Annotated in this window: 50 protein-coding genes and 8 tRNA genes (2 of these 58 only partly in view); 22 read left to right on the top strand and 36 right to left on the bottom strand. The window is 63.3% G+C overall.

Annotated elements, in window-relative coordinates; translation table 11 throughout:
• The 4 genes from IB243_RS16420 to IB243_RS16405 all read right to left on the bottom strand — a co-directional run.
• Positions 1-1,118: the 5' portion of a sodium:proton antiporter gene (locus IB243_RS16420; RefSeq protein ID WP_370540347.1), read on the bottom strand. The gene continues 295 nt to the left of window position 1, outside the view; only the first 1,118 of its 1,413 coding nucleotides appear in the window; its start codon is at positions 1,116-1,118; its stop codon lies beyond the left edge, outside the window.
• A 70-nt stretch (positions 1,119-1,188) separates the two neighbouring features.
• Positions 1,189-2,409: a nicotinate phosphoribosyltransferase gene (pncB, locus tag IB243_RS16415; RefSeq protein WP_010465772.1), complete on the bottom strand. Its 1,221-nt coding sequence runs from the start codon at positions 2,407-2,409 to the stop codon at positions 1,189-1,191.
• A gap of 198 nt (positions 2,410-2,607) precedes the next feature.
• Positions 2,608-3,093 carry a thioesterase family protein gene (locus IB243_RS16410; RefSeq protein ID WP_192428360.1) on the bottom strand — a complete coding sequence of 162 codons (486 nt, stop codon included), beginning with the start codon at positions 3,091-3,093 and terminating at the stop codon, positions 2,608-2,610.
• Entirely contained in the window at positions 3,090-4,034 is a 945-nt protein-coding gene (locus tag IB243_RS16405) for a histone deacetylase (protein ID WP_192428359.1), read from the bottom strand. The genes IB243_RS16410 and IB243_RS16405 overlap by 4 nt, the downstream gene beginning before the upstream one ends.
• A gap of 201 nt (positions 4,035-4,235) precedes the next feature.
• On the opposite strand from IB243_RS16405, the gene IB243_RS16400 reads away from it, so the two are divergent.
• From IB243_RS16400 to IB243_RS16390, 3 genes are all read left to right on the top strand, one after another.
• Positions 4,236-4,784: a phasin family protein gene (locus IB243_RS16400; protein ID WP_010465778.1), complete on the top strand. Its 549-nt coding sequence runs from the start codon at positions 4,236-4,238 to the stop codon at positions 4,782-4,784.
• Positions 4,785-5,204: 420 nt separating this feature from the next.
• Complete coding sequence (locus IB243_RS16395; protein WP_057224906.1) at positions 5,205-6,257, top strand: extracellular solute-binding protein; 1,053 nt, start codon at positions 5,205-5,207, stop codon at positions 6,255-6,257.
• A 125-nt stretch (positions 6,258-6,382) separates the two neighbouring features.
• Positions 6,383-7,141: a 3-hydroxyacyl-CoA dehydrogenase gene (locus tag IB243_RS16390; protein WP_010465781.1), complete on the top strand. Its 759-nt coding sequence runs from the start codon at positions 6,383-6,385 to the stop codon at positions 7,139-7,141.
• 154 nt (positions 7,142-7,295) lie between these two features.
• Here IB243_RS16390 and IB243_RS16385 read toward each other — a convergent pair.
• From IB243_RS16385 to folC, 11 genes are all read right to left on the bottom strand, one after another.
• A tRNA-Asp gene (locus tag IB243_RS16385) sits at positions 7,296-7,372 on the bottom strand.
• 53 nt (positions 7,373-7,425) lie between these two features.
• Positions 7,426-7,501 (bottom strand) — tRNA-Glu (locus IB243_RS16380).
• 30 nt (positions 7,502-7,531) lie between these two features.
• Positions 7,532-7,607: transfer RNA gene (locus IB243_RS16375), tRNA-Ala, on the bottom strand.
• 63 nt (positions 7,608-7,670) lie between these two features.
• A tRNA-Asp gene (locus tag IB243_RS16370) sits at positions 7,671-7,747 on the bottom strand.
• A gap of 53 nt (positions 7,748-7,800) precedes the next feature.
• Positions 7,801-7,876 (bottom strand) — tRNA-Glu (locus IB243_RS16365).
• A 30-nt stretch (positions 7,877-7,906) separates the two neighbouring features.
• A tRNA-Ala gene (locus IB243_RS16360) sits at positions 7,907-7,982 on the bottom strand.
• A gap of 65 nt (positions 7,983-8,047) precedes the next feature.
• Complete coding sequence (gene gltX / locus IB243_RS16355; protein WP_192428358.1) at positions 8,048-9,469, bottom strand: glutamate--tRNA ligase; 1,422 nt, start codon at positions 9,467-9,469, stop codon at positions 8,048-8,050.
• A gap of 121 nt (positions 9,470-9,590) precedes the next feature.
• Positions 9,591-11,093 carry an amidophosphoribosyltransferase gene (purF, locus tag IB243_RS16350; protein ID WP_057224911.1) on the bottom strand — a complete coding sequence of 501 codons (1,503 nt, stop codon included), beginning with the start codon at positions 11,091-11,093 and terminating at the stop codon, positions 9,591-9,593.
• A 78-nt stretch (positions 11,094-11,171) separates the two neighbouring features.
• The gene (locus IB243_RS16345; protein ID WP_192428357.1) at positions 11,172-11,660 is read right to left on the bottom strand and encodes a CvpA family protein; all 489 of its coding nucleotides are present in this window, start codon (positions 11,658-11,660) and stop codon (positions 11,172-11,174) included.
• Positions 11,661-11,682: 22 nt separating this feature from the next.
• Entirely contained in the window at positions 11,683-12,507 is an 825-nt protein-coding gene (locus tag IB243_RS16340; protein WP_192428356.1) for an SPOR domain-containing protein, read from the bottom strand.
• A gap of 33 nt (positions 12,508-12,540) precedes the next feature.
• Entirely contained in the window at positions 12,541-13,866 is a 1,326-nt protein-coding gene (gene folC / locus IB243_RS16335) for a bifunctional tetrahydrofolate synthase/dihydrofolate synthase (RefSeq protein ID WP_192428354.1), read from the bottom strand.
• A gap of 48 nt (positions 13,867-13,914) precedes the next feature.
• Between folC and IB243_RS16330 the strand changes: the two genes are divergently transcribed.
• From IB243_RS16330 to argG, 4 genes are all read left to right on the top strand, one after another.
• On the top strand, positions 13,915-14,301 hold the full coding sequence (locus tag IB243_RS16330; protein ID WP_057225302.1) for an arsenate reductase: 387 nt from the start codon (positions 13,915-13,917) through the stop codon (positions 14,299-14,301).
• 134 nt (positions 14,302-14,435) lie between these two features.
• Positions 14,436-15,092, top strand: coding sequence for a glycine zipper 2TM domain-containing protein (locus tag IB243_RS16325; RefSeq protein ID WP_057224917.1), 657 nt, complete (start codon positions 14,436-14,438; stop codon positions 15,090-15,092).
• A gap of 151 nt (positions 15,093-15,243) precedes the next feature.
• A complete protein-coding gene (locus tag IB243_RS16320; protein ID WP_010465797.1) occupies positions 15,244-15,561 on the top strand; it encodes a pyrimidine/purine nucleoside phosphorylase in 318 nt (105 codons plus the stop codon).
• 71 nt (positions 15,562-15,632) lie between these two features.
• The gene (gene argG, locus IB243_RS16315) at positions 15,633-16,976 is read left to right on the top strand and encodes an argininosuccinate synthase (RefSeq protein ID WP_192428352.1); all 1,344 of its coding nucleotides are present in this window, start codon (positions 15,633-15,635) and stop codon (positions 16,974-16,976) included.
• Between the two features lie 125 nt (positions 16,977-17,101).
• Here the strand turns inward: argG and IB243_RS16310 are convergent, their stop codons facing one another.
• Positions 17,102-18,202: a helix-turn-helix transcriptional regulator gene (locus tag IB243_RS16310; protein WP_192428350.1), complete on the bottom strand. Its 1,101-nt coding sequence runs from the start codon at positions 18,200-18,202 to the stop codon at positions 17,102-17,104.
• 344 nt (positions 18,203-18,546) lie between these two features.
• Between IB243_RS16310 and IB243_RS16305 the strand changes: the two genes are divergently transcribed.
• Positions 18,547-19,875, top strand: a complete 1,329-nt coding sequence (locus IB243_RS16305; protein WP_192428349.1) for a choice-of-anchor Q domain-containing protein — start codon at positions 18,547-18,549, stop codon at positions 19,873-19,875.
• A gap of 132 nt (positions 19,876-20,007) precedes the next feature.
• Here IB243_RS16305 and murB read toward each other — a convergent pair whose 3' ends face one another.
• A complete protein-coding gene (gene murB, locus IB243_RS16300; RefSeq protein ID WP_192428347.1) occupies positions 20,008-21,081 on the bottom strand; it encodes a UDP-N-acetylmuramate dehydrogenase in 1,074 nt (357 codons plus the stop codon).
• Positions 21,082-21,154: 73 nt separating this feature from the next.
• Between murB and IB243_RS16295 the strand changes: the two genes are divergently transcribed.
• The 3 genes from IB243_RS16295 to IB243_RS16285 all read left to right on the top strand — a co-directional run bounded on the left by IB243_RS16295 (position 21,155) and on the right by IB243_RS16285 (position 23,486).
• A complete protein-coding gene (locus IB243_RS16295; RefSeq protein WP_192428346.1) occupies positions 21,155-21,640 on the top strand; it encodes a YajQ family cyclic di-GMP-binding protein in 486 nt (161 codons plus the stop codon).
• A 125-nt stretch (positions 21,641-21,765) separates the two neighbouring features.
• A complete protein-coding gene (locus tag IB243_RS16290; protein WP_057224927.1) occupies positions 21,766-22,434 on the top strand; it encodes a TIGR02281 family clan AA aspartic protease in 669 nt (222 codons plus the stop codon).
• Between the two features lie 29 nt (positions 22,435-22,463).
• The gene (locus IB243_RS16285; RefSeq protein WP_192428343.1) at positions 22,464-23,486 is read left to right on the top strand and encodes an HD-GYP domain-containing protein; all 1,023 of its coding nucleotides are present in this window, start codon (positions 22,464-22,466) and stop codon (positions 23,484-23,486) included.
• 66 nt (positions 23,487-23,552) lie between these two features.
• Here IB243_RS16285 and plsY read toward each other — a convergent pair whose 3' ends face one another.
• The 3 genes from plsY to IB243_RS16270 form a co-directional block, all read right to left on the bottom strand.
• Positions 23,553-24,218: a glycerol-3-phosphate 1-O-acyltransferase PlsY gene (gene plsY, locus IB243_RS16280; RefSeq protein WP_192428341.1), complete on the bottom strand. Its 666-nt coding sequence runs from the start codon at positions 24,216-24,218 to the stop codon at positions 23,553-23,555.
• Between the two features lie 47 nt (positions 24,219-24,265).
• Entirely contained in the window at positions 24,266-24,757 is a 492-nt protein-coding gene (locus IB243_RS16275) for an aminoacyl-tRNA deacylase (protein ID WP_192428339.1), read from the bottom strand.
• Positions 24,758-24,826: 69 nt separating this feature from the next.
• Positions 24,827-25,786, bottom strand: a complete 960-nt coding sequence (locus IB243_RS16270) for a LysR family transcriptional regulator (RefSeq protein ID WP_192428337.1) — start codon at positions 25,784-25,786, stop codon at positions 24,827-24,829.
• 175 nt (positions 25,787-25,961) lie between these two features.
• Between IB243_RS16270 and IB243_RS16265 the strand changes: the two genes are divergently transcribed.
• Positions 25,962-26,960: a tripartite tricarboxylate transporter substrate binding protein gene (locus IB243_RS16265; protein WP_192428335.1), complete on the top strand. Its 999-nt coding sequence runs from the start codon at positions 25,962-25,964 to the stop codon at positions 26,958-26,960.
• 19 nt (positions 26,961-26,979) lie between these two features.
• Complete coding sequence (locus tag IB243_RS16260) at positions 26,980-28,401, top strand: M20 family metallopeptidase (protein WP_192428334.1); 1,422 nt, start codon at positions 26,980-26,982, stop codon at positions 28,399-28,401.
• Positions 28,402-28,499: 98 nt separating this feature from the next.
• On the opposite strand, the gene IB243_RS16255 is transcribed toward IB243_RS16260, so the two are convergent.
• Positions 28,500-29,561 (bottom strand): aldo/keto reductase, encoded by a 1,062-nt coding sequence (locus tag IB243_RS16255; RefSeq protein ID WP_010465818.1) that lies wholly within the window; start codon positions 29,559-29,561, stop codon positions 28,500-28,502.
• A gap of 337 nt (positions 29,562-29,898) precedes the next feature.
• On the opposite strand from IB243_RS16255, the gene IB243_RS16250 reads away from it, so the two are divergent.
• The 6 genes from IB243_RS16250 to IB243_RS16225 all read left to right on the top strand — a co-directional run bounded on the left by IB243_RS16250 (position 29,899) and on the right by IB243_RS16225 (position 36,644).
• Positions 29,899-30,807: an alpha/beta fold hydrolase gene (locus IB243_RS16250; protein WP_192428332.1), complete on the top strand. Its 909-nt coding sequence runs from the start codon at positions 29,899-29,901 to the stop codon at positions 30,805-30,807.
• Positions 30,808-31,008: 201 nt separating this feature from the next.
• Positions 31,009-32,113 (top strand): peptide chain release factor 2 gene (gene prfB, locus IB243_RS16245; RefSeq protein WP_192428330.1). Its coding sequence is split into 2 segments (ribosomal slippage): positions 31,009-31,089 and positions 31,091-32,113, totalling 1,104 coding nucleotides; the frame shifts between segments, so codons are not numbered across the junction.
• Complete coding sequence (locus IB243_RS16240) at positions 32,113-32,787, top strand: HAD family phosphatase (RefSeq protein ID WP_010465821.1); 675 nt, start codon at positions 32,113-32,115, stop codon at positions 32,785-32,787. Before prfB ends, IB243_RS16240 begins: the two co-directional genes overlap by 1 nt.
• Complete coding sequence (gene pepN / locus IB243_RS16235; protein WP_192428328.1) at positions 32,771-35,521, top strand: aminopeptidase N; 2,751 nt, start codon at positions 32,771-32,773, stop codon at positions 35,519-35,521. The genes IB243_RS16240 and pepN overlap by 17 nt, the downstream gene beginning before the upstream one ends.
• A 27-nt stretch (positions 35,522-35,548) precedes the next feature.
• Complete coding sequence (locus IB243_RS16230) at positions 35,549-36,556, top strand: class 1 fructose-bisphosphatase (RefSeq protein WP_192428326.1); 1,008 nt, start codon at positions 35,549-35,551, stop codon at positions 36,554-36,556.
• A 12-nt stretch (positions 36,557-36,568) separates the two neighbouring features.
• Positions 36,569-36,644: transfer RNA gene (locus IB243_RS16225), tRNA-Thr, on the top strand.
• 185 nt (positions 36,645-36,829) lie between these two features.
• On the opposite strand, the gene IB243_RS16220 is transcribed toward IB243_RS16225, so the two are convergent.
• The 5 genes from IB243_RS16220 to nirB form a co-directional block, all read right to left on the bottom strand.
• A complete protein-coding gene (locus tag IB243_RS16220; protein ID WP_192428324.1) occupies positions 36,830-38,578 on the bottom strand; it encodes a bifunctional protein-serine/threonine kinase/phosphatase in 1,749 nt (582 codons plus the stop codon).
• 52 nt (positions 38,579-38,630) lie between these two features.
• A complete protein-coding gene (locus IB243_RS16215; RefSeq protein ID WP_010465827.1) occupies positions 38,631-39,443 on the bottom strand; it encodes a formate/nitrite transporter family protein in 813 nt (270 codons plus the stop codon).
• Between the two features lie 344 nt (positions 39,444-39,787).
• Positions 39,788-41,101: a nitrate regulatory protein gene (locus tag IB243_RS16210; protein ID WP_192428322.1), complete on the bottom strand. Its 1,314-nt coding sequence runs from the start codon at positions 41,099-41,101 to the stop codon at positions 39,788-39,790.
• 61 nt (positions 41,102-41,162) lie between these two features.
• On the bottom strand, positions 41,163-41,522 hold the full coding sequence (nirD, locus tag IB243_RS16205) for a nitrite reductase small subunit NirD (RefSeq protein ID WP_225584989.1): 360 nt from the start codon (positions 41,520-41,522) through the stop codon (positions 41,163-41,165).
• Positions 41,523-41,542: 20 nt separating this feature from the next.
• A complete protein-coding gene (gene nirB / locus IB243_RS16200; RefSeq protein WP_192428320.1) occupies positions 41,543-44,086 on the bottom strand; it encodes a nitrite reductase large subunit NirB in 2,544 nt (847 codons plus the stop codon).
• A gap of 620 nt (positions 44,087-44,706) precedes the next feature.
• Between nirB and IB243_RS16195 the strand changes: the two genes are divergently transcribed.
• Positions 44,707-44,907: a hypothetical protein gene (locus IB243_RS16195; RefSeq protein WP_192428318.1), complete on the top strand. Its 201-nt coding sequence runs from the start codon at positions 44,707-44,709 to the stop codon at positions 44,905-44,907.
• Positions 44,908-44,956: 49 nt separating this feature from the next.
• On the opposite strand, the gene IB243_RS16190 is transcribed toward IB243_RS16195, so the two are convergent.
• The 10 genes from IB243_RS16190 to thrS form a co-directional block, all read right to left on the bottom strand.
• Positions 44,957-45,262: a single-stranded DNA-binding protein gene (locus IB243_RS16190; protein WP_192428316.1), complete on the bottom strand. Its 306-nt coding sequence runs from the start codon at positions 45,260-45,262 to the stop codon at positions 44,957-44,959.
• A gap of 181 nt (positions 45,263-45,443) precedes the next feature.
• Positions 45,444-45,520 (bottom strand) — tRNA-Pro (locus tag IB243_RS16185).
• 30 nt (positions 45,521-45,550) lie between these two features.
• Positions 45,551-45,985 carry a MerR family transcriptional regulator gene (locus tag IB243_RS16180; protein WP_010465952.1) on the bottom strand — a complete coding sequence of 145 codons (435 nt, stop codon included), beginning with the start codon at positions 45,983-45,985 and terminating at the stop codon, positions 45,551-45,553.
• A gap of 97 nt (positions 45,986-46,082) precedes the next feature.
• Positions 46,083-46,409 carry an integration host factor subunit alpha gene (locus IB243_RS16175; RefSeq protein ID WP_035198379.1) on the bottom strand — a complete coding sequence of 109 codons (327 nt, stop codon included), beginning with the start codon at positions 46,407-46,409 and terminating at the stop codon, positions 46,083-46,085.
• Between the two features lie 34 nt (positions 46,410-46,443).
• The gene (gene pheT, locus IB243_RS16170) at positions 46,444-48,891 is read right to left on the bottom strand and encodes a phenylalanine--tRNA ligase subunit beta (protein WP_192428314.1); all 2,448 of its coding nucleotides are present in this window, start codon (positions 48,889-48,891) and stop codon (positions 46,444-46,446) included.
• 70 nt (positions 48,892-48,961) lie between these two features.
• Entirely contained in the window at positions 48,962-50,014 is a 1,053-nt protein-coding gene (gene pheS, locus IB243_RS16165) for a phenylalanine--tRNA ligase subunit alpha (RefSeq protein WP_192428312.1), read from the bottom strand.
• Positions 50,015-50,115: 101 nt separating this feature from the next.
• Complete coding sequence (gene rplT / locus IB243_RS16160; RefSeq protein ID WP_010465961.1) at positions 50,116-50,475, bottom strand: 50S ribosomal protein L20; 360 nt, start codon at positions 50,473-50,475, stop codon at positions 50,116-50,118.
• A 25-nt stretch (positions 50,476-50,500) separates the two neighbouring features.
• Entirely contained in the window at positions 50,501-50,704 is a 204-nt protein-coding gene (gene rpmI / locus IB243_RS16155; protein ID WP_010465963.1) for a 50S ribosomal protein L35, read from the bottom strand.
• Between the two features lie 180 nt (positions 50,705-50,884).
• Positions 50,885-51,493 carry a translation initiation factor IF-3 gene (infC, locus tag IB243_RS16150; RefSeq protein WP_081474691.1) on the bottom strand — a complete coding sequence of 203 codons (609 nt, stop codon included), beginning with the start codon at positions 51,491-51,493 and terminating at the stop codon, positions 50,885-50,887.
• 80 nt (positions 51,494-51,573) lie between these two features.
• Positions 51,574-53,493, bottom strand: a complete 1,920-nt coding sequence (gene thrS / locus IB243_RS16145) for a threonine--tRNA ligase (RefSeq protein ID WP_192428310.1) — start codon at positions 53,491-53,493, stop codon at positions 51,574-51,576.
• A 531-nt stretch (positions 53,494-54,024) separates the two neighbouring features.
• Here thrS and IB243_RS16140 point away from each other — a divergent pair.
• Both IB243_RS16140 and IB243_RS16135 read left to right on the top strand, forming a co-directional pair.
• The gene (locus IB243_RS16140; RefSeq protein ID WP_192428308.1) at positions 54,025-54,981 is read left to right on the top strand and encodes a glycosyltransferase family 2 protein; all 957 of its coding nucleotides are present in this window, start codon (positions 54,025-54,027) and stop codon (positions 54,979-54,981) included.
• Positions 54,982-55,178: 197 nt separating this feature from the next.
• Positions 55,179-56,805, top strand: the 5' portion of a protein-coding gene (locus IB243_RS16135) for a hypothetical protein (RefSeq protein WP_225584988.1). The gene runs 314 nt beyond the window's last position; the window shows 1,627 of its 1,941 coding nt (coding positions 1-1,627); its start codon is at positions 55,179-55,181; its stop codon lies off the right edge, out of view.

The following is a 56,805-nucleotide window of genomic DNA, read 5'->3' as shown; positions in this document are numbered from 1 at the left end:
GTGGCCCAGAAATACATGGCCGGGTCGGGCGAGCCGTCGGGCCGCGTCACCGCCGCGATGATGGCGCCGAACGGGCCGCTGGCGCCCGCCTTGAGCATGGCGATGACCGGAATGATGGTGAGGAAGATGCCCGCAAACAGCTTGGCCACCTCCTGCATTGGCCCCCAGCCGAACTGGTTGTCTTCATGCACCTTGCCGGGCGTGAGCCACAGCGACAGAAAGGTCACGATGACCAGCCCCGCATCGCGCACGATGCCGGGCAGGCCCACCTCGGTGCCCGCCAGGTCGAACACCATGGGCGACTTCCAGAAGCCGCTGACCAGCACCAGCGCCACCACGGCGCCCAGCAGGGCAAAGTTGACCTTGCCGTCAAAGCCGATGGCCGGCGTGTCGGGTGTCGGGTCGGCCTTGAGCACCTCTTCGCGGCGGTGGTAGTACCAGGAGTCCAGCGCGAAGAAGATGGCCAGCAGCGCGCCCACGAGGAACAGGGTCTCGGGAAAGATGTGGCCCACCGTCCAGAAGAAGTCCACGCCCTTCAAGAACCCCAGGAACAGGGGCGGATCACCCAGCGGCGTCAGCGAGCCCCCGGCATTGGACACGATGAAGATGAAGAACACGACCACATGCGCCGTGTGCCGGCGGTTGTCGTTGGCGCGGATCAGCGGGCGGATCAGCAGCATCGATGCCCCCGTGGTGCCCATCAAGCTGGCCAGCACCGCGCCAATGGCCAGGATCGCGGTGTTCAGCCCGGGGCTGCCATGCAGATTGCCCCGGATGAAGATGCCGCCCGCCACCGTGAACAGCGCGGTGAGCAAAATGACGAACGGGACGTACTCGGCCACCAGCGCATGCACCAGGCTCGCGCCCGCCACACCGGCCCCGAAGGTGATGGCAAACGGCACCAGAAACACCAGGCCCCAGGCCGCTGCGACCTTGCCGAAATGGTGGTGCCAGAAGATCGGTGCCATGAGCGGCATGAGCGCAATCGACAGCAGGATGCCCGCAAACGGCACACCCCAGAGCACCGACAGCGTGCTGCCATCGATATCGGCCGCTACAGCCATGCCGGGCAGTGCGGCGGCAAGACCTGCGAAAGCCAGTCCGCGCAAAAATTTCAAAGCTTGTGTTTCCGGTTCATGGTTGAAAAATGAAGGGGGCACGGCAAGGTGGCCCCGGGCACGCCCCCAATCACGCGGGAGAGGGAATGTCGAACACCTGGCGCAGATAGGCCAGGTATTTCTCGTCATCACACATGCCCTTGCCCGGCGTGTCGGAAAGCTTGGCCACGGGCTGGTCGTTGCAGCGCGTCATCTTGATCACGACCTGCAGCGGCTCATGCGCGGGCGGGCTGCCGAGGTCGTTGGTGAGGTTGGTGCCAATGCCAAAGGCCAGCTGGCAGCGGCCACGGAACTGCTGGTACAGCTCGATCGTGCGCGGAATGGTGAGCGCGTCGCTGAAAATCAGCGTCTTGGTCAGCGGGTCCACGCGGTTCTTGCGGTAGTGGTCGAGCAGGCGCTCGCCCCAGGCAAACGGGTCGCCGCTGTCGTGGCGCGCGCCGTCGAACAGCTTGCAGAAGTACAGGTCGAAGTCGCGCAGGAAGGCGCTCATGCCGTAGACGTCCGACAGCGCAATGCCCAGGTCACCGCGGTATTCCTTGGCCCACATCTCGAAGCCGAACACCTGGCTGTCGCGCAGGCGCGGCCCGAGCGCCTGGCAGGCCTGCAAATACTCATGCGCCATGGTCCCCAGCGGCGTCACACCCAGCTTCATCGCATACAGCACGTTGCTGGTGCCCGCGAACTGGCCGGGGCCCGCAGGTGCACCGGGGCGGCGGTCGCCCGTGCCCAGGCGGGCCACCAGCACGCGCAGCACTTCCTCGTGCCAGGCGCGGGAAAAGCGCCGGCGCGTGCCGTAGTCGGCGATTTTTAAGTCGGACAGACCTTCGCCCTGCAGCAGCGCGATCTTGGCATCCAGGCGCCTGCGGCCTTCCAGGAAATCGGGCACTTTCTGCGTATTGCGAAAGTAGACCTCGTTGATGATGGCCAGCACCGGGATCTCGAACAGGATGGTGTGCAGCCAGGGGCCCCGGATGGAAATCTCGATCTCGCCGTTGTGCTGGGGCGTGACGGTGATGTATTTCTCGTTGAGCTTGAACAGCCCGAGAAAATCCACGAAGTCGCTCTTGATGAAGCGCAGCGAGCGCAGGTAGGCCAGCTCGGCATCCTGGAACTGCAGGCAACACAGCGACCGGATCTCGTCGCGGATCTCGTTGGCAAATGGTGCCAGCTGCACGCCAGGGTTGCGGCACTTGAACTTGTATTCGACCTGCGCACCCGGAAACTGGTGCAGCACGACCTGCATCATGGTGAACTTGTACAGGTCGGTGTCGAGCAGGCTGGTGATGATCATGGACAGGGCGGGCGCAAGAAGAAACCAGTGGGGCCGCAGGCCGGGCAGCAAAGCCGCAAAGTGTAGGCCATCGTGGACCAGCACGCTGGCCACGCCCGCACGCGCCAGTACTGCAAAGATCCAAGAAAAAATGGCCTCTAGCGCTTTTCCAGCATGCGCTTGCTGCTATCAAAATGATTGCAGGCACCGCGCAGGCGCTCAGCCCGCCACCACCAGGTCCTGCAGCACCTTGCGCAACGGCTCGGGCACCGGCACGGGCCGCCGGGTTTCACGGTCCACATACACATGGACGAAATGGCCGGCCGCAGCGGTCAGCGGCTCGCCCTGGGCAAACAGGCCCACCTCATACCTGACGCTGGAGCCGCCCAGCCGTGCCACGCGGATGCCGGCCTCGATCGTCTGCGGGAAGGCCAGCGGTGCGAAGTAATTGCACTGGGTTTCAATGACCAGGCCAATGGTCTCGCCCGCGTGGATATCGAGCACGCCCTGGTCGATCAGGTGGGCATTCACCGCCGTGTCAAACCAGCTGTAGTACACGACGTTGTTCACATGGCCGTACACGTCGTTGTCGGACCAGCGTGTGGTGATGGGGCGAAAAGCCTGGTAGGCGCTGCGCGGCTGCGGGGACGGGCGGGCGGCCGGTGCGGACGCAGCGGCAGGGGTGGTGCTGGCGGCAGAAGTCATGGCCGCACATTCTGCCAGCGCTGGTGGTATTGCCAGGCCACGCGCCAGGTGTTGAGCTGGGCCAACACCGTGTCGTCCAGGTTGCGGCCATAACCCCCGGCCATGGCAAAAACCAGGGGAATGCGCCGCTGCCAGGCCCAGTCGAACACACGCCGGTCGCGCGCCTCCAGGCCATCGTGCGTCACGGCCAGCCGCCCCAGGCGGTCGCCTTCGTGCGGATCGGCGCCGGCCAGATAGAAGACGAGCTGGGGCGCAAACCGCTGCTCCAGGGCATCAAGCGCCTGCTCCAGGGCCTGCAGGTAGTCAGGGTCGGTGCAGCCGTCGGGCAGCTCGACATCCAGGTCGCTGGGCTCCTTGCGGAACGGGAAATTGCGTGCCCCATGCAGTGACAGCGTGAACACGCTGTGGTCTCCCCTGAAGATGTGCGCCGTGCCGTTGCCCTGGTGCACGTCCAGGTCGATCACCGCCACCTGGAGCGGCCGGGCTGCGCGTCCATCGCCCCCGCCGCGCGCCCATTCCACCTGCATCAACCGGGCGGCCACTGCCACATCGTTGAACACACAAAAACCGCTCCCCTTGTCGGCATAGGCATGGTGGGTGCCCCCAGCGAGGTTGCCTGCAACCCCTTCGCGCAAGGCCACGCGGCTCGCGGCCACCGTGGCCCCTACGGAGCGCCGCGCGCGCTCGGCCATGGCCTCGCTCCAAGGGAAACCGATCTCGCGCTGGGCCAGGGGCGGCAGCGTGCCGTCGGCAATGGCGTCGATATAGCCGGGCGCATGGGCCAGCGCCAATTCGCGGTCGGATGCGGGCAAGGCCACCTGGAGCGACACACCAGGCAGGTGCTGCGCGATCCGGTCGCGCAGCAGTCGGTACTTGGCCATGGGAAACCGATGGCCCTCGGGCAGGGGCAGCACAAAATGGTCTGCGTAGTAGGCGTGCATGACGAGATTGTGGCGAACGGCGGATTTCTGGGTGGTCGTCCCTAATTTGCTGCACCGCAACAAAAAACCCTTGCAATAGTGAACGAAGCCCCTAAAATTCAACCCATGCTGCACTGCAACATGACTTTACCGAGTCAGGGCCAGCGCAGATGTCTGTGAACCACCCTGGCCTCTAGGGCCCTCATTTTTAGGAGATATGACATGACGCTGACCGCTGAACAAATCCTGGCCTCGCACAAAGCCAACATCGAAACCCTGTTTGGTCTGACCACCAAGGCCTTCGAAGGCGTGGAAAAGCTGGTGGAACTGAACGTGACCGCTTCGCGCGCTGCCCTGTCTGAAGCCGCCAACCACACCCAGGCCGTCCTGGGCGTGAAGGACGCACAAGAACTGCTGGCCCTGCAAGCTGGCCTGTTCCAGCCTCTGGCTGAAAAGACCGCTGCCTACAGCCGTCACCTGTATGACATCGCTTCGGGCACGGGCGCCGAATTCGGCAAGGCCTTCGAAAGCCAAACCACCGACGCGCAAAAAGCCTTCACCAACCTGGTGGACAGCGCCGCAAAGAACGCCCCTGCCGGTTCCGAAACGGCCGTGGCTGTGATGAAGAGCGCCGTCTCTGCCGCCAACAACGCATTTGAGTCGGTGCAAAAAGCCGTCAAGCAAGCGTCTGACGTGGCCGAAGCCAACTTCAACGCCGTGGCCAGCACCGCTGCCAACGCCGCCAAGACCGCAGCTCCCCGCAAGCGCTAAATCAGCACCTGCGGTCTGGAGTGCAAACTCTAGGCCGCGTTCAGGGAATACCCTGATAATTCAACCACGCGCTGCGGACATCCTCCACAGTGCATCAGTTGTCTCCTTGGATCCTCTCGAAACCCCCGTTTCAGGGATCCTTTTAAAGCCCGGTTCATGACCGGGCTTTTTTTTGCATCTGTGTTGGATGCGTGTCGCTGGAACTGGCTGCCACGGGTTTCAAACACATGAGCGGGCCACACAACGCACCCGAGGTGATGGTCCGTTCGCGCCCCCCCCGCTCCGCGCACCCAGCAACGCGCCTCGCGTTTGCGCTGCATCAGGCTTTCGCACCAATCCCCGCACTCACCCTAGCCTTTATTAAGAATAATTCGTGTTTGCTTTATCATCGCCGGAGTTACAACCCCGAAAGATGCATCCATGTCGAAGACTGTGAAAGCCTTGCTGAGCGCTTGTGCCCTGGCCGCCGCCGCAGGCGCTGTCCATGCCCAGGAACAAGTGGTCAACCTCTACTCGGCCCGCCACTACTCCACCGACGAAGCGCTGTACACAGGCTTCACCAAGGCCACTGGCATCAAGATCAATCGCGTGGATGCCGACGACGCGGGCATCCTCGCGCGCCTGAAAGCCGAAGGCGCTGCCTCGCCTGCGGACGTGATCCTGCTGGTGGACGCCGCCCGCCTGTACAAGGGCGAAGTCGATGGCCTGTTCCAGCCCATCCAGTCCAAGGTGCTCAACGACGCCATCCCCGCCAACCTGCGCAGCAATCCTGCGGCAGATGGCAGCATCTCGTGGTTTGGCCTGTCCACACGAGCCCGCGTGGTGGTCTACAACAAGATCAAGATGGACAAGGCGGATGTCGATACCTACGAGGAACTCGGCGACCCGAAGAACAAGGGCAAGCTGTGCATTCGCTCTGGCTCGCACCCCTACAACCTGAGCCTGTTCGGTGCTGTGACTGAGCACATGGGCGAACAGAAGGCCGAAGCCTGGCTCAAGGGCATGGTCGCCAACCTAGCACGCCCCCCCAAGGGTGGCGACACCGACCAAATCAAGGCCGTGGCCGCTGGCGAATGCGATATCGCCGTGACCAACAGCTACTACCTGGCGCGCATGATGCGTTCCACCAAGCCCGAAGATGTGGCCGTGGTCAACAAGGTGGGCGTGGTGTTCCCCAACCAGGAGTCCTGGGGCACACACCTGAACATCGCGGGCGGCGCTGTGGCCAAGCACTCCAAGAACCAGGCCAATGCGGTCAAGTTCCTGGAATACCTGGCCAGCCCGGAAGCCCAGAACTACTTTGCCAACGGCAACAACGAGTGGCCCGCTGCCAAGGGCGTCGCGCTGGACAACCCGGCCCTCAAGGCCATGACCGGCGGCAAGCCATTCAAGAGCGAAACCATCCCGATCAGCGCGGTGGGAGCCAATACGACCAAGGTTCAGCAGATGCTGGACCGGGTGGGCTTCCAGTAAGCAGTGCAGGCCCCTGGGCGTTTTGGCGCCCCAGCAGCCCGGCTTTCGCCGGGCTTTTTTTTGCCCTTCACTGTGCATGGTTCATAATTGACGTTTACGTTAACGTCACTTACTGGAGACAAAACATGGAAATCAAGGGCAAGGTATTCATCGTCACCGGCGGCGCATCGGGCCTGGGCGAAGGCACGGCACGCATGCTGGCAGCCCAGGGTGGTACGGTGGTCATCGCCGACATGCAGGCCGACAAAGGCGAAGCCGTGGCCAAGGACATCGGTGGCGCTTTCGTGAAGTGCGACGTGAGCAACGAGACCGACGGTCAGGCCGTGGTAGCGAAGGCGGTTTCGCTGGGCAAGCTCATGGGTCTGGTCAACTGCGCAGGCATCGCGCCCGCCGAGAAAACCGTGGGCAAGAATGGGGCCCACGCCTTAGCCCTGTTCAGCAAGACCGTCACGGTCAACCTGATCGGCAGCTTCAACATGATTCGCCTGGCCGCCGAAGCCATGAGCAAAAACGAGCCCGAGGCCACGGGCGAGCGCGGCGCGCTGATCTCCACCGCCAGTGTGGCCGCCTATGACGGCCAGATTGGCCAAGCGGCGTACTCTGCATCCAAGGGCGGCGTGGTCGGCATGACCTTGCCCATCGCCCGCGACCTGGCCCGCAACGGCATCCGCAACATGACGATTGCCCCGGGCATCTTCGGCACGCCCATGCTGTTTGGCATGCCCCAGGAAGTGCAGGACGCACTGGCGGCGGGCGTGCCCTTCCCGAGCCGCCTGGGCACGCCGCAGGACTACGCCAAGCTGGTGCAGCACATCTTCGAGAACGACATGCTCAACGGCGAGGTAATCCGCCTCGATGGAGCCATCCGCCTGGCTCCCCGTTAACAATTGCTACTCTATTGATAGCTACCAGTGCTTGATAGAAAAGCGCTGGTAGCTATTTTTATGCATATTCTGTCGGGATTTTCGGAACGCAAGCCGGCATAGAAGACAAGCGAAAAAAAACCGCTGCAGCCTTTCGACTGCAGCGGTGGATGACTGGCGGAGTGGACGGGACTCGAACCCGCGACCCCCGGCGTGACAGGCCGGTATTCTAACCAACTGAACTACCACTCCTGGCAGGCAGCTTTTCGCTTGCATCTCTTCAACACAAGCCAAGCGCTACAACTTGGCGACCCCACGGGGATTCGAACCCCGGTACTCACCGTGAAAGGGTGATGTCCTAGGCCTCTAGACGATGGGGTCAAAACCTTGGAACTAACCGATAACAAACTTTGGTGGAGGTAAACGGGATCGAACCGATGACCTCTTGCATGCCATGCAAGCGCTCTCCCAGCTGAGCTATACCCCCAAACTTCTCTGGCTTACACCAAAGAAAAACCCTTGCACATCAAAGACCTGCAAGGGTTTTGACTGGCGGAGTGGACGGGACTCGAACCCGCGACCCCCGGCGTGACAGGCCGGTATTCTAACCAACTGAACTACCACTCCTGGCAGGCAGCTTTTCGCTTGCATCTCTTCAACACAAGCCAAGCGCTACAACTTGGCGACCCCACGGGGATTCGAACCCCGGTACTCACCGTGAAAGGGTGATGTCCTAGGCCTCTAGACGATGGGGTCAAAACCTTGGAACTAACCGATAACAAACTTTGGTGGAGGTAAACGGGATCGAACCGATGACCTCTTGCATGCCATGCAAGCGCTCTCCCAGCTGAGCTATACCCCCACTTAATGACACCAACCACACTGTGTTTGTTGTCATCATCTGAGCCTTGAATTATAGACAGATTTTCAGCGGTTTCGCAAACGCGCTACAACTTTTTCACGTCCGACCAATTCCAGCACCGCATCCACCGACGGCGTGTGGGCCGTGCCCACGGTCAGAACCCGCGCGGGCATCGCAAGCTGGGGCATCTTCAGGCCTTGGCTGGCGAGCACCTGCTTGAACGCAGCGCTGATGGAGGCCTTGTCCCATGCGCAGGCAGACAACGCATCGGCCAACGCATCCAGTGCGGGAGCAATGGTTTCGGTGACATGCTGGGTGCGTTCTGCATCCACGGGCGTCACTTCGCCATAGAAGACATGGACCCAGTCGGCGAGCGCCACTGTGGTGTCGCACCGGTCCTTGAACAAGGCGCAAATCCGCGCAAGCCGTCCATCTGCCAGCGCTTCGACCGATATCCCCCGCAGCTGCAGCTGCGGGGCTACCAGTGCGGCCAGGGCGTCATCGGCCATGGCCTTGAGGTGCTGGGCGTTGACCCAGCGCAGCTTCGCCTCATCGAATTGGGCGGCGCTGCGGCCCAGGTGGTCGAGGTTGAACCATTGCAGGAACTGCTCGCGGCTGAAGATCTCGTCGTCGCCATGGCTCCAGCCCAGGCGGGCCAGGTAGTTGACCATAGCGTCGGGCAGGTAACCCTCGTCGCGGTACTGCGTGACGGGCTTGGCGCCGTTGCGCTTGCTCATCTTCTCGCCCTGCTCGTTCAGCACGGTGGGCAGGTGGGCATACACTGGCGGCTCCTTGCCCAGCGCGCGGAAGATGTTGATCTGGCGCGGTGTATTGTTCACGTGGTCATCACCGCGGATCACATGGGTGATGTCCATGTCGATATCGTCCACCACCACGCAGAAGTTGTAGGTGGGCGTGCCGTCCGGGCGGGCAATCACGAGGTCGTCGAGTTCGTCGTTGCTGATCTCGATGCGGCCCTTGACCTTGTCCTCCCAGGCCACCACTCCACCCTGCGGGTTCTTGAAGCGGAGCACGGGCAACACACCGACGGGCACGGGCGGCAGGGTCTTGCCATCTTCAGGCCGCCAGGTGCCGTCATAACGGGGCTTCTCCTTGGCGGCCATCTGCTTTTCGCGCAAGGCGTCGAGTTCCGCCACGCTCATGTAACACGGGTACACATGGCCAGCGGCCTGCAGGTCTGCCAGCACGGCCTTGTAGCGGTCCATGCGCTGCATCTGATAGAACGGGCCCTCGTCATGGTCCAGACCCAGCCATGCCATGCCTTCGATGATCACATCCACCGCAGCCTGGCTGGAGCGCTCCAGGTCGGTGTCCTCGATACGCAGGATGAAATCGCCCCCCGTGGCCCGCGCGAACGCCCAGGGATACAGCGCCGAGCGGATGTTGCCCAGGTGAATGAAGCCCGTGGGAGACGGGGCGAAACGGGTGCGCACGCGGCCCGCGCTGGAAGCAGTGGTTTCAGTCATGTCAATAAGTTCTGGCCCTCTCGGGGCCAGCTTCAAAGTTCAATCAATCCAGAAAGCGGTAGCAAAGCCTGCCGCCACAGATCGCCTTTAGGGGAAAAAGCGATCTGTGGCAATCAACCCCCTATACCTGGGCGTTTGGAAGCGCCAGGCGGGAGGTGTCTTCCTCGCCCTCTTCCGCTCCCACACGCCCTTCGTTCAGGCTGGCGATGCCTTCGGCGGTGATGTCGCCGGTCACATAAACACCATCAAAGCAGGATGCATCAAACCCCACGATGGCGCTGTTGAGGGCGCCCACGGCCTTCTTCATGCCGTCGACATCCTGATAGATGAGTGCGTCGCAGCCAATCGCCTGGCGAATCTCCTCCACCGTGCGGCCATGGGCCACCAGTTCGCTGCTGGTGGGCATGTCAATACCGTACACGTTGGGATAACGCACCGGCGGCGCGGCGCTGGCCAGGTACACCTTACGGGCGCCAGCGTCGCGCGCCATCTGCACGATCTCGCGGCTGGTGGTGCCACGCACGATGGAGTCATCCACCAGCAGCACGTTGCGGCCCTTGAATTCGCTGCCAATCACATTGAGCTTCTGGCGCACAGACTTCTTGCGAACGCCCTGCCCCGGCATGATGAAGGTCCGGCCCACATAGCGGTTCTTGACGAAGCCCTCACGGTACGGGATGCCCAGCAGATGGGCCAGTTGCGTGGCACTGGGGCGGCTGGACTCCGGGATCGGAATGATCACGTCGATTTCATTGGGTGGCACGGTGGACACCACGCGCTTGGCCAGGGCCTCGCCCAAGTTCAAGCGGGCCTGGTACACCGAGATACCGTCGAGCACCGAGTCGGGGCGCGCCAGGTACACGAATTCGAAGATGCAGGGATTGAGCTGCGGGTTTTCTGCGCATTGGCGGGAATGCACCTTGCCATCGAGTGTGATGAAGATGGCCTCACCCGGATCAATGTTTCGCTCGAATACCTGTGAGGTACCCTCCAGCGCCACCGATTCGCTGCCCACCATCACGGTGCCGTCCTGGCTGCGCCCCATGGCCAGCGGGCGGATACCGTGCGGATCGCGGAAGGCCAGCAGGCCATGGCCCGCGATCAGCGCTATCACTGCATACGAGCCCTTGATGCGCTTGTGCACCGCACGCACCGCCGTGAAGACATCTTCAGGCTGCAGCGGCACACCGCGGGTGGCGCGCTCGAGTTCATGCGCGAACACGTTCAGGAGAACCTCAGAATCGCTGTCCGTGTTGGTGTGGCGGTGGTCCGTCAGGAACAGCTCCGCGCGCAGCTCACGGGCATTGGTCAGGTTGCCGTTGTGCACCAGCACGATGCCAAAAGGAGCATTGACGTAAAACGGCTGCGCCTCTTCTTCGCTGTAGGCATTGCCCGCCGTGGGATAGCGTACCTGGCCCAAACCAACGTTACCTGGCAACGCACGCATGTTGCGGGTACGGAACACGTCGCGCACCATGCCCTTGGCCTTGTGCATGAAAAATTTGCGGCCCTGCTGGGTCACGATGCCGGCTGCGTCCTGGCCGCGGTGCTGCAAAAGCAGCAAGGCGTCATAGATCAGCTGATTGACGGGCGCTGGGCTGACGACGCCGACGATTCCACACATAGTTGTATTCCATCCGTTTGCGGGAACAGCCCCGCGGCAATCAAGCGGCAACGGCTTCTGGCCGCCACCGCATCGCTATCAAGAAGGCAGATGCCTTCCAAATTCGTCCGGCAACGCCGGTTTCAAGCCCTTGAGCACTTCGGCCAGCACCGGAGCCGCTTGGGACTCCTGCCACCACAGGGCTTCACGCATGGGCGTGAGGCCTACCACCACAGCCACTGCCAACAACACAACCACCCCACGCAACACCCCGAAGGCGGCGCCCAGCGTGCGATCCGCGGGCCGCAGGCCAATGGCATCCACCAGCTTCTTGGCCAGCCAGGTCACAAATCCGCAAGCAAACACCGACGCAACAAACACCACGACAAAACCTGCGGCATACCGCAAAGAATCCGCCGATTCGCCCATGGGCAGCAGCGCCGCCACGTCCTGGGCAAACCATTGCGCCACAAAAAAAGACACCACCCACCCCAACAAAGACAACACCTCAAACACCAGCCCGCGCCAGGCGCCTATCAACATCGAGGCGAGCAGCACCGCGACAAAAATCCAGTCGAGTGCAGCCATGGTGCAGGCAGCCCCTGGTGGTTTACAGGGTCAGGACAGAGGCTGACAGGTCCAGCGCCTTGATGCGCGCCGCAGCCTTGTCCGCTTCTGCCCGGCTGGTGAATGGCCCCACACGAACCCGCGTGCGCTTGCCATCTTTGGTGTCCACCACCTGGGTATAGGTTTTCATCCCGGAACGCTCCACCTTGGTGCGAGCCTCACGGGCCTTGTCCGCATCCGCAAAAGCTCCCACCTGCACGATGAACCGGCCGTCTTCCGCGTTGGCGGAAGCAGCGGCAGGCTCTGCCGACCGGCCCTCCAGCAACGCACGCGCACGGGCAGCCTCGTCCGGGCGCTGCACGGGCTTGGGATCAGCAGGCGCAGTCGGCTTGGGCTCTGGTTTCGGTTCCGGTTTTGCGTCAGGCTTGGCAGGTGCGGGCCTGGATGCGGCGGGGCGCGATCCCTGCACTAACTCTTCGCCATCCGCGAGGCCATTGCCCACCGCGCTGTGGTTGCGCTGGGGCGCGGGGCGCGGGGCGGCTGCCACTTCCTGGGAAGGTGGGGTCGAAGGCTTGGCGGCCGCAGGCGCGTCTGCCACCGGCGCGGGAACCACCAGAGGGGCCACCTTGTTCCGGTCCGGTATCTCGATGGGAATATCCACCGGAATGGGCCGAGGTTGCGTGTCAAACAGCATGGGAAAGCCGATCACCCCGACCAGCACCAGCACCGCTGCGCCGATCAGCCGATGGCGGGCCCGGCGACGCATCACCTCGATGCTCTCGGCCTGCGGGGCCCGCGGTCGCTTGGACGGCTTTTCGGCCTGCGCTTGTTCACCCTGACCGGGCCACCGAAACTTGAAAAATGCCATGGAATAACGACTCGTTCGGACCTCAGAACCTGTCTATTGGCCCAGATGTTTGGCGTGCAGGCGAGGTATTCCGTTGATCAGCACACCACCCACCGTGTAAAACGAGCCAAAGACCACGATTCTATCAGCCGGGTCTGCGGCAGCGACCGCGGCCTGCAAGGCCTCCATGGGGTCTGCATGCAGGGTGGAGGTGACGTCGCGGCGCCCGCCCGCCACCATCTGCACTGCGTTCCACTTCTGCTGCAGGACTGCGGCGGTCTCGGCGCGCGGGGTCGGCAGGCTGGTGAAGTACCAGCGGTCCACCAGCGGACCCACCTTGGCCAACATGGGGCCCAGGTCCTTGTCGGCCATGGCGCCAAAAACAGCGTGTGTCGTGGGGAAGAACCCCATGGCATCCAGATTGGCCGTGAGCGCGGCCACCGAATGCGGGTTGTGCGCAACATCCAGCACCAGCGTCGGTTGCCCGGGCACGATCTGGAACCGGCCCGGCAGTTCCACCAGGGCCAAGCCATTGCGCACGGCCTGGGCCGTGACCGGAATGCGCTCGCGCAGGGCCTCCAGCGCAGCCAGCACGCCCGAGGCATTGATCAGCTGGTTGGCACCACGCAGCGACGGGTAGGCCAGCCCCGCATAGCGGCGGCCCCGCCCTGCCCAGCTCCATTGCTGCTTGTCGCCCGAGAAGTTGAAGTCCTTCCCAAAGCGCCACAGATCGGCCCCGATTTCCAGCGCGTGGTCGATGATGCTCTGGGGCGCCATGGGGTCACCCACGATCACCGGGCGGCCTGTACGCATGATGCCGGCCTTTTCCCGGCCAATGCTCTCGCGGTCCGGCCCGAGGAATTCGGTGTGGTCGATGTCGATGCTGGTAATGATGGCGCAGTCGGCATCCATGATGTTGGTGGCATCCAGGCGCCCGCCGAGCCCGACCTCCAGGATGGCCACGTCCAGCCGCGAATGGCTCATGAGACGCAGGATGGCCAGCGTGGTGAACTCAAAGTACGTGAGGGAGACTTCATCACCATTTTGGGTTCTGGCGCTCTCCACCACCTCAAAGTGCGCTATCAAATCAGAAGCAGACACAATTTCGCCGTGTACGCGGCACCGCTCTTCAAAATGCACCAGGTGGGGCGACGTGTACACGCCCGTGCGGTAGCCCGCCTGCTGCGCCACGGCTTCCAGCATGGCGCAGGTGGACCCTTTTCCATTGGTGCCCGCCACCGTGATCACAGGGCAATCAAACCGCAGCGCCATGCGGCGTGCCACTTCGCGGACACGGTCGAGCCCCATGTCGATGTTGCGGGGATGAAGCTGCTCGCAATGGCGGAGCCAGCCTTCCAGGGTGTGGATTTTGGTATGCATACAGGGCGGGATTGTCGCCCAGCCACAAGTTCGGGGATGATGCACGGCATGACAACCTCACACATCACCGTCTACGGCATTCCGAACTGCGACACCGTCAAGAAATCCCGCGCCTGGTTCACCGCGCAGGGGCTGGACCACGCGTTCCATGATTTCAAGAAACAGGGCGTTCCTGCTGCCCGACTGCCCGACTGGATGTCCGCCGCCGGCTGGGAAAAGCTGGTCAATCGCCAGGGAACCACCTGGCGCAAGCTCGAATCTGACACACAGGCGGCCGTCCAGGACGAGGAAAGTGCCAGCACCCTGATGCAAGCCCAGCCCAGCGTGATCAAACGCCCGGTGGTGGAGTGGCAGCATGGTGGCCAGACACACATCTCCGTCGGTTTTGCGCCCGATCAGTGGCAAATCTGGATGAACGAGGCTGCAGGCGCCTGAATCAAGCGCCCAGACCGGAGAAATTGCACAAATCTTTACGCAGATTTACGGCGACCAGGCCCTGAATTGACCGTGCGGGCCTAAACTTTTCTGCAGTCTGGTGCGTTATGTACCGACCCGTAAGGAGTTTCTCCATGAAAAAGATCGTCATTTTTTCCGCCATGGCTGCCATCGCCACCATGGCCAGTGCCCAAGAGCAGGGCCGTGTGCTCTCAGCCACCCCCATCGTTCAGCAGGTTGCCACGCCCCAGCAGGTGTGTGGCAATGAAACGGTGTACAGCGGCAACCGCACCAGCGGCGCTGGCGCCGTGGTGGGGGCCATCGCAGGCGGTGCTGCCGGCAATGCCATCGGCAAGGGGAGCGGCCGCGCCGCCGCCACAGCCATTGGCCTCATCGGTGGCGCCGTGATCGGCAACCAGATCGAAGGTGGCCAGCCGCAGTACCAGAACGTGCAGCGCTGCACGACCGAGACCTACTACGACAACCGCACGGTGGGCTACGACGTGGTCTATGAATACGCGGGGCGCCAGTACACGACCCGCACCCAGACCGACCCAGGCCGCTGGATTCCCTTGAGCGTGCAGCCTGCAGGTCAGACCTATTCCACGCAACCCGACCCCTACGCCTCGCAGGGCGTCTACAGCCAGCCTGGTGTGGTGACCTCGACCTATCCTCCGCAGCCCGTCTACCAGCAGCAACCCACCTATGTGACGCCCCCCGTCACGGTGATCGAGTACGGCTACGACAGCCGCCCATATTACCCGCACCACCGCAACCCCTACTGGCGCTAAGCCACTGGTAATTGCCATTGCAAAGAGCCCTTCGGGGCTCTTTTGCTTGGGCGATCCGCAGATGGGGGATTTTTAGTGGGACCCTGCCGACAAGGTTGCCGCCCCCCTGCCCTAAAATCGCGGGTTTCCTCCTACCTTATCCAGCGCACCCATGACCACCGAAAAAATCGACGGCGTGTCCGTCACCACCCAGGCCAATGTGTACTTTGACGGCAAGTGCGTGAGCCACGGCATCACTTTTGCCGATGGCACAAAGAAGTCGGTGGGCGTGGTGCTGCCCGCTACGCTCACCTTCAACACCGGCGCGCCTGAGATCATGGAATGCGTGGCCGGATCGTGCGAATACAAGCTGGCTGGCACCGACGCCTGGGTGAAGTCCTCGGCGGGCGAAAAATTCAGCGTGCCCGGCAACTCGAAGTTCGACATCCGTGTGACCGAGGCCTACCACTACATCTGCCATTTCGGCTGAAATTTGATTATTTTTGGCCTCTAGCGCTTATCCACAAAGCGCAAGCAGCTATCATTTTTGACAAGCATTCCATGGCAACCATCCTCCAGAACCTCCCCCTCGGCCAAAAGGTCGGCATCGCATTTTCCGGCGGCCTGGACACCAGCGCAGCCCTGCACTGGATGAAGCTCAAGGGCGCCGTGCCCTACGCCTACACCGCCAACCTGGGCCAGCCTGACGAGCTCGACTACGACGCCATCCCCCGCAAGGCGATGGAATACGGTGCCGAAAAAGCCCGCCTGGTGGACTGCCGCACGCAACTGGCCCACGAAGGCATCGCCGCCCTGCAGGCCGGCGCGTTCCACATCTCTACCGGCGGCCTGACTTACTTCAATACCACGCCCCTGGGCCGCGCCGTGACCGGCACCATGCTCGTGGCGGCGATGAAGGAAGACGACGTCAACATCTGGGGCGACGGCTCGACCTTCAAGGGCAACGACATCGAGCGCTTTTACCGCTACGGCCTGCTGACCAACCCGTCGCTCAAGATCTACAAGCCCTGGCTGGACCAGCTGTTCATCGACGAGCTGGGCGGCCGTGCCGAGATGTCTGCGTTCATGACGCAAGCGGGCTTCGGCTACAAAATGAGCGCCGAGAAGGCCTACAGCACCGACAGCAACATGCTGGGCGCGACGCACGAGGCCAAGGATCTGGAGTTCCTGTCCAGCGGCATCCGCATCGTGAACCCCATCATGGGCGTGGCGTTCTGGAAGGACGAAGTCGCCGTCAAGGCCGAGGAAGTCTCGGTGCGCTTTGAAGAAGGCCAGCCCGTGGCACTGAACGGGGTGGAGTTCAACGACCCTGTGGAGCTGATCCTCGAAGCCAACCGCATCGGCGGCCGTCATGGCCTGGGCATGAGCGACCAGATCGAGAACCGCATCATCGAAGCCAAGAGCCGCGGCATCTACGAGGCCCCGGGCCTGGCGCTGCTGCACATCGCCTACGAGCGCCTGGTGACCGGCATCCACAACGAAGACACCATCGAGCAATACCGCATGAATGGCCTGAAGCTGGGCCGCCTGCTGTACCAGGGCCGCTGGTTCGACCCACAGGCCATCATGCTGCGCGAAACCGCCCAGCGCTGGGTGGCCCGCGCCGTGACCGGCACCGTGACGCTGGAACTGCGCCGTGGCAATGACTATTCGCTGCTCAACACGGAATCGCCCAACCTGACCTACGCGCCCGAGCGCCTGTCGATGGAAAAGGTGGAAGACGCGCCGTTCAGCCCGCTGGACCGCATTGGCCAGCTGACCATGCGCAACCTGGACATCTCGGACACGCGCGACAAGCTGGGCGTGTACTCGCGCGCCGGCCTGCTGTCACTGGGTGGCAATGCGGCACTGGCGCAGCTGGGCGACGACGGCAGCAAAAAATAGCCAAAAAGACCTTTAGCGCTTTATTGACAAGCGCTACAAGCTATCAAAAAAAGAGCAACCGCCCCGCCCTCCGGCCAGGCGGTTTTTTGTGGCCCAGAAAAACCGGCTCTACTTCACCACCCCCCTCACTGGGGAACAAAAAAGAAGTCCTGCAGCTCATGCCGGTTCTGTACGCCCAGCCGCGTGTAGATCTGCCGGCGGTGGTAGGTCGCGGTATTCGCGCTGATGCCCATGCGGGCCGCGATCTGGTCCTCCGGGAGGCCGCGAACCAGCCAGTAGGCCAATTCATGCTGGCGTTGCGGGAGGCCAAGCGTGCGCAGCGCGGGCAGAAGCCGGGCCACACGCGGAGCCCGCTGGGTGATATGGAGGCTGATCGCGTGCCCCTGGCCCGTTGCAGCGATCATCTGCGTGGCGCGCAGCAAAAACCAGCCACTTGCATTGTGCAATTCCAACTGCGGCACCGCCGGTGCCGGACCGCCGTGGATCAGCCGCTGCGCGGATTGCAGACGCTGCAGCAGCGTGTGCAGCGCGGGGGGGAGTTCAGTGCGGCGGTACCAGCGCGGTCCAAAGGCCAGCGCCATCAGCTGATCGGCCTGCTGCGAGGTCCACAGCAACTGCCCCCCCGGGGTGGTGATGAGCACGGCGCTGTCGTGCAGCACGCTGTCTTCGGTATCCATTTCGCCAAGCTGTAAGGTCCGCGCCAACCAGGGCTCCAGCCGTCCGAGCATGGCCACGTCCTCGGGGGCAAAACGCGCTGCCCCGGGCCGCCGGTACAACTTGAGCGCACCCACACCCTGGCCCTGCGGCGTGCGCAGCACCAGGCTCAGGCAGTCCAGCAATTCAGCGGGCCGCAGCACCAGGTTGTAGAAATCGCTGCGCATGAATTGCGCCATGGGCACCTTCAAAAGCTCTTCCATCACCTGAGTCCCATGGTCGCCGCGCACAGCGGCGGCGAAATCGTGTGCGCTGCGGCGTATCACCTGTTGTTCGGTGGCCATGAGTTGCGGGTCGAAATAGGTGTGCAAGCACTCGCGTGCGATGGAAGGCTCGATGTATGCGTCCAGCCCCCCATCCGCGCCAGGATAGAAATACCCGCCGGTATCAAAGTCAATGATGCGGTGCAGTTCGTGCAACACGGGCTCGATGAGCAGGGGCCCATTGAGATCCAGACAGGCCATTTGCTGCAGTCGCGCAATGGCTTGCTGGTGGGTGCGGGGAAGGGGCATGAAGGGTGGTGGTGGGGCTGTGTGGGCGGGAACGCGGCATCAGCAACCTACCACACGGTCTGGCGGCTAGCCCCACCCCGAGGGGTGGGGCGGCGACCCGCAGCGATTTCTACACTGGCTGACAGGCTTCGCAAGGTGATCCCAGCCGCTGGACGGCCCTTGTGCCTATCACCCGTATTGCGCAGCCACCGCCTCGGCCACACCTATGACTCGCCCCTTACCTCTGAATCACCCGGCACATCCTCTCGTTTTAACGCACGCCCACGCCCGCTCACCAGCAGCGGTGGAAACATCAAAAACCATAGCAATCAACGCTTGAAAAACAAGCGCCACTGGTCAATCCAATGAAAAAACAGCTTCTCACCGCCCTGCTCACCATCGCCGCGTGCACCTGGGCGCAGGCGGCCACATTCACGGTCGATACCGAGACGGACCTGAATGACTCCATCGCAGGCGACGGCATTTGTGGCACCGGCGCCGCCGGCACCTGCTCGCTGCGTGCCGCCATTCAGGAGGCAAACGCCCTGCCGAGCGCCGACACCATCTCGCTGCCAGCTGGCCACTATGTGCTGACGCGCTTACCCCTCGCAGGCAATGTTCTTGGCATTGCCAGCGACATCACCATCAACGGAATGGGAGCGAGCCCAGGCGCCACGATCATCAACGGCAATGGCGACCGTATCGTCCTTCAGGTATTCGGCAGTTCCACTGTGAATCTCAACAACTTGGCGATCGTAGGTGGCGCTGGGAACGGTTCGTCGCACGGTGGCGGCATGTACATCGGGGGTGGAACAACAACGCTTTCCCAGGTTGTGATCCAAGGCAACAATGCAGCGGGGTCTACCACTCAACAGGGTGGTGGCATCTATGTCTACGAAACTGCGACCCTGAACCTCATCGACAGCGAAGTGTCCAACAACACCGCAACTAACGGTGGGGGCGGTGTCTCGGTGCGCTCGCTTGCCACCGCACACATCAGTCGCAGCACCATCCGGGCAAACTCTTTGACGAATCCCGGCGCCAACGGTGGTGGGATCGACAACGACGGCACACTGGACATCGTCAATTCCACTATCTCTGGCAATACTTCGGCGGGCGGCGGCGGCGGCATCTCGGTGGGAGGCGAGGGCGCCGCCTCCATCAGCTTTACCACCATTGCCAATAACGCATCCAGCGCCGGTGGCGGGCAGCTGGAAGTCTTCGGCTCCTTCAACCCCACGGCCCATATCAGCGGCAGCATCGTCGCCAATCCCTCGGCGGGTCTCAATTGCCGCCTCCAGGCAGGTGCTGTTACCTCTGACGGCTACAACCTTGACAGCGGCACCAGCTGCGGCTTTGGCGCCGCAGGCGATATCGCCAACACCAATCCCCTATTAGGACCATTGTCGTACAACAGCAGCCCCCTGCCCACCCAGACCCACGCGCTGCAGGCGGGTAGTCCAGCGGTCAACGCGGGCCCCACCAGCGGATCGCTTCCTGCCACGGACGAACGCGGTGCAGCGCGGGTGCAGATGGGGCGGGCCGACATCGGCGCATTCGAATCTGCCCTGGGTGCCCCCGCCGGGCCCGGCAACGTGCAGGCCGTGCCGGTGGACAACCCCCTTGCCCTGGTCTTGACCGCCCTGGGTCTGCTGGGCTGGGCACGGCACAGAAAGATCAACCCGAAGACGTGACCGTTTCGGAGCGCCGAAGCGCGCGTGGAGTGAATTTCCTCCAGGAGTTTTGGACCATTTTTCGGCCCTAGCGCTTGTTAAACAAGCGCAATAAGCTATCAAAAATATAGCAAATGTAATTAGAATTAGGGCCTACACCACCACCGGCTCCGGCTCCAGCCGGATGCCAAAGCGTTCGTACACGCTGGTCTGGATGGCCTTGGCCAGCGTCATGACCTCGCCCCCCGTCACGCTGTCGCCGCCCCGCCCCCGGTTGACCAGCACCAGGGCCTGTTTCTCGTACACCCCGGCCTTGCCGATGGATTTGCCTTTCCAGCCGCAGGCATCGATCAGCCAGCCCGCCGCCAGCTTGATGCTGCCGTCGGGCATGGGGTAGTGCACGATCTTGGGCTCGCGGGCGATGATGTCGGCGCACTGGTCGGGCGACACGGTGGGGTTCTTGAAGAAGCTGCCCGCATTGCCCACCACGGCAGGGTCGGGTAGTTTCGCGCGGCGGATGTCGCAGACCCAGTCAAAAATTTGCTGGGCACTGGGGTGTTCCACCCCCGCCTCGGCGCGGCGGCGCTCCAGGTCCAGGTAGCCCAGCACCGGCTTCCACGGCTTGGGCAGTCGAAAGCGCACATGGGTGATCACCGCCCGGCCTGCCAGACCCATGCCGCGCGGCAATCCACTGCCGTCCAGCGATTCGGAGGGCGCATGCTTGAAGACGGAATCGCGGTAACCAAAGCCACATTGCGCGGCATCCAGGCTGAACGGCTGGCCGGTGGCCAGATCGACGGCATCGAGCGACTCAAAACGGTCCTGCAGCTCGACGCCATAGGCACCAATGTTCTGCACGGGCGAGGCCCCCACGGTGCCGGGGATCAGCGCCAGGTTCTCCAGCCCCGGGAACCCGTGCGCCAGCGTCCAGGCCACCGCGTCGTGCCAGACCTCGCCCGCACCCGCCTCCACGATCCAGGCCTTGGGGGTTTCCTCGACCAGCCGCAGGCCCTTGATTTCCATCTTGAGCACTACAGGCTTCACGTCACCGGTCAGAATGATGTTGCTGCCGCCGCCCAGCACGAACTTGGGTGCCGGAGCCAGCTCGCCATCGGCCAGAACGGCCTGCAGATCCGACACGGAGCGCACACGCACCAGGGTTTGGGCGCGCGCGGCAATGCCAAAGGTGTTCCAGGGCTGCAAAGGGGCGTTTTTCTCGACTACCATTGGCCCGATTGTCGCACTCAGCCTTTTGGGCCCCTGCGATTTGCACCTGTTTTCCCTGAGATTGAGAGCCACCATGCCATCTTTTGACACCGTCTGCGAAGCCAACCTGGTTGAAGTGAAAAACGCCGTCGAAAACACCGCCAAAGAAATCGGCACCCGTTTCGACTTCAAGGGCACTTCGGCCAGCATCGAGATCAAGGACAAAGACATCACGTTGATTGGCGACGCCGACTTCCAGCTCACCCAGATCGAGGACGTGCTGCGCAACAAACTCACCAAGCGCAACGTGGACGTGCGTTTTCTGGACATGGGCGATGTGCAGAAAATGGGCGGCGACAAGGTCAAGCAGGCCATCAAGGTGCGCAACGGCATCGAGAGCGAGCTGGCCAAGAAGATCCAGAAGCTCATGAAGGAGAGCAAGCTCAAGGTGCAGGCAGCCATTCAGGAAGACAAAGTGCGCATCACCGGCGCCAAGCGCGACGACCTGCAGGCCGCCATGGCGCTCATCCGCAAGGATGTGACCGATGTACCCCTGTCGTTCGACAATTTCCGCGATTGACGATGAAGCACCCCCTGAGTCGCCTTCGGCGCATTGCCCCTCTCCTTCGGAAGGGGGACGCCACCCGTGGCCTGGCAAAGCCAGTTCCACGGTGGCACTGGCTTGGGCCACGCCGGTTTCAGGGGATGCGGGCGGTGCGTAGCGCAATGGGTGCCAACTCTGTTCTCGCATGGGTGCTGGCCGCTCTGTGTCTGGCTCCGTCCTGGGCCAGCGCCCAGGCGGTCGCGCTGGCAGGCATGCTGGGCAGCAAGGCCCTGCTGGTGGTGGACGCCAACCCACCGCGTGCCTTGGGTGCGGGCGACGAATACAAAGGCGTGAAGGTCCTCGCCATCACGGCGGATGAAGCCACCGTCGAAGTCAAAGGTGCGCGGCGCGTGCTGCGGCTGGGCGAGGCCCCAGTGAGCGTTGGCGCCCGGGGGGGAAGCGGCAAGCGTGTCGTGCTGATGGCCGACAGCCGGGGACATTTCATCAACAGCGGCACCATCAACGGGCGTGTCATGCAGTACATGGTGGACACCGGTGCATCCACCGTGGCCATCGGGCGCCAGGACGCCGAGCGCATGGGGCTCAACTACCAGAACGGCCAGCCCGTGCGCATGAACACGGCCAATGGTGTGGCGCAAGGGTGGCGCATGAAGCTCGACTCGGTGCGCATCGGTGATGTTGAGGTGTTCGGGGTCGAGGCCATCATCACCCCGCAGCCCATGCCTTATGTGCTGCTGGGCAACAGCTTTCTGACCGAGTTCCAGATGACCCGCATCAACGACCAGATGGTGCTGGAAAAGCGCAATTAACTGCGCCTGGCCCACACGCACTGCCTGCCATGTCTGCCCACCACTCCGCCGGCACCCCACACCACGCCGAAGGCGAATACGAGGACTTGCTGGGCCTGTGGTCAGACCTGGAATCGGCGCTGTCGGTGCTGCTGTCCCGGCCGCTGCAGGTGCAGGACTTCGCTGCCAAGGTGCGCCAGTTCGATGGCTGGCTGCAGGACCTGGTGGCGCACGATATCGACGCAGCGCTGTACCTCATGTTCCAGCTGGCGTCCACGTCCACCGTGGGCTACAGCGCCTCCCACGCGCTGGTGTGCGGCACCTTATGCCACATCATGGCGCACGAGCTGCACGTGCCACCCCGGGAACGTGACAGCCTGGTGCGTGCGGCCTTGACCATGAACATCGGCATGACCGCCCTGCAGGACGAGCTGGCCGAACAACGCGAACGCCCCACGCCCGCCCAGCAGGAGGCCATCAAGAGCCATCCGGAAGAAAGCATGATGCTGCTGGAGCGTCTGTTCATCAACGACACACTCTGGCTGGACGTGGTAGGGCAGCACCATGCCACCGTGGCCGACCGTGTGCCACTGGCCAACCAGGAGCCTGAAGACCGTCTCACACGCATCCTGGGCACCATCGACCGTTACGCAGCCATGATCAGCCCGCGCAAATCCCGCGCGGGCCGCAGCGCCACCGACTCGGTGCGCGCCATCGTCGGGCAGGAGATCGATCAGCACGACGAGGTGAGCTACACCCTGGTGCGTTCCATCGGCCTGTGCCCGCCGGGCACCTTTGTGAAGCTGGACAACGGCGAAACCGCCATCGTGCTGCGTCGCAGCGAAAAGGCCAACCACCCCCTGGTTGCCAGCCTGCTGGACCGTACCGGTACCCACCATGCGCAACCCAGCCTGTACCAGACGGCCACGGGAAAACCGCGCATACAGTCCGCTTTGGCCCGCTCGGCCGTAAGCCTGGAACTCAACCACCGCACCATGGTGCGCCTGGGGCTGTATGCCGCCCAGCACAGCGCCGGGCTCCGCGGGCTGATTTCCGGACCGGGTTCACTGTAGGCGCCCGCAGACGGAACGTGCCCCGCAGGCAACGCGCCGCGGCGCTGCCCGCCCCGGTCCAGGCCGCTACTTTGCCGGCTTGCCTTTGCCCCCAGCGTCCGGCTTGGCCTTCTTGCTGCCCAGGCGTGACTCCTTGCCTTCGATGAGGCGCTGGATGTTCTCCTTGTGGCGCCAGGCCAGCAGCATGGCCATCACGATGATGGAGGCCGCAATCGTGCCCTCGGCGTACCACACCACCCCATCCACCAACAGGTAGTACACCGGTGCGAAGGCAGCAGCCACCAGCGAAGCGAGGGACGAATAGCGGAAGAAGAACGCGATGATGAGCCAGGTCGCAGCCGTGGCAAGTCCCAGCCAGACGCTGATGCCCAGCAGCACGCCCAGCGCCGTAGCCACGCCTTTGCCCCCTTCAAAACGAAAGAACACAGGCCACAGGTGACCCAGAAATGCCGCCAGCCCCACCATCGCCACGGTGCCGTCTTCCAGCCCATAAGGGTGGCCAAACCACATCACCAGCGCAACGGGCAGCCAGCCCTTCACGGCATCCAGCAGCAACGTCACGATGGCCGCAGCCTTGGATCCCGAGCGCAACACATTGGTGGCGCCGGGGTTCTTGCTGCCGTAGGTGCGCGGATCGCTCAGGCCCATCACACGCGTCACGATGACGGCGAATGACAGCGAGCCCAGTAAATAGGCTGCCACGGCGGCAAGGATGGGGTACACGGCGGTCAAAGCAACTCCTCAATATCAGGGGACGGCGGACGGTCTGCCGTGGCGGCCTATTCTGCCAGCGCGCAGTGCACAGGTTTGGCACCCAGCAACTGCACACATACCTGCGGATCGATTTGCACCAAAAATCCCCGCCGGCCGCCGTTGATGGCAATCCGCGGCAGCGCGAGGATGGACTCTTCGATGTATACCGGCATCGCGCGCCGTGTGCCAAACGGCGATGTGCCACCCACCAGATAGCCGCTGTGGCGGTTGGCCACCTCGGGGGCGCAAGGCTCTACCGACTTGGCGCCAATCTGTCGAGCGAGATTCTTGGTAGAGACTTTGCGGTTGCCATGCATCAGCACCAGCAAGGGCTTGGCACCCTGGTCCTGCATCACCAGGGTCTTGACGACGGTGAAGGGGTCGAGGCCCAGCACCTCGGCGCTGTGCAGAGCACCGCCATGCTCCAGGTATTCGTAGGGGTGCTCGGTGAACGCCACCTTGTTCGCCTTGAGCAACTGGGTGGCTTGGGTCTCGGAGACGTGTTCTTTCTTGGCCATGGTGCGATCCGGATAGGGGGTGAATGGTATCCACTCGCGAGACCCGATCGCCTATGAGGTCGACCAGAATCACGGATGTTTGGTGACCCGCCCCACGGAGGTCTTGCGCCGCCCTACCTTGCGCTTGCCATACTGTTCGATAGCAGTCACCAGCGCCTGTGTGAACTGCTGCACCAGCGCCGACGGCGTCCGCCCCTCCACGGCCAGCACCTGCAGGCGCCGCTGCTGCAACTGCGCCTCGTCAAACGGCCGGGCCGCCAGCAGGCCCGCCTCCACCCAGCGCGCCGCCGTGAGGTAGCTGGCCAGCGCCACATCCTGCCCATCCAGAAGCGGCAGCAGTGCGGAGGAAAAATTGCTTTCCACCGCCGGTACGTAACGCAGCCCCTGCACCGCACAGCTCAGGTCAAACAACTGCCTGCCCGTGATGCCAGTAGCGCCCAGGAGCAACGGGTAGCGCACCACATCGGCCACACTCACACTGCGCTGGCGGGCCAGCGGGTGCTGCGCGGGCATGATGGCGTAGATGGGAGCAATGGCCGAGTGCAGCACCTGCAAGCCCTTTTCGGGCGCCACGCTGTACTTCAGCGCCAGATCGACGTCTCCGCGCTGCACCAGGGCCGACACTTCCTGCGGCACGTCCACCAGCAACTGCAGCTGCGCCTGGGGGTGCATCTGCCGAAATGTGCTCATCACCAGCGGCATGAAGCTCGCTGCAAACCCTTCGGTGCAGGCCACCCGCACGCGCAAGGCCTCCTGGGCCGACAGCCCTTGCAGTTGCTCCACCAGCTCCGCGGCCTGCGCGTCGTGTGCCGTGGCATGGGCGAGCAGCCGGGTGCCCGCTTCGGTCAGCGCCATACCACGGGCTTGCCGCTCGAACAGCACCACGCCCAGGCTGTCTTCCAGCTTCCCAAGCTGGCGGCTCACAGCCGATGCGGCCACGTGCAGGCGCTGCGCCGCCTGGTTGACGGAGCCGGTGCGCGCCACTTCCAGGAAGTAGCGCAAGGGCAGGCTGAGCAGTAAAACGGGCATGGTGCACCTTGAACAAAAAGGCAACGGTCAGTTGCCAAATCTCTATCCAAAGCAATGGTAAACCGGCTCCCATCTTGCAGGGTTTAAGGCTCCAATTCATCCATGGCAGCGTGTGCCAGCGGTCGCCTTTGCGCCGGAGCCGCCACCACCCCACGCCTCAACCTCTGGAGCCTGCATGAAAAGCCTTGTCCGAGTCTCTTTGCTGTCTGCCGTCCTGGCCACCTTCGCCAGCGCCAGCACTCCCATCCTTGCCCAGACGGCTGCGCCCGCCGAGGCGTGGCCCGAGCGCGCGGTGCGCCTGGTCGTGCCCTTCCCACCCGGCGGTGGCACCGACGCCGTCGCCCGTGCGCTGGGCCAGAAGCTGTCCACCCGACTGGGCAAGCCCGTGGTCATCGACAACAAGCCCGGCGCCTCCACCATCATCGGCACGGACAGCGTGGTGAAGGCCGAACCCGACGGCTACACCCTGCTGGTGTCCGGCTCGACCAGTTACACCGTCAACGCCGCGCTGCGCCCCAAACTGCCCTACGACCCGCTGAAAGACCTGGCCCCCGTGGCCATCATCGCGCGTGCGCCGCTGGTGGTGGTGGTCAGTGCCGCCTCGCCCCACAAGGACCTGGCCTCGCTGCTGGCTGCGGCCAAGGCTGCACCCAAAACCGTCAACTACGCCACGTTCGGCTCGGGCTCGGCCCCGCACCTGGTGGGCGCGCTGTTGGAGCAGGCCGCGGGCGTGCGCCTGCAGGACGTGCCCTACCGGGGCAGCGCACAGGCGATGATGGGGCTGATCGGGGGGGAGATCCAGATGGCCATCGACACCGTGGCCAGCGCCGCACCCCATGTGCGTTCGGGCAAGCTGCGCGCACTGGCCATCGCGGGCAACGAGCGCGCCCGCGCCCTGCCGTCGATTCCCACTGTGCGGGAGCTGAAGCTGCCGGACGCAGCCTTTGACGGCTGGTACGCCGTGGCAGCCCCTGCGCGCACGCCCGCGCCCATCGTGGACAAACTGATGAAGGAAGTAGAGGCCGCCATGCGCGATGTCCAGCTGCAGGACCAGATTCGAGCCCAGGGCATGGAGCCCGTGTTTGTGGGCCCCAAGGCCATGCACGCCGCGATGGACAACGAGATCGGCCGCTACCGCGCGCTGACCCACCGCGCACAGATCGTGGTGGAGTGAACCCCGCAAGGAGCCCATGATGAACCGAGAACAACTGATCCAGAACGTCCACCGCTATTTCGACGATGGCCGCTTTGCCAGCGACCTGCGCCGCCGCGTGGCCTGGCGCACCGAAAGCGATACAGGACAGGTCCCCCCCACGCTGCGCGCCTACCTGACCGATGAAATCGTGCCTTGGCTGGAACCACTGGGTTTCGACTGCCAGGTGCTCCACAACACCGACCCCAGGGGAGGCCCGCTGCTGCTGGCACGCCGGGTGGAAGACCCCGCCTTGCCCACCGTGATGACCTATGGCCATGGCGATGTGGTCAACGGCCAGGACAGCGCCTGGCGCGAAGGCCTGTCGCCCTGGGAGCTGACCATTGAAGGCGAACGCTGGTATGGCCGTGGCACCGCCGACAACAAGGGCCAGCACACCGTCAGCCTTGCGGCGCTGGCACACACGCTGGAGGCCCGCCAGGGCCGCCTGGGCTACAACGTCACGCTGCTCATGGAGATGGGCGAAGAGGCCGGCTCCCCCGGCCTGGGCGCCTTCTGCGAACAGCACCGCGAGGCCCTGAAGGCCGATCTGTTTGTGGCCAGCGACGGCCCCCGTGTGAGCGCGGCGCGCCCTACCCTCTTCCTGGGCTCGCGCGGCGCCATCAATTTCTCGCTCACGGTACGCAGCCGCGACAAGGCCTACCACTCGGGCAACTGGGGCGGCGTGCTCGCCAACCCCGCCACCGTGCTCACGCATGCGCTGGCCACCCTGGTCGATGCCAAGGGCCGCATTCTGGTCAAGGGCTTGCTGCCACCTTCCGTGCCCAACAAGCTGCGTACGGCCCTGAAAGACGTGGCCATTGGCACCGGTGCCGATGACCCTGCGCTCACCCCCGGCTGGGGCGAACCCGGCCTCACGCCTGCGGAGCAGCTGGTGGGCTGGAACACGCTGGAAGTGCTGGCACTGGGCTCGGGCAATGCGCAACGGCCGGTCAATGCCATTCCCTCCCAGGCGGCGGCACATTGCCAATTGCGCTTCGTGGTGGGCACCGACTGGAAGAACGTGAAAACCACGTTGCGCGAGCACTTGGACGCGCACGGTTTCAGTCAGGTGGAGATCTCCATCGGCATGGAGTGTGGTGCCACGCGGCTGGACCTGCACAACCCCTGGGTGGACTGGACCCTGGCGTCCCTGCAAGCCAGCGCGGGCCAGCCAGCCACACTGTTGCCCAACTTGGCGGGCTCCCTGCCGAACGACATCTTTGCAGACCAGCTCGGCCTGCCCACACTGTGGGTGCCGCACTCGTACCCGGCCTGCGCGCAGCATGCGCCCAACGAACATTTGCTGGCCTCCGTGGCACGCGAAGGCCTGGCCGTGATGGCCGGGCTGTTCTGGGACCTGGGTGAAACCAACGGCGTGCCGTGGAAGGAAGGCGCGCTGAGCACGACCACCAGCGCCTGAAAGTGACGCGGCCCGGCCAGTGCCCCCGCGCAAGGGCCGCCCCGCCGCTGCTGGGGGCGTCCCCCTGTGGGGATGGCGCGAGGCGACTCAGGGGGGCTTCACAATGCCGGGTCGCGCAGCTCCCAGCGGATGGCATCGATCGCCTGCAGTACCTCTGGCGACAGCGTGGTGCCCCATGCGGCCAGGTCTTCATCGAGCTGCGCCACCGACGTCACACCGATGATGGTGCTGGCAACCTGCCACTTGGTGTAGCAGAACGCCAGCGCCATCTGCGTGGGCGTCATGCCGTTGGCGCGGGCCAGGGCGTTGTAGCGGCGCGAGGCCGTGAGCGCCTCGGGCCGACCCCAGCGCTGCTTGCGCACGGATTCATACGTTGAAATGCGTGCGCCCTGGGGAGCGGAAGGGCCGGTGATGCCACTTTCGTCGTACTTGCCCGTCAGCAGGCCAAAGCCCAGCGGCGAGTAGGCCAGCAGCGACACGTCCAGCCGGTGGCAGGTTTCGTCCAGGCCGTTTTCCCAGGTGCGGTTGATCAGGCAATACGGGTTCTGCACGGTGGCCACGCGGGGCAGGCCGTGCTGCTCGGCCAGGCGCACAAATTCGTGCACGCCGTAGGGCGTCTCGTTCGAGAGACCGATGTACCGCACCTTGCCCGCTTTCACCAGCCCGGCCAGCGCTTCCAGCTGCTCGTGGATCGGGGTGGTGGAGGTTTCCTTGGAAGGGTCGTAATACAGATTGCCGAAAGCGGGCACATGGCGCTCAGGCCAGTGGATCTGATAGAGATCGATCACGTCGGTCTGCAGGCGGCGCAGGCTGCCTTCGCAAGAGGCGACGATGTCTTTGGCCGACATGCCCTTGTTTTCACGCACCCAGGGCATGCCGCGCGAGGGGCCTGCGACCTTGGTGGCCACCACAAGCTTCTGGCGCGCACCAGGGTTCTTGGCAAACCAGTTGCCGATGATGGTTTCCGTGGCGCCAAAGGTTTCTGCCTTGGCGGGCACCGAATACATCTCGGCGGTGTCGATGAAGTTCACGCCCCGCTCCAGCGAACGGCTCAGGATGGCATGCGAATCGGCTTCATTGACCTGTTCACCAAACGTCATGGTGCCCAGGCAGATGGGGGTGACAAGCAGGTCACTCTGACCCAAGGGGACTTTGTTCATGCGGTAGAAGCTCCAGAAGACGAAAAAAGCGGCAAAAATGGACCACACACCCTGCAGCCGCATGAAGAGAAGACACGCAGCGCAGGCAGCTGCAGCCAGTGCGGCAACAAGCCCGGACGGCGATGGTACAAGCGAACGCCAAAGCTTGCCCGAGGCCCGCCAAGTGGCCCCGACAGCGCAGCCGCCTAGGCGACAGCACTCGCTGCGCGGCCCGCACCACCGACGTAACATTGGCGCCACCGCGCCGGGCACCCACCGGGCTTTGCAAAAATGCCGCCCTGCGGCGAACTGGCGGGCCCCTGCCTTGTACCCACCCGTCCCTCCGCACCACCGCCGCATGTACAAACCCCTCCAACCCTCCCGCAGCAGCACGCTGGCGCTGCGCCACCTGAACTACCACGTGCGCCACTGGGGGCCTGAGCAGAGCGACCTGCCCACGCTGGTGCTGCTGCACGGCTGGATGGACGTCAGCGCCTCCTACCAGTTCACGGTGGACGCACTGCGGCAGCAGCGGCGCATCATCGCGCCGGACTGGCGCGGCTTCGGGCTCACGTCCAGCGCGCAGGCCGACCATTACTTCTTTGCCGACTACCTGGCCGACCTGGACCTGTTGCTGGACCACTACGCCCCCGGCCAGGCCATCGACCTGGTCGGACACAGCATGGGCGGCAACGTGGCCATGATGTATGCCGGGGTGCGACCCGAGCGCGTGCGCAAGCTGGTCAACCTGGAAGGCTTTGGCCTGCCCGCCACGCGGGCCGCGCAGGCGCCCACGCGTTATGCGCAGTGGATCGACGAGATCAAGCAGCTGCACCAGGGCAGCAAGGATCTGAAGACCTACGACAGCGCCGACGGCGTGGCACGCCGCCTCATGAAGACCAATCCCCGCTTGTCCGAGGACAAGGCCCAATGGCTGGCCCAGCACTGGGCGCGGCCCAACGCGCAAGGCCTGTGGGAGATCCTGGGCGACCCAGCCCACAAGATCACGAGCGCACAGCTGTTTCGGGTGGACGAAGCCCTGGCCCTTTACGAACGCATTTCAGCCTCCGTGCTGGCCGTAGAAGCCAGCGGCGACAGCCTGGGCCAATGGTGGAGCGGCCGGTACACCCTGGACGAATACCACCAGCGCCTGACCCACGTGCGCACCTGCCGCACCGCTGTCGTGGCAGACGCGGGCCACATGCTGCACCACGACCAGCCCGAGCAGGTGGCGCAGCTCATGGAGCAGTTCCTGAACGAAGCGTGAACCAGATTTGAATAAAAATGGCCGCCAGCGCTTATCCATAAAGCGTTGGCAGCTATCAAATTTGAATAATCACATCCGCGACGTCCCCAATGAGCAGAGCCTCGTGCGCACCGTCGGCCCTGCCAGGGGGCATTGATAGGGCTCTGGCCCATCCCATGAGAAAATCGCGGGTTATTCCACAGAACACCCAGGACAAGAATCATGGACGCAGAACGTATCAACCTCATTGGCAACACCCTTTCCGACCTGACCGTGCGAACGCAAGAGTTACGGAGGTACCTTTGACTTCGATGCCAAATTTGAACGCCTGCGTACGGTAAACGCATCGCTGGAAGACCCTTCGGTCTGGAACGATCCGAAGAAGGCCCAGGAGCTGGGCAAGGAAAAAAAGGCGCTGGACGGCGTGGTGCTCACGCTGGACAAGCTCACGCGCGAGCTGGCCGACAACACCGAGCTCTATGACATGAGCAAGGAAGAAGGCGACGAAAGTGGCCTGATGATCATCGAGGCCGAAACCGCCAAGCTCAAGCCCGAGATCGAGCAGCTGGAGTTCCGCCGCATGTTCCGCATGGAGGCCGACCCGCTCAACTGCTTTGTGGACATCCAGGCTGGCGCGGGTGGCACCGAGGCCTGCGACTGGGCGAGCATGCTGCTGCGCCAGTACCTCAAGTACGCCGAACGCAAGGGCTTCAAGACCACGGTCGAGGAAGAAACACCGGGCGACGTGGCCGGTATCAAGAGCGCCACGATCAAGGTCGAGGGCGAATACGCCTACGGCCTGCTGCGCACTGAAACCGGCGTGCACCGCCTGGTGCGCAAATCACCGTTCGACTCGTCGGGCGGTCGCCACACCAGCTTTGCCAGCCTGTTCGTGTACCCCGAGATTGATGACTCGATCCAGATCGACATCAACCCGGCCGATGTGCGCACCGACACCTACCGCGCATCCGGCGCTGGTGGCCAGCACATCAACAAGACCGACTCGGCCGTGCGCCTGACGCACATGCCCACCGGCATCGTGGTGCAGTGCCAGGACGGCCGCAGCCAGCACGGCAACCGCGACATCGCCTGGCAGCGCCTGCGCTCGCGCCTGTACGACCACGAGATGCGCAAACGCCAGGAAGAGCAGCAAAAGCTCGAAGACACCAAGACCGATGTGGGCTGGGGCCACCAGATCCGCAGCTACGTGCTGGACAACAGCCGCATCAAGGACCTGCGCACCAACGTCGAAATCTCGGCCACGCAGAAGGTGCTGGATGGCGACCTGGACGCGTTCATCGAAGCCAGCCTGAAGCAGGGCGTGTGATGCACGTCGAGGCCATCATCTTCGACATGGACGGCACCATGATCGACTCCATGCCCTGGCACGCCCAGGCATGGGTCGAGTTCACGCGCCGTCGCGGCATGGACATCGACGTGCCTGACCTCATGGCCCGCACCACGGGCCGCAATGGCACCGAATGCATCCGCGAACTGCTGGGCCGCGAGGTATCGCAGGATGAGGCCGACGCGCTCACGCGCGAGAAGGAAGACATCTACCGCGAACTGTTCGGCTCCCGCTTCACCGAGGTGGCGGGCTTTCGCCATTTTGCGGCACGCGTGACTGAACGCGGGCTGAAGGTGGCTGTGGGTACAGCCGGCGACATCCACAATGTCGAGTTCGCGATGTCGCGCCTGGGCATGGAGCCCGCACCGCTGGCCATCGTGCGCGGCGACGAAGGCCTGCCCGGAAAGCCCCAGCCCGCGATCTTTCTGGAGGCCGCGCGCCGTATCGCGGTAGCGCCTGAGCATTGCATCGTTTTTGAAGACGCCCCCTTTGGCATCGAGGCCGCCCGCCGGGCCGGCATGCGCGCCGTGGCCATCTGCAGCACGCACAGTGCAGATGAGCTGGCGGGCCCGCACGTGCTGACCGCCGTGCGCGACTACACCGAACTCATGAACACCGACTTTCTGGAGAGCATCCATGTTGCAACTGCATAGCGCAGACGGAGACGGCGCAGGCCCCGCCACCGCCATCCGCCGCGAGGACTACACCGCCCCCGCCTACTGGATCGACAGCGTCGAACTCACCTTCGACCTGGACCCCAACAAGACCCGCGTGCTCAACCGCATGCTGCTCCGCCGCAACCCCGATGTGGCCTCGCAGCCGCTCAAGCTCGACGGCGAAGATCTGAACCTGGCGCGCGTGCTGGTCAACGGCCAGGGCACCTCGTTCAAGATGGAAGGCTCACGCCTGGTGCTGGAGAACCTTCCCGAAGGTTCTGAACCTTTCGCGCTGGAGATCTTCACCACCTGCTGCCCTGCCAAGAACACGCACCTGATGGGCCTGTACGTGAGCCAGGGCACGTTTTTCACGCAGTGCGAGGCCGAGGGCTTTCGCCGCATCACCTACTTCCTGGACCGCCCCGATGTGATGGCCAGCTACACCGTCACGCTGCGTGCCGACAAGGCCCAGTACCCGGTGCTGCTGTCCAATGGCAACCTGGTGGACAGCGGCACGCTGGAAGACGGCCGCCACTTTGCCAAGTGGGTGGACCCGCACAAGAAACCCTGCTACCTGTTCGCCCTGGTGGCAGGCAAGCTGGTTGCCCGCGAGCAGAAGATCAAGAGCCGCTCGGGCACCGACCACCTGCTGCAGGTCTACGTGCGCCCAGGTGACCTGGGCAAGACCGAACACGCCATGAACTCGCTGATGTACAGCGTGGCCTGGGACGAGGCCCGCTTCGGCCTGCCGCTGGACCTGGAGCGCTTCATGATCGTCGCCACCAGCGACTTCAACATGGGCGCCATGGAGAACAAGGGCCTGAACATCTTCAACACGAAGTACGTTCTGGCCAGCGAAGCCACCGCCACCGACACCGACTTCGCCAACATCGAAAGCGTGGTCGGCCACGAGTACTTCCATAACTGGACCGGCAACCGCGTGACCTGCCGCGACTGGTTCCAGCTGTCCCTGAAGGAAGGCCTCACGGTCTTCCGCGACCAGGAATTCAGCATGGACCTGGCCGGCAGCCCCTCGGCCCGTGCCGTCAAGCGCATCGAAGACGTCCGCGTGCTGCGCACCGCCCAGTTCCCCGAAGACGCGGGCCCGATGGCCCATCCCGTGCGCCCCGACAGCTACGTCGAGATCAACAACTTCTACACCGTCACCATCTACGAAAAAGGTGCCGAGGTCGTGCGCATGCAGCACAACCTGGTGGGCCGCGAAGGCTTCGCCAAGGGCATGAAGCTGTACTTCGAGCGCCATGACGGCCAGGCCGTGACCTGCGACGATTTTGTGCAGGCCATCGCCGATGCCAACCCGGGCAGCCCGCTCACACAGCACCTCGCGCAGTTCAAGCGCTGGTACAGCCAGGCAGGCACACCCCGCGTGCGCGCCACCGGCCGCTATGACGCCGCCACGCGCTGCTATGCGCTTACGCTGTCGCAAAGCTGCGCCCTGACGCCCGGCCAGAGCGAGAAACAGCCCTTCGTGATCCCGATAGAACTGGGCCTCATCGATGCCACCACCGGCGCCGCTCTGCCCTTGCACCTTGCGGGCGAAGGCGCTGCGGAGGGCACTGCACACACGACTTCGCGCGTGGTGGTGCTGACCGAGGCATCGCAGACACTGACCTTCACGAACCTGGATGCCGAGCCCGTGCCGTCCCTGCTGCGCGGCTTCAGTGCCCCCGTGGTACTCGACATCGACTACACCGATGCCCAGCTGCTCACGCTGCTGGCGCACGACGCAGACGCCTTCAACCGCTGGGAAGCCGGCCAGCGCCTGGCGCTCCGAACCGCTATTGATGCAATAGCTGACAGCGCAATGGGGACAAGCGCCAGCGGCCAATTTGACCATCAAATTCTCTCTGCAGAGTTTGTGGACGCCATGCGCAGCGTGCTGCGCAACCCGGCGCTCGATGCAGCCTTCAAGGAACTGGTGCTTACGCTGCCGTCCGAAACCTACATCGCCGAGCAGCTTGAGGTGGTGAACCCACAGCGCATTCACGCAGTGCGCGAAGCCATGCGCGAGCAGTTGGCCCTGTCGCTGCAAACCGACTGGGAAGCTGCCTGGGAGCAGAACCAGGACACCGGAGGCTACAGCCCCGACCCCATCTCGTCCGGCCGCCGCGCACTCAGCGGGCTGGCGCTGCACATGCTGTGCATTGCCGCCCAGAAGACGGGCGATGTGGTCTGGCCCGGCAAGGCCTACCAGCGCTTCAAGGTGGCCAGCAACATGACCGACCGCTTCAACGCACTGACCGCCTTGGTGGCCAGCGGCAGTGAGCTGGCCGCCCCTGCCCTGGCACGCTTCCATGCGCTGTTCAAGGAAGAACCCCTGGTCATTGACAAGTGGTTCGCGCTGCAAGCCGGCGCGCCCGACCGTGGCGGCAACGTTCTGCCCGCCGTGCGCCAGCTCATGCAGCACCCGGACTTCAGCTTGAAGAACCCGAACCGCGCGCGCAGTGTGATCTTCAGCTATTGCAGTGCCAACCCTGGCGCCTTCCACCGAACAGACGCTGCGGGCTATGTGTTCTGGAGCGACCGCGTGATCGAGCTGGACGCCATCAATCCCCAGGTGGCCGCACGCCTGGCCCGGGCCCTGGACCGCTGGAAGAAACTCGCAGACCCCTGGCGCACCTCCGCGCGCGAAGCCATCGCCCGTGTTGCCGCAAGGCCAGCGCTCTCCAACGACGTGCGCGAGGTCGTGACCCGTGCACTCGCCGAATAAACCACGACCAAGAAAAGACTGACTGACATGGCAAAAAGCATCAGCCTGACCCGCTACCTCGTTGAACAACAACGGGTGGATGGCCTCATCCCGTCACAACTGCGCCTGCTGCTCGAAGTGGTGGCCCGCGCCTGCAAGAGCATCAGCCACGCCGTCAACAAAGGCGCGCTGGGCGGTGTGCTGGGCACGGCCAGCAGCGAGAACGTGCAGGGCGAGATCCAGAAGAAGCTCGACATCATCGCCAACGAAGTGCTGATCGAAGCCAACGAATGGGGCGGTCACCTGGCCGCCATGGCCTCGGAAGAAATGGACGGCATCTACCTGGTGCCCAACCGCTACCCGCAAGGCGAATACCTGCTGCTGTTTGATCCCCTGGACGGCTCCAGCAACATCGACGTGAACGTGAGCATCGGCACCATCTTCAGCGTGCTCAAGAAGCCCGATGGCGACCGTGGCGTGGAGGAAGGCGACTTCCTGCAACCCGGCACCCAGCAGGTGGCAGCAGGCTATTGCATCTACGGCCCGCAAACCACCCTGGTGCTGACCGTGGGCGACGGCGTGGCCATGTTCACACTCGACCGCGAGCAGGGCTCGTTCGTGCTGACCGAAGAGAACATCCGCATTCCCGAAGACACGAAGGAATTCGCCATCAACATGAGCAACATGCGCCATTGGGACGAACCCGTGAAGCGCTACATCGACGAATGCCTGCAGGGCAAGGACGGCCCGCGCGGCAAGGACTTCAACATGCGCTGGATTGCCAGCATGGTGGCCGACGTGCACCGCATCCTCACCCGCGGGGGCGTCTTCATGTACCCCTGGGACAAGCGCGAACCCAACAAGCCCGGCAAGCTGCGCCTGATGTACGAAGCCAACCCCATGGGCTGGCTGGTAGAGCAAGCCGGCGGCGCCGCCACCAATGGGAAACAACGCATTCTGGACATCCGGCCGACCCAGCTGCATGAACGTGTGAGCGTGATCCTGGGGTCAAAAAATGAGGTGGAGCGGGTGACGAGTTACCATTCCACGCTATAATTTGAGGCTTACGCCGGTGTAGCTCAGTCGGTAGAGCAGCTCATTCGTAATGAGAAGGTCGGGTGTTCGATTCATCTCTCCGGCACCAAATAAAGGCCCCTGATTCGCAAGAGTCAGGGGCCTTTTGCTTGGGAATAACCCAACATGCACTCCTGAAGCGCCCACAGGCAAACAACATCACGGCCCTTACGCGCAAAGGGCTATGGCACCTGACGGGTCGAAGAACCTGCACTCAACCGTCGGTTGCCGCGAGGGCTGCCCACGTCGGACAGCTCAGTGCCCATAAACACGCAGGCCCACCAGCACCACCACCGCCAAGCCCAGCGCGAGCGTGGTGAACTGCCAGAAAACGACCGGATTGCGCTCCACGAGCGGTACAGCCCGCTTGTGCTGAAACTGCAGGCCGGGTGAGTGCAGGTCGTGCAGGAACTCTGACACGGCCTCTTGGCGCTTGAGCGGGTCTGGGTGCAGTGCTTTCTGCAGCACGCCATCCAGCCAGTCCGGTAGCTCGGGCCGATGGTGGCGCACGGGTACATACCTTAGCCCTTTCAGATCTGCCGGAGAGCGTATGCGTACGACCTGCAGGCCATAGGGGAGCTGTGCCGTCAGCATCTGGTAGGCCAAAACCGCGAGGGAAAACAGATCGGAACGGGCTGTGCCCACCTGGCCAATAAAGCACTCAGGGGCGGTGTACTGCAGGGTGCCTGCGATGGGAGGTGCTTCGTGGGCGCCGGGCGTTGCGGGTGCCAGCCCTGCCACCAGGGTGGACCCGAAATCGATGATGCGCACGGTGCCGGTGCGGTCGATCATCACGTTTTCAGGCCGCAAGTCCTGGTGCAACATTTCCTTGTTGTGAAATGCGTGCAGCCCTTTGGCGACCTGGCCAATGATGCTGCGCACGGCGTCGAGGTCTGGGTGGGGATGGTCCACCATCCACTGAGCCAACGTCTGGCCCTCCACAAACTCCATTGCCACATACACATGCTGGCGAGGTCGATCACTGACATGGGGCCTGAGCACATGGGTGCTGTGGATACGCCGGGCCACCCACTCTTCCAGCAGGAATTGATCAAGATAGCCCGGGTCATCACTCAGCGCCGTAGACGGCGTTTTGAGCACCACCTGCTGCCCTGTTCGCTCGTCCACGGCTAGATGCACGTGGCTGCGTGAACTGGCATGCAGTTCACGCACCACGCGGTAGCCCTCGAACAGCATGCGCGGTGACAGCGGTGGTGGCAGCGCCAGCCCCTCGCGCAGCACCTGCAGGTTATGGGGACTGGGCTCTGGCAACGCATCAATGCGCAGCAACTGCACCGTCATGTCGTCGTCAGCGCCCCGCGCCTGAGCGAGGGTGATCAGTGCTTCCGCAGCGCTGTCGAAGTCGTCGGCAAAACGGGACAACGCGTGGTGCACGTCCGAAGCATCGAAATACGCGTAGGCCCCATCTGTCGCCAGGACATAAAGGGCACCGACCTCAGCCACCATGCAGGCATAGTCGATCTCCACGTTGTCGCTGGCGCCGAGCGCGCGGCCCAGGAACGACTCCAAGGAGGAAAGATGGACACGGTGGTCCTTCGTTAGTTGCTCCAATGAGTGCGCATGCAGGCGATATATGCGTGCGTCACCGACATGCAATACGTGGACTTCGCGGCCTTTCAGAATCAACGCACTGAAGGTGCAGACGTAGCCGCGATCCTTGTCGAACCGCGCGTGGCTGCGCATGGTTTGCGCATGCAGCCATGCATTGGTGGCACCGAGCACGCGCTGCGCCGACCGGCGCACCGACCAGGCGTCGGTCGTGGCGTAGTAGTCGTCTAGAAAGCAGCGCACCGCGGCGGCGCTGGCCTCCTGGCTGACGGCGCTGGAGCCAATGCCGTCGGCGAGCGCAACGGCGATGCCTTTGGAGGTGCGCAGCGGCTCGGCCGGCAGCATAGCGCCGTGAAAGTCCTGGTTGACGCCGCCCTGCCCCGCCCGCGAGTGCTGGCCCAGCGTGACGCCGAGGGTGTTGCTCTTGCCGCTCATGGCACAGGTGTACACGCACGCAGGGCCGGACCGTTCCGGCCCTGCAGGGTCTTCAGGCCACGTTGCGCTTGGGCGCGGTCTTGTAGTGGGTGGAGTACAGCATGGCCCCCACGAACGTCAGGCCGCCCACCAGGTTGCCGATGACGGTGGGAATTTCATTCCAGACCAGGTAGTCCATGACCGTGAAGTTGCCACCCAGCAGCAGGCCCGAAGGGAACAGGAACATGTTGACGATGCTGTGCTCGAAGCCCATATAGAAGAACAGGGCGATGGGGATCCACATGCCGATGGCCTTGCCCGACACCGAGGTGGACATCATGGCCGCCACCACACCGGTGGACACCATCCAGTTGCACATCACGCCACGGACGAACAGGGTCAGCATGCCGGCAGCGCCGTGCGCGGAGTAACCCACAGTGCGGCCCTCGCCGATGTGACCGATCTTCACGCCGACGGCGTTGGGTGCCTCGCTGAATCCGAAGGTGAAGATGATGGCCATGAACACCGCCACCATGAAGGCACCTGCGAAGTTGCCGCAGAACACCAGCGTCCAGTTGCGGAAGACGCCACCCCAGGTGGCGCCAGGACGCTTGTCGAGCACGGCCAGCGGGGCCAGCGTGAACACCCCTGTCAGCAGGTCATAACCCAGCAGGTACAGCAGGATGAAGCAGCCCGGGAACAGCATTGCGCCCAGGAGCGCGTTGCCGGTGTTCACCGTGACGGTGACGGCGAAGGCGGCGCCCAGTGCCAGCATGGCACCGGCCATGAAGGAGCGGATCAGCGTGTCGCGGGTGGACATCAGGAGCTTGGATTCACCGGAATCGACCATCTTGGTCACGAACTCGGCGGGGGCGAGGTAGGCCATTGAAATTCCTTTGGAATGGGGAACGGACAGGCGCCTCGGGGTGATGCACCCCAGGGAAACGCGCCAGGAAGAAGACAAAGAAAAACGGCGTCCGCTGCCCCCCCCAGACAGCTGGGGGACGCAAGGGACGCCGTTATCCTTGGAAGCGCGATTCCTGTGCCTGCGGCGAGCCGCAGACAGATGGCAGGCAGGCCACCATCAGCCCGCCCTCCACCACCGTCCTTGCAAGTTCCGTACCCTCCATGGGGCAGCCCAGGTCGGGGAAACTCCCGCAAACCGTGCACGTTCCGGGGGCATGCTGTGGCGGTGGCCTCACATCAGTGCAGGCCGGGCACCAGCCTGGGTCAGGCGGGCTTGTCGCCTTTGCGGTCGGGGTGGGCGAATGCCAGGTCCGGCAGGGACAGCGTGGCCTCGGCCACATCGAGCAGGCGCCGGTTCTGGTCCATCGAGGTTTTTTGCAGCACGCGGAAGGCGACTTCCTCGTTCATGCCCAGGCGCGCCATCAGCACGCCCTTGGCACGCTCGATCACCTTGCGCTCGTTGAGCGTGCGGCGCGCTGCTTCGAGCTCGGCTTCCATGCTGGCCATGCGCGCCGACTGGGCCTGCAGCAGCTCCAGCAACGAGGCCGATTCGGCGCCCTGCACTGCCGCTGCAGGCGGTTCCACCGCCGTCGGTGCAATGGCGATATCGAAGAAGCGGTCCACCGCGTGCGTGCGCTGCGGCGGGTTGTCGCGCAGGCCGCGCAGCAGGCCCCTGGAGTCCTGCAGGTCCTGCTGGGCCTGCACGATGTGCGCCGCGCAGTCCTCGCGCAGGCGCTGCACCAGTTCGACCTGCAGCTGCCACAGCGCATTGATGCGCTCGGTGCATACATCGAACCAGGCGTCGCTGAGGTTGCTGTCCAGCGTGGCGCCTGGCCGCACCACGCACAGCGTGCGCCGCAGCCGCTCCAGCTGGACCATGCCGGGGGCCAGTTGCTGCTGCTCCCAGCGGGTGCGCAAGGCCGGGTCGGCAAAATCGGCAAAGGCGCGCAGGCTGCGCTCCTGGGCATCGATCAGGTGCAGCACGCGCTGCTGGTGGGCGTCGCTGCCCTGGCCCGAGGCAAAGAGCAAAGCGCCCATGGCCCGCTCCTGCCCCGCCTCTTCCTGCGCCTGCACCAGATGCACCAGGGCCACGAGCTGGCGCGAGACGCTGGGCAGCCCGGCCGCATCGGCCACGTGGAAGACCAGCTCGATCAGGCCGGCGATCAGGTGGCTGAACGCGGCAATCGAATCGTGGGCGGTCATCGCCTGCTTGTCGATCTGGCTGCGCAGCGCGGGCAGCGCGTCCAGGCCCAGCAGTGCCCAGGCCATCAGCGACAAGGCCTTGGCCGTGGCGCCCTGCGCGGGCTCCACATGCTGGGCGAACTCGGCGCGCAGCTTGGCCTCCAGCGCCACGACCTCCTGCACGGTGCGGCCGCGCAGGTCGGCAAAGCGCTGGGCCTTGGAGGCCAGGTAGACGCCCGATGCGCCGCGCTCGCGCTGCAGCCCCTCGATCAGCTGCCCGACCACGTCCACCAGCGCAGCCCGGCTGGCCAGGTGGCGCACCGCATCGATCTCGAGCTGGCGCGAGCGCAGCACGAGGCTGGAAACGGACAGGGGCGCGGCGGCCAGATCGGGCATGCGGAGACTCCGGGATTCAGGATACGCAGATGCTAACCCCGCCGGACGCCGCCCAGGGCATTCAGGCGACGGCCACGCTGATGCGCCCGCCCTCGGCGCGCACGCCGTGCGCCTGCACCGAATGCTCGGGCGCCTCCAGGCATTCGCCGGTGCGCAGGTCGAAATGGTTCTTGTACAGCGGCGAGGCGACCACGACGCGCTCGCCCAGGTTGCCGATGAGCCCGCGCGAGAGCACGCTGGCGCCCGACTTGGGGTCCACGTTGTCGATGGCGAAGAACTGGTCGCTGCCGGTACGGAACACCGCCACATGGCGGTCGGCCACCAGGGCGCAGACGCCGGTGCTGGGCAGGATGTCGTCGACCGCGCAGATGTCGGTCCAGGCAAGGGAGTCGGTGCTGCTGTTCATGGGAAGTGCGCTCATGGTGTTCTCGTCCTTCTTCTTCAAGCGGCCTGGCGGATGGGGATGACCTTGGCAGGGGTCTGGCCACGTTCCTCTGCGCGTGCGGGGCGGATCTGGCCGCGTTCCTCGACGAAGAGCACGTTCTCGTCGGCCTTGTCGCTGTTCACGAACGAGCGGAAGCGCTTGCGCGTCTCGGGGTCGGTGATGGCGGTCTTCCACTCGCACTGGTAGGTGGCCACCACGTGCTGCATCTGCGATTCGAGCTCGGCGCACAGGCCCAGGCTGTCCTTTTGCAAGACATCCTTGAGGTAGTCGAGGCCACCCTCCAGGTTCTCGCGCCAGGTACTGGTGCGCTGCAGCCGGTCGGCCGTGCGCACGTAGAACATCAGCACCCGGTCGATCATGCGCACCAGGTCTTCCTTCGTGAGGTCGGAGGCGAACAGCTCGGCGTGGCGCGGCTTCATGCCGCCGTTGCCGCAGATGTAGAGGTTCCAGCCCTTCTCGGTGGCGATGATGCCGATGTCCTTGCCCTGCGCCTCGGCGCATTCGCGCGTGCAGCCCGAGACGCCGAACTTGATCTTGTGCGGGGCGCGCAGGCCCTTGTAGCGGTTCTCCAGTTCCACGGCCAGGCCCACGCTGTCACCCACGCCATAGCGGCACCAGGTCGATCCCACGCAGCTCTTGACCGTGCGCAGCGACTTGCCGTAGGCATGGCCGGACTCGAAACCGGCGGTGATCAGCTCCTCCCAGATCAAAGGCAGTTGCTCCAGGCGCGCACCGAACATGTCCACCCGCGCACCGCCGGTGACCTTGGTGTACAGGCCGTACTTCTTGGCCACCTGGCCCACGGCGATCAGGCCGTCGGGCGTGACCTCGCCACCGGGCATGCGCGGCACCACCGAATACGTGCCGTCCTTCTGGATATTGCCCAGGTAGTAGTCGTTGCTGTCCTGCAGCCCGGCCAGTTCCTTCTTGAGCACGAACTCGTTCCAGCACGAGGCGAACACGCTGGCTGCCACGGGCTTGCAGATGTCGCAGCCCATGCCCTTGCCATGCTGGGCCAGCAGATCGCCAAAGCTCTTGATGTTGCCCACGCGCACCAGGTGGTAGATCTCCTGGCGCGAGTACGCGAAGTGCTCGCAGATGTGGTTGTTCACGGCCATGCCGCGGCGCGCCATCTCGGCCTTCATGACCTGGGTCACCAGGGGCACGCAGCCGCCGCAGGTGGCACCGGCCTTGGTGCAGGCCTTCATCTCGGCGATGGTGCAGGCGCCGTTGCCCACGGCCTCGCAGATGCCGACCTTGGTGACGTTGTTGCACGAGCAGATCTGCGCCGTGTCGGGCAGGGCATCCACGCCGAGGCCGGGCCTGGCCTTGCCGTCGCTGGACGGGAAGATCAGGAACTCGGGGTCCTCGGGCAGCGCGATGCCGTTGAGCGCCATCTGCAGCAGCGTGCCGTACTCGGTGGCGTCGCCGATCAGCACGGCGCCCAGCAGCTGCTTGCCGTCTTCGCTGATGACGATCTTCTTGTAGACCTGGCGGCGCTCGTCCACGTACTGGCAGGTGCGGCTGTGCGGCGTTTTCGCATGCGCGTCGCCGATGCTGGCCACGTCCACGCCCATGAGCTTGAGCTTGGTGCTCATGTCGGCACCGACGAAGGCCGCGTCGGTCTCGCCCGCGATGTGGCGGGCCGCCACGCGCGCCATGTCGTAGCCGGGGGCCACGAGGCCGAAGGTCTGCTCGTTCCACGAGGCGCATTCGCCGATGGCGTAGACATCGTGGTCGCTGGTGCGGCAGGCACTGTCGATGGCCACGCCACCGCGCGGGCCGATGGCCAGCAGGCTCTGGCGCGCCAGTTCGTCGCGCGGGCGGATGCCGGCGGAGAACACGATCATGTCGGTTTCCAGGTAGGTGCCGTCGGCAAACACCATGCGGTGGCGCGCACGCGCGCCATCGGTGATCTCCTGCGTGTTGCGGCCGGTATGTACCTGCACGCCCAGCTCCTCGATCTTGGCGCGCAGCACGCGGCCGCCGCCCTCGTCCACCTGTACGGCCATGAGCCGGGGGGCGAACTCGACCACGTGGGTTTCCAGACCCATGTCGCTCAAGGCCTTGGCGCATTCCAGGCCCAGCAGGCCGCCGCCCACGACCACGCCGGTCTTGGACTTGGCGCCCGAGGCCTGCATGGCCTCCAGGTCTTCGATGGTGCGGTAGACGAAGCAGTGCTCGCGGTCGCGCCCAGGAACCTGGGGCACGAAGGGGTTGGAGCCGGTGGCCAGCACCAGCTTGTCATAGCTCAGCACCTCGCCATCGGCCGTGGTCACGGTGCGGGTGCGGCGGTCCACCGATGCGGCGCGCGCCGCCAGGCGCAGCGTGAAGCCGGTGCGCTCGAAAAAGCCGGGCTCGACCAGGCAAAGCTCGTCGGCCGAAGTACCGCTGAAGAAGGCCGACAGGTGCACCCGGTCGTAGGCGGGGCGCGGCTCCTCGCACAGCACGGTGACTTCGACGCCGGTCATGCCGGTCTCGGCCAGGCTTTCGAGGAACTTGTGGCCGACCATGCCGTGGCCAATGAGAACGATTTTCATGCTTGCTCATCCTGCAAGAACCCGGGGAACCGCATCAAGGGGTGCAGGATGTGCCGTGCCTTGCGGCACAACGCACCCTCCGCGGAACCACGGGCGTGGGTTGGAACTACCAAGCGGCCGGCTGCATAAGCCGCGGCTCGCTCGGGTGTTCCGCCATCATTAGCGGAGGGGTTGTTGTCAGTCCGCAGGCAGCTTCACCGACGGGTGTCCATCCAACTGCAATATCCATGCCGGGGTGCGATTGGCGGCCTGAGAACCCGGGCAGTGTGGGCTTTCGAGAGGTCGTGCTCCACGGCTGTCTGCGTGGGCCCTGCGATCTCGCATCAATGCGGTGCACGGCCTCACCAACATAGTGCGAGCGCCTGAAGCGGGCCGTGTCAGACAGGTTCAGTAGCAGCGGCACACATGCTTGGCGGTTGACCGGAGGTATGAAACGCCTGAAAGACGTACTGCGCGGAAGCTCATGCCGGCTCATCGTGCCGGACCCTGCCTTCGCTTCGGGCCCGATCGAGCGTCTGCGGTGATTTTTTTGTTTTCAAACCCGCGATCCGGAGGCAGACTCCAGCGAGATGAGATAGCCGTGAGGAGACCAGCTCCACCGCAACCACGGAGACATCACCATGACAGAACGCAGATCCACAAGCGAAAGGCGCAGCGGCACGGACCGCCGGCAAGAGGAAAAAGGCCCTCCCACCAATTACGAACGGCGGCGTACGATCGAAGCGCGGCAACCCGAATTGACCGAGCTGCACTTGAGCGAAGAAGAACTTCATGCACTGGGGTTCAAGCAAGGCGAGCCTGCCCGCAAAAAACCTCGCTGATCCGGGCCGCCCCAGCCATGACGTCAGCGCAACTCGCCGAGGCTGAATCTCAATGCTCGTTGTCAGCCAAGGTGAGCACCCGATGCGCCACCATGTCCAGCGCAGGCCGGGTGACGCCCTGCTTATCGGTCCAGACCTTGGGCACCAAGCTACCGGCGAGGGCCAGCGCATCGCCATCGCGCAAGTGGTGCAGGGACGCGCGAACATCGCTGTCAAATGCGATCACATTCACGAACAACGTCTCGCCATCGGCCGTGCTAGCGCGCACCTTGGCCACGGTGAAGAGCTTGCCCGTCTTGTCGGTACGCTGCTCGGCATCGCCATAAAGGCGCCCTGACACCAATCCATCGATCATGTGAGTCCTTAACCCCGAAGACGCACTGGGCGCACGTAGCAACGAGGGCGGTTGTTTGTGAGCACCTGAGGTGGACCGCGGGAAGTGCGAGAGCCCTAGCCACCACGGCAATTCACGGCACCGATTTCACGGCGCCAGCAAAAAAGCCCAGAACCTTTCGGTTCTGGGCTTTTGCGATCAATGGTCGGCGTGGCGGGATTCGAACTCGCGACCCCTTGCACCCCATGCAAGTGCGCTACCAGGCTGCGCTACACGCCGACAAGACTTAGATTATATGCAGAAAAACCATCAGTTCAGAGAAAGCAGCGCACGAATCTCAAATAATTCTTTGCGCACTGCATTGGAGTCCAGCGTGAACCCCGTCGCCTCGATAGAGAGGTCACGGGCGCTGTCCACCAACATGCTCGGCATCTCGGAATCCAGTCCATCCAATGGCGCATCGGGCCCCACATCATCGCGGGCAGGATGCGCAAGCTCCTGCAGGCGATTGCGCGCGCCACTGATCGTGAAACCCTGGTCGTACAGCAGGTCACGGATGCGGCGGATCATCAGCACCTCATGGTGTTGGTAATAGCGCCGGTTGCCACGCCGCTTCATGGGACGCAGTTGCGTGAACTCCTGCTCCCAGTAGCGCAATACATGGGGCTTGACGCCACATAACTCCGCGACCTCACCAATCGTGAAGTAGCGCTTGGCGGGGATGGAAGGGAGGGGGGTGCCCATGGGTTGTGGATTCAAACCGAACAGCCGACTAGCGTACTGCAGACGCGCGCAGACCGCCAGCCATCGGCAACATTCTGGTCACAAAAACGGCACAAATTCACGAAGCAGCGGCCGTCTGGATTTGTTCCTTGAGCTTGCTGCTGGCATGAAATGTCACCACGCGGCGTGCCTTGATCGGAATGGCCTCGCCCGTGCGCGGATTGCGCCCCGGGCGCGGCGCCTTGGTGCGAATCTGAAAATTGCCGAAACCCGACAACTTGACATCCTTGCCTTCCACAAGGCTCTGGGAGATCAGATCGAAGAACGCGTCGATCATGTCCTTGGACTCGCGCTTGTTCAGGCCAATCTGATCGAACAGCAGATCGGCCAGCTGCGCCTTGGTCAGTGCCGGTGTCTCCAGGCTTTCGACGGCAAATTCGATCATGGCATCACTCCCCTCTTGGGCAATATCGTTGTCATCAAACACGCAGGCGCGCACCCGTGCGCTGCACCAGCTGGGCCACCACTGCCTGCATCGCGGCCTCAATCTCGGCCTCGGTCAGCGTGGCCTCGTCCCGGGCCAGGGTCAGGCGCACGGCCAGACTCTTTTCACCCTGAGCAAGGCCGCCAGCGGGTGCTTCTTCGCCTGCACGCAGGGGCTTGGGGCGGTACACGTCGAACAGCACCGTCGAGCGCAACATGCCGCCCGGAACGGCCTGCTGCACCGCCGAGATCACGTCAGCGTGCGTCACGCGCTCAGCCACCACAACGGCCAAGTCACGCTCGACCGCCTGGTGCTTGGCCACTGCCTTGAACTGCGGCACCACGCGCTGCATCACGGCGTCGAGCTCGAGCTCGAACATCACCGGTGCCAGCGGCAGGTCCCAGGACTGGCGCCACTGCGGGTGCAGCTCGCCCACGAAGCCGATGGCGCGGCCGTCTACCACCACGCGCGCGCAGCGGCCTGGGTGCATGGCTGGGTGCGTGGCAGGCTCGAAGCTGGCCTGCAGCGGGGCCAGCAAGGCCTCCACGTCGCCCTTCACATCGAAGAAGTCGATGGCCTGCTCCTTGCGGCCCCACTGCAGGGCGTCGTTCGGGCCGTAGGCCAGGCCGGACACGCGCATGGGCTGGTTGAAGCCTTCAACGGTGGTGTCGGTGTTGCGCACGGCGGCGTCGCGCAGGAACACGCGGCCCAGTTCGAACACGCGCACGCGCTGGGCTTTGCGGTCCAGGTTGAACTTCAGCACTTGCAGCAGCGAACCCAGCAACGTCGAGCGCATCACGCTCATCTGGCTGGCGATGGGGTTGAGCAGCTTGATGGGCTGGGCGTTCGCGGCCAGCTCATGCTCCCAACGCTCTTCGACAAAGCTGAAGTTGATGGTCTCCTGGTAACCCAACCCGGCCAGCGAGCGGCGCACGGCAAACGGGCTGCGCGTGGCCTCGGCCGGCAGCTTGGGCGTGATGGGCGCCAAGGGCGGCGTGGTGGGCAGGTTGTTGTAGCCCACCATGCGCGCCACTTCTTCGATCAGGTCTTCTTCAATGGTGATGTCGAAGCGGTAAGCAGGCGGCGTGACGGTGAGCGTGCCTTCGCCCTGCACCACCGGCAGGCCCAGGCGGGCCAGCACGTCAGCGCACTGCGCCTGGGTCAGGGGCATGCCGATGACCTTGGAAGCGCGCGCCACGCGCAGCGTGACGGGCTGGGGCATGGGCAGGTTCACGGACTGGTCGTCCATGGGGCCGCAGGCCGTGTCCGGCGTGCCGCAGATGTCGATGACCAGCTGGGTGATGCGCTCGATGTGCTCGACCGTGAGGCTCGGGTCCACACCGCGTTCGAAGCGGTGGCCGGCATCCGTGGAGAAGTTGAAGCGGCGCGAGCGCCCGGCCACAGCCTTGGGCCACCAGAACGCTGCTTCGATGTAGATGTGCTTCGTGTCGTCGGACACGGCGGTGGCGTCGCCGCCCATGATGCCGGCGAGCGACTCGACCTGCTGCTCGTCAGCAATCACGCCGACCTTGTCGTCCACAGTGATGGTGTTGCCGTTGAGCAGCTTGAGCTGCTCGCCGGGCTTGCCCCAGCGCACGTCCAGGCCGCCGTGGATCTTGTCCAGATCAAAAATGTGCGAGGGCCGGCCCAGTTCGAACATCACGTAGTTGGAGATGTCGACCAGCGGCGACACGCCGCGCTGACCGCAGCGCGCCAGGCGGTCCAGCATCCACTGGGGCGTGGCGGCGCGCGTGTTCACGTTGCGCACGATGCGGCCGGAAAAGCGGCCGCACAGGTCGGGAGCGCTCACCTTGACGGCGAGCTTGTCGGACAGTGTTGCCGCTACGGCGGGGAACGAAGGCTGCTGCAGCGGCACGCCGGTGAGGGCCGACACTTCGCGCGCAATGCCGTACACACTGAGGCAGTGCGCCAGGTTGGGCGTGAGCTTGAGCGTGAACAGCGTGTCGTCCAGGTTCAGGTGGGTGCGGATGTCTTGGCCCACGGGTGCCGAGGCATCGAGCTCCAGCAGACCGCCATGGTCCTCGGACAGCTTGAGTTCGCGGGCCGAGCACAGCATGCCCTGGCTCTCCACGCCGCGCAGCTTGCCGACCTTGATGAGGAACGGCTTGCCGTCGTCGCCGGGCGGCAGCTCTGCGCCCACCATGGCACACGGCACCTTGATGCCCACGCGGGCGTTGGGCGCGCCGCACACGATGTTGAGTAAGGCGCCCTGCCCCACATCCACCTGGCACACGCGCAGGCGGTCGGCATCAGGGTGTTGCACGGCTTCTTTGATCTCGCCCACCACGATCTTGGTGAAGGGAGGCGCCACGGGGCGCAGCTCTTCCACCTCGAGGCCGGCCATGGTCAGCGTCTCGGCCAGCTCGGCCGTCGTGAGGGGTGGGTTGCAGAACTCGCGCAACCAGGATTCAGGAAATTGCATAGTTGGACTCTTGTTCTAAAGGATCAGCGCGCTGCCGCCGGGCGTGCGCGCGTCGCTAAATCGGCGGGCTTTACTGGAACTGCGACAGGAAGCGGATGTCGCCGTCAAAGAACAAGCGCAGGTCGTTCACGCCATAGCGCAGCATGGTCAGGCGGTCGGGGCCCATGCCGAAGGCAAAGCCGATGTACTTTTCCGGATCGAGGCCCATGTTGCGCACCACGTTCGGGTGCACCTGGCCGGAGCCAGCCACCTCCAGCCAGCGGCCGGCCAGCGGGCCGGTCTGGAACTGGATGTCGATCTCGGCGCTGGGCTCGGTGAAGGGGAAGAAGCTCGGACGAAAGCGCAAGACCAGGTCGTCGCTTTCAAAGAAGGTGCGGCAGAACGCTGTGAAGATGACCTTCAGGTCCTTGAAGCTCACGTTCTCGCCGACCCATAGGCCTTCGCACTGGTGGAACATGGGCGAGTGGGTGGCATCGCTGTCCACCCGGTAGGTGCGGCCCGGCGCGATCACGCGGATCTCGGGCATGGGCTGGCCGGCGTCGAGCAGCGCGCGGTGCTTCTTCACATGCTGCACCGCGTGGCGGATCTGCATCGGGCTGGTGTGGGTGCGCAGCAGGTTGGGGGCGGTGTCAGTGCCGCCCTCCACGTAGAACGTGTCGTGCATGGAACGCGCAGGATGGTCTTCCGGTGTGTTCAGTGCGGTGAAATTGAACCAGTCGGTCTCGATCTCGGGGCCCTGGGCCACGTCGAAACCCATGGAGCCGAAGATGCCCTCGATGCGCTCGAGCGTGAGCGACACGGGGTGCAAGCCGCCATGCCCGCGCTGGCGGCCCGGCAGGCTCACATCCAGCGCCTCGGCCTTGAGTTGGACCTGCAGCTCGGCATCGGCCAGCGCCTGACGCCGCGCCGTGAGAGCGGCTTCGATGGCCTGCTTGGCAACATTGATGGCGGCACCGCGGGATTTCTTTTCCTCGACGGACAGCTGCGCCATGCCCTTCATGAGCTCGGTTACGCGGCCCGCCTTGCCCAGAAACTGCGCCTTGGCGTTTTCCAGATCAGCAGGGGTGGCGCTTTGGGCAAACAGTTGCGTCGCGCTTTCGACCAGGGAATCCAACTCGTTCATATCGACTCTTGAAAATGAACAAGGGCTAGCGCCTTTTCAAGCCCTAGCCCTTGCTGTTATTGCGCAAGCAGCTATCAAAAAGATAGCCGCTCATCGTGAACTCAAGCAGCCAGTTTGGCCTTGACTTGGCTTACGATGCTGCCAAAGGCAGCCTTGTCGTGCACTGCGAGATCGGCCAGCATCTTGCGGTCGATCTCAATGGATGCCTTCTTCAGGCCGTTGGCGAACTGGCTGTAGGTCAGGCCCAGTTCACGGGCAGCGGCGTTGATACGGGCGATCCACAACTGGCGGAACACGCGCTTCTTGGTGCGGCGGTCACGGTAGGCATATTGCCCAGCCTTCATTACCGCCTGTTTGGCGATACGGTAGACATTACCGCGGCGACCACGGAAACCCTTAGCAAGGGCGAGAACTTTCTTGTGACGGGCACGGGCCGTTACACCACGTTTGACGCGAGGCATGTATGTACTCCTTGTTCGTCGTTAATTACACGCCCATGCCGGGCAGCATTTGTGCGATAGAGCCCATATTGGTCTCATGCACAGCAACTGCACCACGCAGGTGGCGCTTGTTCTTGGTGGTCTTCTTGGTCAAGATGTGACGTTTGAAGGCTTGACCGCGCTTGACGGTGCCACCGGGACGAACGCGGAAACGTTTTTTCGCGCTGCTCTTGGTCTTCATTTTGGGCATGTGAATGCTCCTTTTCTTTGTGCTCGTGAGGCGTTTGCAAACCGATCTGCAAACTTGTTGGCCCCGAGCCACTTTTATCGAAAGGCTCGCGCCTTTCGCTCGGCAGCGCCGAAACACTGCCTTTTTGAACACCGCCCTCGCAGGAGCAGCATTCAAAATTTCACACCAACCACTGCACCCTCAGGCTGCAGTGCCAGTTGCCGGAGCGCCTTCTGCAGCTTGCTTGGCTGCAGCAGGCTTCTTTTTACCGGGGGCGATCATCATGATCATCTGACGGCCTTCCAACTTGGGAAACTGCTCGATGATGATGCTGTCTGCCAATTCGTCCCGAATGCGATTCAACAAGGCAAGACCCAACTCTTGGTGCGTGATTTCGCGGCCACGGAAACGCAGCGTGATCTTGCACTTGTCGCCATCCGCCAAAAACCGACGGATATTGCGCATCTTGATGTTGTAGTCACCATCGTCCGTACCTGGGCGGAACTTGACTTCCTTGATCTCAATGACCGTTTGCTTGGCTTTGGCTTCCGCCGCACGCTTTTGCTCTTGGTATTTGAACTTGCCATAGTCCATGAGGCGGCACACCGGAGGATTCGCCGTGGCAGCGATTTCCACCAGATCCACATCCAGCTCACCCGCCATGCGCAAGGCTTCCATCAGGCTGACGACGCCCAAGGGTTCATTTTCAGGCCCGGAAAGACGAACTTCCGGGGCCATGATTTCACGGTTCAGGCGATGCTTGCGCTCTTCACGGTGGCGACGATCACGAAATTCAGTAGCGATGGCTATCTTCCTTCAATCAAATTACTACAAACTTTGTAGCTACAACCGCACACATGGCAGGCGCCGAAGCATGTTTTCACGAAAAATCAGGCTTTGGTGGCGATGTCCTGGGCGATCAGCTCAGCGAACGCTTCAACAGACATCACGCCGAGGTCACGATTGCCCCGGCCACGCACTGCGACGGCTCCTGCGGCCTTCTCCTTGTCGCCCGCGACAAGGATGTACGGCAGCTTTTGCAACGAATGCTCACGTATTTTATACGTAATCTTCTCGTTGCGCAGATCGACCGCCACTCTAAGGTCTTGATTCGGCAGTGCTTTTTGCAGCTTTGCAGCAATTTCGCGACAGTAATCGGCCTGTGCGTCAGTGATGTTGAGCACTGCAACCTGCACTGGCGCCAACCATAGAGGGAAGGCACCGGCATAGTGCTCAATCAGCATGCCGATGAAGCGCTCCATGCTGCCCACGGTCGCACGGTGCAGCATCAAAGGGCGCTTGCGGCTGCCATCTTCAGCCACATATTCTGCGTCCAGGCGCTCAGGCAGATTGGGGTCGATCTGCATCGTGCCGCACTGCCACTGGCGACCCAGCGCATCCTTGAGCGTGTACTCGATCTTGGGACCGTAGAACGCGCCCTCGCCTTCGGCGATCTCGAACTCGCAGCCCGAATGGCGCAGGCCATCCATCAGCGCCTTCTCGGCGCGGTCCCACGATTCATCGGTGCCGATGCGCGCCTCAGGCCGCGTGGCCACCTTGTAGATGATGTCGGTAAAACCAAAGTCCTTGTAGACCTTCTGCACCAGTGCGGTGTAGTTGGCGCACTCTTCCAGCACCTGCTCTTCGGTGCAGAAGATGTGTCCATCATCCTGCGTGAAGCCACGCACACGCATGATGCCGTGCAGGCCACCCGTGGGCTCGTTGCGATGGCAGGCACCGAACTCGCCATAGCGCAGCGGCAGGTCGCGGTAACTCTTGATGCCCTGCTTGTAGATCAGGATGTGCCCAGGGCAGTTCATCGGCTTGAGCGCGTACTCGCGCTTTTCCGACTCGGTCGTGAACATGTTGTCGCGGTACTTGTCCCAGTGGCCTGTTTTCTCCCACAGGCTCTTGTCCAGGATCTGCGGGCCCTTGACCTCCTGGTAACCATTGTTGCGGTACACACGGCGCATGTACTGTTCCACCTCTTGCCACAGCGCCCAGCCCTTGGGGTGCCAGAACACCGTACCCGGGGAATGCTCGTCCATGTGGAACAGATCCAGCTCCCGACCCAGCTTCCGGTGGTCACGTTTCTCGGCCTCTTCCAGCATCGTGAGGTACTGCTGCAGTTCTTCCTTGGACGTCCAGGCCGTGCCGTAGATGCGCTGCAGCATCTCATTACGGTGGTCGCCGCGCCAGTAGGCCCCCGCCACCTTCATCAACTTGAAGAACTTGAGCTTGCCCGTGCTGGACACGTGGGGGCCACGGCACAGGTCCTCGAAATTGCCTTCACGGTAAAGACTCACGTCTTCATTGCTCGGAATACTGGCAATGATTTCGGCCTTGTAGTTCTCACCCAGACTCTTGAAATAGGCTACGGCCTCGTCACGCGGCAGCACGCGGCGCACCACGGGCTCGTCCTTGGCAGCCAGTTCGGCCATGCGTTTTTCGATGGCCACCAAGTCTTCGGGGGTGAAGGGACGCTTGTAGGCAAAGTCGTAGAAGAAACCGTTTTCGATCACTGGGCCAATGGTCACCTGCACCTCTGGAAAGAGTTCCTTGACGGCGTAAGCCAGCAAGTGGGCCGTGGAGTGGCGAATCACCTCCAGCCCATCCGCATCCTTGGCCGTGATGATGGACAGTGGGCTATCTGCCGTAATCTGATAGCTGGTATCTACCACCTTGCCATCGATCTTGCCAGCCAGAGCTGCCTTGGCGAGTCCCGAGCCGATGGATGCAGCCACTTCGGCCACAGTGACAGGACCTGGAAACTCGCGCTGCGAACCGTCAGGAAGCGTGATGTGAATCATGGGAGTAACTCTTTCTTTTCAATCAGTGCAGTGGGTACACGGGCACGCGCCAGGCCCAGAAAACAAAAAAGCGCGGAACAGGTCCGCGCTTTCTGGAGGAGGTGTGCAATCTCGTGCAGGCGCGAACAGCCAGCCTTAACGGCCGGTCAACATCTCCGATGTAGTTCGCGGTGTCATAACCAGATTGCCTTTCTCGCTCTTGTGCAGTGGAATTTCCGCCATTTTACCCTCGCATCGGAATTGAATGCCCAAACAGGACACCTGCCCCTATCCACCGATGGCATTTCCGCCACACCCATGGGGGGAGCGCAGGTACGTCCGCCAAGCGGGCGCCAGGCTCTCTGGCCCCGCAGGCCAATGAAATTTCGACGCGGAAGCCACTGCCGATCCAGGTGGAAACTGTGCGATGATTTTTAGCCGCAAGAGACATGGCAACGACCTTGGGCACCATGAAACGTGAGAAAGTCCTGCGCAGAGACACCACCGGCTCGTAGCCGATCTTCGGCCGGGATCGGCTTTATGAGAATGTTTATGCACCCAGAGATTTCCGTTGTCATCCCGGTTTATTGTGAAGAAGCAGGCATTCGCCACACGCTGCGGGAGGTGGAGAAATTTCTGACTTTGTCAGCATCCACTTGGGAAATCGTGGTGGTGGATGATGGCTCCAAGGACAACACGTGGAATGAGATCACAACGATCTCTCAAACCCTGCCACAGTTGCGGGGTCTGCGCCTGAGCCGCAATTTTGGCAAGGAAGCAGCGGTCTCGGCAGGCTTGGAGGCCGCAGGTGGCAAGGCGGTGATCATCATGGATGGAGACATGCAGCACCCCCCTTCCCTGCTGCCGACCATGATCGAGACATGGCGCACGGGCGAGTTTGACATCGTGGAAGCCGTCAAATCCAGCCGGGGCGACGAATCTGCCCTCTCTGCTGCACGGGCAAAACTCTTCTATCTGATTTTGCGGGCCTTCTCGGGCCATGACCTGAACGGCGCATCAGACTACAAGCTGCTCGATCAACGGGTCATCGAGGCGTATCGCACGATGAAAGAGCGCAACGTGTTCTTTCGCGGCATGATCAGCTGGATGGGATTCAGGTCTACACAGATTCCCTTCGAGGTCGAGCCGCGCATCGCTGGCGATTCGGGATGGTCCGTCTTCGGATTGATTCGCCTCGCCGCCATTGCCGTCACGAGTTTCAGCACTTTTCCACTGCATCTGATCACGATTTTTGGCGTGCTCTTTTTCGCCTTCTCCGTGGTTCTGGGGATGCACACGGTGTACATGAAGTTGTCGGGGGCAGCCATCAACGGCTTTACCACCGTCATCTTGCTGCTGTTGATCATTGGCAGCTCGCTAATGATCGGCCTCGGCATCATCGGCGAATATCTGGCGCGCATCTATGACGAGGTCAAACAACGGCCCCGCTACATCGTCTCCCAAAAGCTGCCGCTGAGCCCATCTTCTGAAAGCCCAGGCAGCCATTGAGTCCGCCACGCCGCTCGTCTCGGCACATCCTCGCGCAATGACCCCGCGTTTTGCGCCACTGTGGGACCAGTGCGCGGCCGTCTAGCATTCCTTCTGAACAACGCCTGGACCTTCACGCACAAGACCTCGGACATGCCACAGGCAATCTCCGTGAACGGCCCCGACCCAACCCAGCAAAGTGCGGCTCTTGTACGCTCTTGCCCTTCCACAAGCAGGGCACCGTACCCAACCACCAGATGATCCAGAAGGTAGACATGCAGACAGCCGCTTTTCCAACCACCCAGCGAACATCGAGTGACTGGATAGCACTGATCTTCGTCGCCGTACTCGGGGCCATCCAGGTCTATTTTTTTGACATCACATTCCATGGTCCGGACCAGATCCGCGATGTGGAAATTGCACGCAGACTGATTCATCACCAGGAGTGGCCACTCAACGGCCCACCGCTGTTCGGGGAACGTTTTAACCTGCCACCGGGCTTTTACTATCTGCTTGCCCTGCCCCTTCTGGTCAGGGACACAGAGGCCGCGATCTTCATCACATTTGGGGCCCTGTTTGCGCTGTCGGTCTGGTACCTGTTGCGTGTAATCCAGGCGCATTTGGGCTCCAGGTGCGCACTTGCCTATGCAGTGCTGGCGTTTCCCATCTTTGCGTCTTTTTATACCCATAGCGCCTGGAACCCCGCCCTGGTAATGACACTGAGCAATGTGGTCCTGGGCCTGTTCATCCGCCTAGCGCACCAACGCCGCCACGATGGGCTGCTGCTTCCCCTGGCCGCATTCCTGCTCGTGCAGATACACCCTTCTGCCGCGCCCCTGCTGCTGGGTCTGGGGGCCTACGCACTGCTGAACTACCAGATTCTCCTGAACCGCAAGACACTGGCGTCCCTGCTCCTCGTTGCAGGGCTGACATGGGTGTGGATCAGCATGTCAGGTGTTATTTCCAAGCTCCTATCGTCGGCCCCGGCGTCCGCCGGCATATCCCCCGGCAATGGCTGGCTCACCAATCTGCTGGACGTGGCCAAATGGCGCGACGTTTTCCTGATGCCCTACAGCGCCATTGAAAGCATCCAGCCGACCATCAACGGACTGGGCGCACTGGCAGGCTTTCAACTGGCCCTGACGGGAGTGGGTGTGTTGTTGGGCATCGTCTTTGCAGCAAGAGAGCGCACCATCCGCTGGATGTTGACCACCACGGTGCTGTGGTTCATCGTTTCCATGGCTTTCCTGAGCCAGGGCGCTTTCTGGCACCTGGATGTGGTGCACCCATGGCTTGCCGTACTCGCTGCCTCGGGACTGGCGCGCGCCAGCGAAAGAACCAGGCTGTCCACCAGGCGTTTCAATGCCGTGGCCGCAACATCCCTGGCCCTCATTGTCGTCGCCCATCTGACCCTCTACACGCAGTTCGAGAAGAAGGGCAAATACGATCTCTTGCTCGCTTCGCTGTTTTTCCCCAAGCTGGAACCCCTGGATTACAAAATTCCGGGATACACGTTCAAGCACCTGCATGCAATGCGCGACAGCCTGACGAGCCGAGGGATCTGCCAGGATCAGGTCATTGGCCTGGACCCCATGGTGATGGGCAATGCGGTCAATCGAACGCTCAACGCGCCGTGCACCTCCCGAGCGACCACGGGACAGGCTTCGCAGAACCTGTATTTCATATCCGGCGAGCAGGATGCACTCCTGTTTGACTTCACCCAAGGCTTGCAACCCTTGACCACAGTGGGCTCCAGCGGGATGTACGCAGTCAAGAACACCGGTGCTCTGCTCAACGGCAAAGCCGAAAACAATGTCTTGTCGCACAAAAAAATGGACTACATGA

Origin of the sequence: Acidovorax sp. ACV01 (assembly GCF_014851495.1) — a bacterium.
In the GTDB taxonomy this organism is placed as follows: Bacteria; Pseudomonadota; Gammaproteobacteria; order Burkholderiales; family Burkholderiaceae_C; genus Acidovorax; species Acidovorax radicis.
This window is presented reverse-complemented; position numbering and strand designations above follow the sequence as displayed.

What these genes read in the sequence shown, in the direction of transcription:
- pncB (WP_010465772.1), bottom strand. Translation starts at nt 2,409, where the DNA reads ATGATCATCACCAGCCTGCTCGACACCGACCTGTACAAGTTCACCATG.
- IB243_RS16410 (WP_192428360.1), bottom strand. Translation starts at nt 3,093, where the DNA reads ATGACTTCTGCCGCCAGCACCACCCCTGCCGCTGCGTCCGCACCGGCC.
- IB243_RS16405 (WP_192428359.1), bottom strand. Translation starts at nt 4,034, where the DNA reads ATGCACGCCTACTACGCAGACCATTTTGTGCTGCCCCTGCCCGAGGGC.
- IB243_RS16400 (WP_010465778.1), top strand. Translation starts at nt 4,236, where the DNA reads ATGACGCTGACCGCTGAACAAATCCTGGCCTCGCACAAAGCCAACATC.
- IB243_RS16395 (WP_057224906.1), top strand. Translation starts at nt 5,205, where the DNA reads ATGTCGAAGACTGTGAAAGCCTTGCTGAGCGCTTGTGCCCTGGCCGCC.
- IB243_RS16390 (WP_010465781.1), top strand. Translation starts at nt 6,383, where the DNA reads ATGGAAATCAAGGGCAAGGTATTCATCGTCACCGGCGGCGCATCGGGC.
- gltX (WP_192428358.1), bottom strand. Translation starts at nt 9,469, where the DNA reads ATGACTGAAACCACTGCTTCCAGCGCGGGCCGCGTGCGCACCCGTTTC.
- purF (WP_057224911.1), bottom strand. Translation starts at nt 11,093, where the DNA reads ATGTGTGGAATCGTCGGCGTCGTCAGCCCAGCGCCCGTCAATCAGCTG.
- IB243_RS16345 (WP_192428357.1), bottom strand. Translation starts at nt 11,660, where the DNA reads ATGGCTGCACTCGACTGGATTTTTGTCGCGGTGCTGCTCGCCTCGATG.
- IB243_RS16340 (WP_192428356.1), bottom strand. Translation starts at nt 12,507, where the DNA reads ATGGCATTTTTCAAGTTTCGGTGGCCCGGTCAGGGTGAACAAGCGCAG.
- folC (WP_192428354.1), bottom strand. Translation starts at nt 13,866, where the DNA reads ATGCATACCAAAATCCACACCCTGGAAGGCTGGCTCCGCCATTGCGAG.
- IB243_RS16330 (WP_057225302.1), top strand. Translation starts at nt 13,915, where the DNA reads ATGACAACCTCACACATCACCGTCTACGGCATTCCGAACTGCGACACC.
- IB243_RS16325 (WP_057224917.1), top strand. Translation starts at nt 14,436, where the DNA reads ATGAAAAAGATCGTCATTTTTTCCGCCATGGCTGCCATCGCCACCATG.
- IB243_RS16320 (WP_010465797.1), top strand. Translation starts at nt 15,244, where the DNA reads ATGACCACCGAAAAAATCGACGGCGTGTCCGTCACCACCCAGGCCAAT.
- argG (WP_192428352.1), top strand. Translation starts at nt 15,633, where the DNA reads ATGGCAACCATCCTCCAGAACCTCCCCCTCGGCCAAAAGGTCGGCATC.
- IB243_RS16310 (WP_192428350.1), bottom strand. Translation starts at nt 18,202, where the DNA reads ATGCCCCTTCCCCGCACCCACCAGCAAGCCATTGCGCGACTGCAGCAA.
- IB243_RS16305 (WP_192428349.1), top strand. Translation starts at nt 18,547, where the DNA reads ATGAAAAAACAGCTTCTCACCGCCCTGCTCACCATCGCCGCGTGCACC.
- murB (WP_192428347.1), bottom strand. Translation starts at nt 21,081, where the DNA reads ATGGTAGTCGAGAAAAACGCCCCTTTGCAGCCCTGGAACACCTTTGGC.
- IB243_RS16295 (WP_192428346.1), top strand. Translation starts at nt 21,155, where the DNA reads ATGCCATCTTTTGACACCGTCTGCGAAGCCAACCTGGTTGAAGTGAAA.
- IB243_RS16290 (WP_057224927.1), top strand. Translation starts at nt 21,766, where the DNA reads ATGCGGGCGGTGCGTAGCGCAATGGGTGCCAACTCTGTTCTCGCATGG.
- IB243_RS16285 (WP_192428343.1), top strand. Translation starts at nt 22,464, where the DNA reads ATGTCTGCCCACCACTCCGCCGGCACCCCACACCACGCCGAAGGCGAA.
- IB243_RS16275 (WP_192428339.1), bottom strand. Translation starts at nt 24,757, where the DNA reads ATGGCCAAGAAAGAACACGTCTCCGAGACCCAAGCCACCCAGTTGCTC.
- IB243_RS16270 (WP_192428337.1), bottom strand. Translation starts at nt 25,786, where the DNA reads ATGCCCGTTTTACTGCTCAGCCTGCCCTTGCGCTACTTCCTGGAAGTG.
- IB243_RS16265 (WP_192428335.1), top strand. Translation starts at nt 25,962, where the DNA reads ATGAAAAGCCTTGTCCGAGTCTCTTTGCTGTCTGCCGTCCTGGCCACC.
- IB243_RS16260 (WP_192428334.1), top strand. Translation starts at nt 26,980, where the DNA reads ATGAACCGAGAACAACTGATCCAGAACGTCCACCGCTATTTCGACGAT.
- IB243_RS16255 (WP_010465818.1), bottom strand. Translation starts at nt 29,561, where the DNA reads ATGAACAAAGTCCCCTTGGGTCAGAGTGACCTGCTTGTCACCCCCATC.
- IB243_RS16250 (WP_192428332.1), top strand. Translation starts at nt 29,899, where the DNA reads ATGTACAAACCCCTCCAACCCTCCCGCAGCAGCACGCTGGCGCTGCGC.
- IB243_RS16240 (WP_010465821.1), top strand. Translation starts at nt 32,113, where the DNA reads ATGCACGTCGAGGCCATCATCTTCGACATGGACGGCACCATGATCGAC.
- pepN (WP_192428328.1), top strand. Translation starts at nt 32,771, where the DNA reads ATGTTGCAACTGCATAGCGCAGACGGAGACGGCGCAGGCCCCGCCACC.
- IB243_RS16230 (WP_192428326.1), top strand. Translation starts at nt 35,549, where the DNA reads ATGGCAAAAAGCATCAGCCTGACCCGCTACCTCGTTGAACAACAACGG.
- IB243_RS16220 (WP_192428324.1), bottom strand. Translation starts at nt 38,578, where the DNA reads ATGAGCGGCAAGAGCAACACCCTCGGCGTCACGCTGGGCCAGCACTCG.
- IB243_RS16215 (WP_010465827.1), bottom strand. Translation starts at nt 39,443, where the DNA reads ATGGCCTACCTCGCCCCCGCCGAGTTCGTGACCAAGATGGTCGATTCC.
- IB243_RS16210 (WP_192428322.1), bottom strand. Translation starts at nt 41,101, where the DNA reads ATGCCCGATCTGGCCGCCGCGCCCCTGTCCGTTTCCAGCCTCGTGCTG.
- nirD (WP_225584989.1), bottom strand. Translation starts at nt 41,522, where the DNA reads ATGAGCGCACTTCCCATGAACAGCAGCACCGACTCCCTTGCCTGGACC.
- nirB (WP_192428320.1), bottom strand. Translation starts at nt 44,086, where the DNA reads ATGAAAATCGTTCTCATTGGCCACGGCATGGTCGGCCACAAGTTCCTC.
- IB243_RS16195 (WP_192428318.1), top strand. Translation starts at nt 44,707, where the DNA reads ATGACAGAACGCAGATCCACAAGCGAAAGGCGCAGCGGCACGGACCGC.
- IB243_RS16190 (WP_192428316.1), bottom strand. Translation starts at nt 45,262, where the DNA reads ATGATCGATGGATTGGTGTCAGGGCGCCTTTATGGCGATGCCGAGCAG.
- IB243_RS16180 (WP_010465952.1), bottom strand. Translation starts at nt 45,985, where the DNA reads ATGGGCACCCCCCTCCCTTCCATCCCCGCCAAGCGCTACTTCACGATT.
- IB243_RS16175 (WP_035198379.1), bottom strand. Translation starts at nt 46,409, where the DNA reads ATGATCGAATTTGCCGTCGAAAGCCTGGAGACACCGGCACTGACCAAG.
- pheT (WP_192428314.1), bottom strand. Translation starts at nt 48,891, where the DNA reads ATGCAATTTCCTGAATCCTGGTTGCGCGAGTTCTGCAACCCACCCCTC.
- pheS (WP_192428312.1), bottom strand. Translation starts at nt 50,014, where the DNA reads ATGAACGAGTTGGATTCCCTGGTCGAAAGCGCGACGCAACTGTTTGCC.
- rplT (WP_010465961.1), bottom strand. Translation starts at nt 50,475, where the DNA reads ATGCCTCGCGTCAAACGTGGTGTAACGGCCCGTGCCCGTCACAAGAAA.
- rpmI (WP_010465963.1), bottom strand. Translation starts at nt 50,704, where the DNA reads ATGCCCAAAATGAAGACCAAGAGCAGCGCGAAAAAACGTTTCCGCGTT.
- thrS (WP_192428310.1), bottom strand. Translation starts at nt 53,493, where the DNA reads ATGATTCACATCACGCTTCCTGACGGTTCGCAGCGCGAGTTTCCAGGT.
- IB243_RS16140 (WP_192428308.1), top strand. Translation starts at nt 54,025, where the DNA reads ATGCACCCAGAGATTTCCGTTGTCATCCCGGTTTATTGTGAAGAAGCA.